Below are 57,671 nucleotides of genomic sequence, written 5' to 3'. Positions count from 1 at the left end.
ACTTTAGCGTCCAGCATATCCAGTGTAGGAATACCTTCAGTGATACAAACGATCAGCTTAATACCGCCGTTTGCCGCTTCCAGGATAGAGTCTTTACAGAACGGCGCTGGTACGTAGATTACTGATGCTTCTGCACCAGTAGCTTCTACCGCTTCTTTTACCGTGTTAAACACTGGCAGACCTAAGTGCGTTTGACCGCCTTTACCTGGCGTTACACCGCCAACCATCTTAGTACCGTAAGCAATGGCTTGCTCAGAGTGGAAAGTACCCTGTGCACCAGTGAAACCCTGACAAATTACTTTGGTATCTTTATTAATTAAAACGCTCATTGCTTACCCCTTATGCCTTTGCCGCTGCTGCAACGACTTGCTTGGCAGCGCCAGTCAGGTCTGTATCAGCGATAATGTTCAGGCCGCTTTCAGACAGCACTTTAGCACCCAGCTCTGCATTGTTACCTTGCAGACGTACAACTACTGGTACTTTAACGCCAACTTCTTTCACTGCACCAATTACGCCTTCAGCGATCATGTCACAACGCACGATACCACCGAAGATGTTGATGAATACGGCTTTAACAGCGTCATCAGACAGGATAATTTTGAATGCTTCAACAACGCGCTCTTTAGTCGCGCCGCCGCCAACGTCCAGGAAGTTAGCCGGTTGGCCACCGTGCAGTTTAACGATATCCATAGTGCCCATTGCCAGGCCTGCACCGTTAACCATACAGCCGATGTCGCCACCTAAAGCAACATAGTTCAGCTCCCATGACGCAGCGTGTGCTTCACGTGGATCTTCCTGTGATGGATCCTGCATTTCTTTCAGTTCAGGGTGACGGTATAACGCGTTACCATCGATAACCAGTTTGGCATCTAAACAGTGAAGATCGCCAGCAGGCGTGATAACCAGAGGGTTAACTTCTAACAATGCCAGATCTTTTTCCTGGAACAGTTTGGCCAGACCCATGAAGATTTTCACGAACTGGTTAACTTGCTTACCTTCCAGGCCCAGTTTAAAGGCTAACTCACGGCCCTGGAATGGCTGAGCGCCTACTAACGGGTCGATTGCTGCTTTTAAAATTTTCTCCGGTGTTTCGTGAGCAACGGTTTCAATTTCCACGCCGCCTTCAGTAGAGGCCATAAACACGATACGACGTGAAGAACGATCTACTACAGCACCTAAGTACAGCTCTTTAGCGATATCGGTACAGGTTTCTACCAGGATCCGGCTTACCGGCTGACCTTTTTCGTCTGTCTGGTACGTTACCAGGTTTTTACCAAGCCATTTTTCTGCGAAAGCTTTGATGTCTTCTTTGCTCTTAACCAGCTTTACGCCGCCCGCTTTACCGCGGCCACCAGCGTGAACCTGTGCTTTGACAACAAACATATCGCCGCCGATTATATCTGCAGCTGCTACCGCTTCTTCAACTGTAGCTGCGGCAATGCCTTTAGATACAGGCAAACCATATTGGGCAAACAGTTGCTTACCCTGATACTCGTGCAAATTCATGGCTATTTTCCGTTCATTTGAATATGGAGACTGCCCTTTTGGTACAGCCTGACTTTTGATCGGCGCATATTATAGTGCCAATCGGTTAGATAAAAAATGCTGTTGCCCTAAAACAACAGCATTTTTAGTTACTATTTTTGGATAATTAGATATCCAGCAGAATACGGGTTGGATCTTCCAGCAATTCTTTAATGGTTACCAGGAAACCGACAGACTCTTTACCATCGATGATACGGTGGTCATAAGACAGTGCCAGATACATCATTGGCAGAATTTCCATTTTGCCATCGACAACCATCACGCGATCCTGGATTTTATGCATACCCAAAATAGCTGACTGTGGTGGGTTGATAATAGGTGTAGACATTAACGAGCCAAACACGCCACCGTTGGTAATAGTGAAGTTACCACCGGTTAAGTCGTCCATCGCCAGCTTGCCATCACGACCTTTAAGCGCTAAGTCTTTAATCGCTTTTTCAATTTCAGCCAGGTTCATTTTGTCACAGTCACGCAGTACTGGTGTCACCAGGCCACGTGGCGTTGAAACCGCAATGCTGACATCGAAGTAGTTGTGGTACACGATATCATCGCCATCAATAGCCGCATTCACTTCCGGGAAACGCTTCAGTGCTTCAGTTACCGCTTTAACATAGAACGACATAAAGCCTAAACGGATACCGTGACGTTTTTCAAACACGTCCTGATATTGCTTGCGCAGATCCATAATCGGCTTCATGTTTACTTCGTTAAACGTCGTTAACATGGCAGTAGAGTTTTTCGCTTCCAGCAAACGGTTAGCAATAGTTTTACGCAGACGTGTCATAGGCACACGTTTTTGGCTGCGATCACCCGCTACTGCAGCAACCGGGGCTGCAGCAGGTGCAGCGGCTTTAGCAGGTGCGCCAGCGACAAATTTCTCAACGTCTTCTTTGGTAACACGGCCATTTTTGCCGCTACCTTTAATTTTGCTGGCATCCAGGCCTTTTTCCGCGATCATACGACGTACTGACGGGCTTAAGGCGTCATCATTGCTGTCGTCAGCGGCAGCTGGTGCGGCTTCAGCTTTGGCAGGTGCGTCATCTTTTTTCGCTGCTGGCGCGCCGCCGGCTTCCATCTTACCAATAACTTCTTCTGCCGTTACTGTAGCGCCGGTATCGTGAATGATCTCGCCCATAACGCCATCGGCCTGAGCAACCACTTCAAGTACCACTTTGTCGGTTTCAATATCAACTAATACCTGATCACGTGATACGGCTTCGCCTGTTTTTACGTGCCAGGTGGCGATGGTTGCATCTGCAACGGATTCTGGAAGTACGGGTACTTTAATTTCCACTTTTTCACCTTTTAGCGGTTAGTCTTATTTCGTTCAGCCGGTGCCTTTGCAGGCACCGGACCATCAATTATTTTAGTGTCAGGGCGTCGTTTACCAGCGCCTGTTGCTGCTTGTTGTGCACAGACAGGTAACCTACTGCCGGAGACGATGACGCATCACGGCCTGAGTAGGTCAGGTAGCCGGCCTTAGGTATTGCCGCACGGAAATGGTGCTGGCTGCAGTACCAGGCGCCCTGATTTTGTGGCTCTTCCTGACACCAGACAAAGTCAGTTACGTGTTGATACTGGCTTAATACTTCAGCAAGTTCATCATGCGGGAACGGATATAGCTGTTCTACCCGCACTATAGCGACATCATTCTGTTCACGCTTACGGCGCTCTTCCAACAACTCGTAGTACACCTTGCCACTACAGAACACCACTCGCTTGACGTTTTCCGGTTTGATATCGTCTATCTCACCAATAACGTTATGGAACTTGCCACTGGCCAGCTCTTCCAAAGTAGATGTTGCCAGCGGGTGGCGTAACAGGGATTTAGGCGACATCACAATCAAAGGCCGACGCATTGGCCGCACCATCTGCCGGCGCAGCATGTTAAATACCTGCGCTGGTGTAGTCGGCACACACACTTGCATGTTGTGATCAGCACACAGTTGCAGGAACCGCTCTAACCGGGCTGATGAGTGCTCTGGCCCCTGACCTTCATAACCGTGCGGCAGTAACAACGTTAAGCCACACAGACGGCCCCATTTTTGCTCGCCTGAACTTAGGAACTGGTCTATCACCACCTGAGCGCCGTTGGCGAAGTCGCCAAACTGGCCTTCCCAAATTACCATGGCACGTGGCTCAGCCGTAGCATAACCATATTCAAATGCCATAACCGCTTCTTCAGACAGGGCAGAATCATATACCTGGAACGGCCCTTGCTGGTCACTGATATGCTCAAGCGGCGTATAGGTGCTGCCGTCGGCCTGGTTATGTAACACAGCATGACGGTGGAAGAAGGTACCACGACCTGAATCCTGGCCGACAATACGAATACGGCTACCATCGGCTACCGTAGCAGCATAGGCCAGTATTTCAGCAAAGCCCCAGTCGATTTTCTTTTCACCGGCTAACATTAAACCGCGGTCTTCGTATACTTTGCCTACCTGACGCTGCAGCGCATGCGACTCTGGAATATGGGTAGCTTTTTTACCCAGTTCAACCAGTTTTTCTACCGACATGCTGGCGTCGTAGGTTGCGTCCCAGTCGTGACCAATAAACGGCGTCCAGTCTACCGACGATTCGGCCATCGGGCGCCATTCTTCAACCACGCAGTCGCCTTTGTCCAGCGCGTCACGATATTGTGCAATTAACTGATCAATTTGCTCTTTGCTGAACAAACCTTCGGCAATCAACTTCTGCGCATATAATTCACGCGGCGTTGGGTGCTTTTTAATTTTCTGATACATCAGCGGCTGGGTTGCATTTGGCTCATCCGCTTCGTTATGGCCGTTACGGCGATAACATACCAGGTCAATCACTACATCGCGTTTAAAGGTGTTACGGTAATCTACCGCCAGCTGAGCAACAAACACTACAGCTTCAGGATCATCACCATTTACGTGGAATATTGGCGCCTGCACCATCTTGGCGATATCGGTACAGTATTCTGTTGAGCGGGTATCTTCCGGATTAGACGTAGTAAAACCAACCTGATTGTTGATCACTAAGCGGATAGTGCCGCCCACTTTAAAGGCGCGGGTTTGTGAAATGTTAAAGGTTTCCGCTACCACACCCTGACCGGCAAAGGCCGAATCACCATGAATAGTAATAGGTAAGGCTAATGAACCATCGGTACAACCACGACGATCCAACCGGGCCCGTACTGAACCTATCACCACCGGGTTGACTATTTCCAGGTGCGAAGGGTTAAACGCCAGCGCTAAGTGAACATTGCCACCTTTGGTTTCAAAATCTGATGAGAAACCCATATGGTATTTTACGTCGCCGGCACCAACCACTTCATACTTACCGGCAAACTCATCAAATAGTTTTGACGGGTTTTTACCCAATACGTTGATCAGCGTGTTTAAGCGGCCACGGTGCGCCATACCGATAACACAATCTTTAGCGCCCTGTTCGCCGGCACGGTGGATCATGGCCTTAAGCATTGGCACCATGGCATCGCCGCCTTCCAGACCGAAGCGCTTAGCGCCAGGGAACTTGGATGACAGGTATTTTTCTAAACCGTCTGCAGCAACCAAGCCGTTTAAAATGCTGGTTTTAACGGTTTTGTCATAAGAAGGTGCAGATTGAATAGACTCCAGCCGTTGCTGGATCCAGCGTTTCTCATCGGTAGAGACAATATGCATGTACTCAGCACCGATAGAACCACAATAAGTCTTTTCCAGTGCCTTGTGTAATTCACCCAGTTTCATCGTTTCTTTGCCGATAGCAAAAGAACCGATATTAAACTCGGTGTCATAATCTGTTTCAGATAAGTCGTGATAAGACAGCTCTAAGTCGCGCACCCGGGCTCGCTTCCATAAACCTAACGGGTCTAGGTTAGCCTGCTGATGGCCGCGAAAACGGTAAGAGTTAATCAGCTGCAACACCTTGACCTGACGACTGTCGGCAGCCGCACCGCTATTTACCACCACGACTTCGCGGTGTTTATTGCGGGCCAAATCGGCAAATTGTTGCCTGACATCAGCATGACGAACTTCCAAGTCAACACCGTCGATCTTGGGCAGTTTAGAGAAAAATTCACGCCATTCATCGCTGACGCTGGTAGGTTCAGCTAAGTAGGATTCATAGAGCTCATCGACGTAGGCCATATTGCCACCGCCAAGATGAGAAGACTCTAACCACGCCTTCATTACACCTTCGTGCATTTAGTTTCCCTTAATTTCCGCGCACCTGGAAAAAGTAGCAAAAAAACCGCCGCTTAACAAACGGTGGTTTTTTGTTCAGATACCAAAAAAGGGCGCATTACAGCGCCCGGTTTAACAACATTGATTTAATTTCACCAATTGCCTTGGTAGGGTTAAGCCCTTTTGGACATACGTTAACGCAGTTCATAATGCCATGGCAGCGGAATACGCTGAATGCATCATCTAAATCGTTTAAACGCTGCTCGGTGGCGGTATCACGGCTATCGGCTAAAAAGCGGTAAGCGTGTAATAAACCGGCCGGGCCGATAAATTTATCCGGGTTCCACCAGAATGACGGGCATGAGGTTGAACAACAGGCACACAGAATACACTCGTACAAACCATCCAGCTTGGCGCGCTCCTCAGGCGACTGCAAAAACTCACCGGCTGGCGGTAATTTACTGTCGTTAATCAGGTACGGCTTCACTTTTTCGTACTGGGTATAGAACTGGCTCATGTCAACCACCAGGTCGCGTACTACCGGTAAACCCGGTAGCGGACGTATCACAATTTTACCGCCTTTTAAGCCTGCGGCTGATAAAGGTGTGATACAGGCCAGGCCGTTTTTACCGTTAATGTTCAAACCATCTGAACCGCAAACACCTTCACGGCAGCTGCGACGGAAAGATAAACCCGGATCCTGCTCTTTTAACTTAATCAGCGCGTCCAGCACCATCATGTCCCGGCCTTCCGGGTTATCCAGGGTGTAATCCTGCATGCGCGGCGCTTTGTCGACATCAGGGTTGTAACGATAGACTGAGAATACCAACTTCTTCATCGCTGAGCCCTCTTAATATGTACGTGCTTTAGGCGCAAAAGCTTCACGGAACTTAGGTTCCAGGTTCACTTTACGCTTAAACATTGATTCGGTTTCCGGCGTGTAGACGCTGTGGCATAACCAGTTTTCGTCATCACGGTCCGGGAAGTCAAAGCGGGCGTGCGCACCGCGGCTTTCAGTACGGAAGTTAGCAGCAACTGCTGTTGAAAACGCCGTTTCCATCAGGTTGTCCAACTCTAAACATTCAATACGTGCGGTATTAAAGTCTGAGCTCTTGTCATCCAGACGGGCAAACTTTAACCGTTCGCGAATTTCTTTTAACTCTGCCAGACCTTCAGCCATGGCAGCACCTTCGCGGAATACCGAGAAGTTTAACTGCATACATTTTTGCAGGTCTTTCTTAATTTGTACCGGATCTTCACCCTGACCTGGCTTGGTATCTTCCCAGCGCTGCGTACGCGCCAAGGCAGCGTCCAAATCAGACTGCGAAGCTGCGCGGCCTTCAGTGGTAGAGGCTAAGGCTTCACCTAAATGCAAGCCGGTAGCACGGCCAAATACCACTAAGTCTAACAATGAGTTACCGCCTAAACGGTTAGCACCGTGTACCGATACACAAGCGATTTCGCCACAAGCGAACAGGCCCGGCACTATGGCTTCTGAACCATCAGCTTTAGGTGAAATAACCTGACCGTGCACGTTGGTAGGAATACCACCCATCATATAGTGACAGGTTGGAATAACCGGAATTGGCTCTTTTACCGGGTCAACGTGGGCAAAAGTCTTAGACAGTTCACAGACGCCAGGTAAGCGGCTTTCTAAAACTTCGGCACCTAAGTGGTCCAGTTTCAGTTTAATGTGCACGCCCCAAGGACCGTCACAGCCACGACCTTCACGAATTTCCGTCATCATTGAACGGGCTACTACGTCACGGCCGGCCAAATCTTTGGCGTTGGGTGCATAACGCTCCATAAAGCGCTCACCGTCTTTATTTAACAGGTAACCACCTTCACCACGACAACCTTCAGTCACCAGCGTACCTGCACCGGCGATACCGGTTGGGTGGAATTGCCACATTTCCATATCCTGCAGTGGCACACCAGCGCGCAGCGCCATACCTACACCGTCACCGGTGTTGATGTGGGCATTAGTGGTAGAAGCATAAATACGACCAGCACCGCCGGTCGCTAACACTGTCGCTTTTGCCTTGAAATACACAATTTCGCCGCTTTCAATGTCAATGGCAGTACAACCTACGACAGCACCGTCCTGGTTTTTAACCAAATCCAGCGCATACCACTCAGAAAATACCTGCGTTTTATTTTTTACGTTTTGCTGATACAGCAAGTGTAGCAACGCATGGCCGGTACGGTCGGCAGCTGCCGCAGTACGCGCGGCCTGCTCGCCGCCGAAGTTTTTCGACTGACCACCAAACGGACGCTGATAGACGCGGCCATTTTCAAACCGGGAGAAAGGTAAACCCATGTTCTCAAGTTCAGTAATGGCTTCAGGGCCGGTTTTACACATGTATTCGATAGCGTCCTGGTCACCGATGTAATCAGAGCCTTTAACCGTATCAAACATGTGCCATTCCCAGTTATCCGGGTGGCTGTTACCTAAGGCTACTGTGATACCACCCTGAGCCGACACGGTGTGAGACCGGGTTGGGAACACTTTTGATAATAAGGCACAGGTTAAACCTGACTGGGTAATTTGCAGTGCTGCACGCATGCCCGCACCACCGGCGCCAATAACGATGGCGTCAAACTCTCTTACTGGAATAGTCACTTAAGCACCCCACAGAACAAACAGGCCAACCGCTACATAAGCGAATGCCAGTGCATAAAGGAAGAATTGTAATACTGCGCGCAGTGCCGCTGATTTAATGTAATCAGTCAGCACCTGCCACAAACCAATGCGGGTGTGCACGGCAATTGACACTAACGCTAACAAGGTAAACACTTTTACCAAAATGTTGGCAAACAACGCCTGCCAAACCTCAAAGGTGACTTCTGGTGTAATAATGAAGAACCCCAGAATAAATACACTGTACAGCGCCAGCACTATGGCTGTTGCGCGCAATGATACATAATCCTGTACGCCATCGCGTTTCAGGCTTGCCTGATTCAGAACCATATCCATACTCCTGCTAAAACTGCTAATACTAGCCACAGCGCAATAGTGACTTTGGCACTTAAGTTACCTGATTTCAGCTCTTCCCAATGCCCCATATCCATGATCAGATGACGGATGCCGCCAACTAAGTGATAGATAAGAACAGTGATAGTGCCCCAGGCAATAAATTTAGCCAGGTGTGATGTCATCAGGGTTTTGACAAAATCAAAACTCTGCTGGTCCTGTAACGAATATGCCCAGGCCCAGATAACAAATACCAATGCAAAAAACAGTGCCACACCGGTAACACGATGCAGTATTGACGCTATGGCAGGTGCCGGAAACGATATGGTAGAAAGGTCGAGATTTACTGGTCTTTGTTTTTTCACAGTGCTTGCCCATCGATGCCCATAATCGAGCTATTGTTGTCATTGTCGTTGTCATTGCTGTATAAACAGTCAACACCCAAAACCAATACACCTTTATACTAGAGCTGGATCAGTGCTGCCAGATCAGCAAAAAGCGCTTGCTGAGTGAACTGTTTAAAAACCGCAATAGTATATATTTCACAACTGGCTATTACAATTTTTGTTTGGTTTTACTCGAAAAAATCCGTATCTGGAACATTACACACTTTGCACATTAGAGCAATAATACTAGAGTCGAATACTTATTGAGCAGAAACGCATTAAAATTGACTTTATAGGGTCGTTTGTAGGTAGAATAGCGACCAATTTGCTAAATTCCTTTAACCCGATACTACAACAACAGGAGAAATCCAATGGCAGATAAAAAGGCCGTCGTGCAGGTCGATGGAAAATCGTTTGAGTTGCCAATCTACTCTGGCACTGCCGGCACTGACGTAATTGATGTTCGCGCCTTGGGTCAGCATGGCTATTTCACGTTCGATCCGGGTTTTATGTCTACCGGCTCGTGCGAGTCGAAAATTACCTATATTGATGGCGATAACGGCGTGTTGTTACACCGTGGTTATCCTATTGAGCAACTGGCAGATCATTCAGACTACCTTGAACTGTGCTACCTGTTACTGGAAGGTGAACTACCGCAGGCTGAGCAATATAACCAGTTTAAGAACACCATCACGCGCCACACTATGGTGCATGAAAAAATTGCCTCTTTCTTCCAGGGTTTCCGTGTAGACGCCCACCCTATGGCTATGCTGTGTGGTGTTGTTGGTGCTTTGTCGTCGTTTTATCACTCAGATTTAGATATCAATGACCCACAACAGCGTAAGCGTAGCGCACATCGCTTAATTGCTAAGTTACCAACCATTTCGGCCATGGCATACAAGTACACTGTCGGTCAGCCGTTTGTTTATCCGCGTAACGACTTAAGCTATTCAGCCAACTTCCTGCATATGATGTTTTCTGTGCCGGCTGAAGATTATGTGGTCAGCCCGGTTCTGGCAAAAGCCATGGATCGGATCTTTATGCTGCACGCCGATCACGAGCAAAACGCGTCAACCTCTACCGTACGTTTAGCCGGTTCTTCTGGTGCCAACCCTTATGCGTGTATTGCAGCTGGCGTAGCGTCACTGTGGGGCCCGGCACATGGTGGCGCCAATGAAGCCTGTTTGAAAATGTTACAGCAAATTGGCTCAGTTGATCGCATTCCTGAATTTGTTGCCCGTGCTAAAGACAAAAATGACAGTTTCCGTCTGATGGGCTTTGGCCACCGCGTGTACAAAAACTTTGACCCACGCGCCAAAGTTATGCGCGATACCTGCCATGAAGTGTTAAAAGAGCTTAACATCAAGGATCCGCTGTTAGATGTTGCTATGGAATTAGAACGTATTGCCTTGTCTGATCCCTACTTCATCGAGAAAAAGCTGTACCCGAATGTCGATTTCTACAGTGGCATTATCTTAAAAGCCATTGGCATTCCAACCAGCATGTTTACGGTGATTTTTGCTATGTCACGCACTGTAGGCTGGATTTCTCACTGGGACGAAATGCTGGGCGAAAAAGGCCACAAAATCGGCCGTCCGCGTCAGCTGTACACCGGCTACACAGCCCGTGACTTTACTCCGCTGAACAAGCGATAATCTCAGCACAGTTTAAAAAGCGGCTACGGCCGCTTTTTTGTTGGCTGCAAACGGGGATCTGATTTGCGCCAGGCCGCGAAAAAAGGCAAAATCGCGCCAACTTCATCAGGATCCAAGCCTCTATGCCCGGTTTCGACGTACAGCAATTTCGCCAGCAATTCGCTTTTTTTCAGCACCATCCTGATTGGGTGTATCTGGACAATGCCGCCACCATGCATAAACCGCAGGCGGTAGTGCAAGCCGAGCTTGAGTTTTATCAGATCAGCAATAGTAATGTGCACCGCGGCGCGCATCAGTTAAGCCAACAGGCCACGGCGTTGTTTGAACAGGCACGCAGCAGCATAGCCAGCTATCTTAATGCCGCCCGGGTACATGAAGTTATCTTTACCAGCGGCGCTACCGCAGCGTTAAATCAAATCGCCTTTGGCTTAATGCACACTCTGCTGCAGCCTGGCGATCGCATCTTGCTGACGCAACTGGAGCATCATGCCAATATTGTGCCCTGGCAGCTACACTGCCAGCGACACGGTGTCATTATTGATGTGGTGCCGTTAACCCCGGACCACAGCCTGGATTTGCAAGCCTACCAGGACTTACTGGCTCTTGGCCCTAAGGTCGTCAGTTTTAGTCATATTTCCAATGTGTTAGGCCACATTCAGCCGGTAGCACAAATGGTAGCGTTGGCTAAAGCCGCAGGAGCCGTTACTGTCATTGATGGCGCTCAGGGCGTAGTGTATCAACAACCCGATATGCAACAACTGGACTGTGACTTTTATGTCTTTTCCGGTCATAAATTATATGGCCCTACCGGCATTGGTGTGCTGTATGGCAAAACCAGCGCTCTGCAGCTGCTGACGCCTTTACTTGGTGGCGGTGAAATGATTGAACAGGTCAGCTTTGTTAACACAACCTTTAACAAGCTACCGTTTCGGTTAGAGGCCGGCACCCCCAATATTGCCGGTGCAGTTGGCCTGGCAGCGGCCATACACTGGCTGCAAAAATTTAACAATAAACAGCTTCAGCAGCATAAAGCCGAACTACTACGCGAATTTTATCAGGGACTTAGCCACATAAAAGCCGTAGATATTTTATCTTCTCCTGTGCATAATGCAGGCATAGTGGCATTAAATGTTGACACTGAGCACCCTGCTGATGTAGCAGTATTACTCAATCAACAACAGGTAGCGGTACGCGCGGGCCAGCATTGTGCCATGCCATTGTTTAGCAGTTTGCAACTGCCAGGAGCGGTCAGGTTTTCCTTTGCCGCTTACAATACGCTGGATGACGTTAACCGTAGCCTGTTGGCATTAGAGCAGGCCATTGAGATCTTAACTGCATGACTTTAGAACAATTATTAGCAGATACTTTCCCCGTTTTGCAGGATATCCAGCAAACGGATTTAGCCCAGCTGCAACAAGAAAAAGACTGGCAGAGTAAATATCGGATCTTAATGCAGCTGGGTAAAAAACTACCGCCGGTACCAGAAAAAATGAAACAGCCGCATTTGCTGGTAAAAGGCTGTGAAAGCCGGGCCTGGCTAATGCATTATCACGACAAGGTCGCGGATAAACATTTTTTTGTATTGGACAGTGACGCCCGTATTGTTAAAGGCTTAATGGCCATAATGCTGTGCCTGGTTAATGGCATGTCCAGTACTGAGCTGGCAAAGTTTGATCTGTGCCATAAATTTGACCAGCTGAATTTAAAACCCTATTTAAGCCAGTCCCGTGGCAACGGTTTAACCGCTATGGCAGAGCGCATTAAAGCCTGCTGCTAAGCTGCCACTGTGCACCTTGAGTTCGGGCAAAAAGCACGGGCAACGTAACGCCCTAACTTTGTGCCAGCTTTTTCAATACCCGTGATACCGCGGCAAAGCCAAAACTGGCCGTGACGACAGTAACAGCGCCAAACCCGCCGCTGCAATCCAGCCGCATACTGCTGACTTCGCCGTCTTCACTTAGCTGAGCGGTTTTCTGCTGACATACGCTGCCATCCGGTTGCGGGTAGACTAACTGTTCAGTTGAAAACACGCAGTCGATACCAAAACGCCGCTTGGGATTGCGGCTGTAATTATAATCACGCCGCAAACTATTGCGTACTTTAGCCAGCAGCGGGTCATTTATGGTTTGCGTCAAATCAGCGACTTGTATTTGTGTCGGATCAGTCTGACCACCGGCACCACCGGTGCAAATCAGTTTAATTTTATTGCGTTTACAGTGTGCCAGCAGCGCTACCTTGGCTTTTATTGAATCAATAGCGTCTACCACGTAGTCGATATCGGTAGTTATCAACTGGCGCAGATTGTCGGTGGTAACGAAGTCTTCTACCTGCTGCACGATACAATCAGGGTTGATCGCCTTTATCCGCTGTGCCATCACAGCTACTTTGTCCTGGCCGACAGTATCAGAAGTGGCATGCAGTTGGCGGTTGATGTTGCTGATACAGACATCATCCAAATCAATAAGTGTAATTTTACCTATGCCTGAGCGTGCCAGTGCCTCAGCTGCCCAGCTGCCTACGCCGCCAATACCGACGACACAGACATGCGCCTGCTGAAATTTTTCCAGTGCCGGCACGCCATACAATCTGGCAATACCGGCAAAACGTAATTGATAATCGGACATCGTTATTGGTTAACCTGCTTGGGTAAAGTATATTCCGGCCAGGGTAAATCCCACGGCTGCGCCCAGTTGACTAAGGCGCTGCTTTGGCATAATTGCTGAAAATGTATGCCCTCGCCCGGCAGCCGGACATACTGATAGGTTGTGCCTGCGAAACAAAACCGCAGCGCATAAGCATGTAAGTATACCCGATCTGCCGCTGCGCCCTGATACTGACTGTCGCCTAGAATCGCAGCGCCCTGACTTTTTAATGCCACCCGGATCTGGTGGGTTTTGCCACTAAAGGGTTTGATCAAAAACGCCCTGAATGGCAGCTGCTCAAAGCCCTGGCTGATAAAATAACTGACGGCCGGGTTCAGCTGGCTGCTAAGCAGCTTCCAGCTACCGCGCCGGGCTGGCGCCATATCGCCTTTTACCCAGCCCTGCTTTTTGGCCGCTTTACCAAATGACAACGCCAGATAGTACTTCTCAACCTGATGTGCGGTAAATAATGCGGTAAGCGCTGCGGCAGCCTCGCTGCTACGCGCCAATAAAATTAAGCCGGATGTCACCTTGTCTAACCGGTGCACCGGAAATAACTTAGCGCCCAGTTTTTGTTCGGCCTGTACCACCAGGCCTGCGCCGTCGTCAGAGTGAAAACTGACACCGGCAGCCTTGTTCAGCACAATAAAATCGCGCTGCTGATCAAGCAGCGTAAACGCAGTGTTCATTCGCTTAGTGTCGCCGCATAAGCACGGGCGTGTTCTAAATCTTCGGGTGTGTCGACACCGACAGCCGGGATTTGCAGCGCCGTATCAACATGAATGGCTTCGCCGTGCCATAGCACGCGCAATTGCTCCAGACTTTCTATTTGTTCCAGTGTAGACGCCGGCCAACTAACATACTGCTGAATAAAACCGGCACGATAAGCGTAAATGCCAATGTGGCGGCGGTAATGTTGTGCCAGCGCATTGCGGGTAATACCGTCCCGATCGTAAGGGATAACACTGCGGCTAAAATACAGCGCATAACCGTCTTTATCACTGACCACCTTAACGATATTCGGGTTAGCAATTTCGGCTGCATCAGCCAACGGCACAGCCAGCGTCGCCATGCGGGCTTTTTGCTGCGCTGCCAGATTTTGTGCTACCTGACGTATAATCAGCGGTGGAATAAAGGGCTCATCGCCCTGCACGTTCACTACCACCATATCTGCTGGCAAAGCCAACTTACTGACAACTTCGGCCAGTCGCTCAGTACCGGAGTTGTGGGCTGCACTGGTCATACAGACTTCACCGGCGAAGCCTTCTACCACTGCGGCTACCCGTTCGTCGTCGGTGGCCACCACCACCCGGGCAGCCCCACTTTGTAACGCCTGCTGATACACGCGCTCAACCATGGTTTTACCGGCAATATCACAAAGTGGTTTACCCGGTAACCGGCTGCTGGCAAAGCGGGCCGGTATGACGACTAGGAACGCCATTGTTCTACCTCTTCCTGGCTCAGCTCGCGTGCTTCGTCAGCCAGTAACACCGGAATATTGTCCTGCACCGGATACGCCAGCTTGTCAAAGGTACAAATCAGTTGCTGACCAGCCTGATCATACTTCAGCTTACCTTTACACAGTGGACAGGCCAGAATGTCGGTTAATGCGAGTTTAAGTGGCATAACTGCTCCGCAAATTAGTCAAAATAGTATGTATTTTAGTTGTGAGTTGTTGATCAAGCTGGGCATTTACGCCCAGACTAAACCAATCATCGCTGGCAAAAGCGCGACACTTCACGGCATCTTTTTCAGTCATCAAAACAGGCCCGCTGATGTCAGCAAAATCTGCTGCGCTAAATTTGTAATGATCAGCAAAATAATGCCGTTGCTTAACGCTAAAACCGGCTGCAAGTACAGTGCGTTCAAACCGTGCAGGGTTACCAATACCAGCAACCAGATTGACCGCACAGGGTGTAAGTGTGGCATTGCCATTTAGCTGTGTGGCAGCAGACGGCAGCAATGTCATCACGCCATCGGCGCCGGCAAACGGCAAACTGTTTGCGATCACCAGATCAACCTGCGCCAGACGCCAGGCGCCTTCACGTAAGGGGCCGGCTGGCAGTAACTGACCGTTGCCCAAACCGCGGTTACCATCAATCAGTATCATCTCAATATCGCGCGCCAGCGCATAATGCTGCAAGCCGTCATCGCTAACAATAATATTGGCCTGGGTATTGGCCAGCAAATACCTGGCAGCCGCCACCCGATCCGGACACACCACAACCGGGCAACCGCTGCGCTGCGCCAGTAGCAGCGGCTCATCTCCGACCGCGATTGCACAAGCATCAGGCGTTACCAATATTGGTGCTGTTATGTTGGCGCCATAACCCCGGCTGACAATACCGGGCTGCCAGCCATGCTGTTGCAGCAGCTGACACAACAACAGTGTAAAAGGCGTCTTACCGGTACCACCAATGCTGATATTACCCACTACGATCACCGGCACCGGCAGCTTAACCTGCCGTTTTATGCCGGCGCGAAATAACACACGGCGTACCGCTGTTACTGCGCCATACAACCAGGCCAGCGGTAACAACAGCCAGTAGGCTTTATGGCCCTGATACCATAAACGGTCTGTAAAACTCACTGCGTCTCGCCAAATTGCAATTTATACAGTTGTGCATAGGCACCGTTTTGTGCCAACAAGCTGTGGTGATCACCCTGCTCTACTATACGGCCCTGATCCATCACAATGATGCTGTCAGCGTTTTCGATAGTGGATAAGCGGTGTGCAATAACAATACTGGTGCGGCCTTTTAGTAATTCACCCAGGGCAGACTGTATTTTGCGCTCTGACTCGGTATCCAGCGCCGACGTGGCTTCATCTAAAATCAGAATGGGCGCTTCGCGCAGCAAGGCACGGGCTATGGCAATACGCTGACGCTGGCCACCCGACAGGCTGACACCATTTTCGCCAATAACGGTGTTTAGCCCGTCTTTAAGCTGACTGGCAAATTCCAGCACATGGGCTTTTTCGGCCACGGCCAGTAACTGCGCGTCAGACACCGGCACCGTGCAGCCATAAGTGATATTGTTGGCAATGCTGTCGTTAAACAAGGTCACATGCTGTGACACCACGGCCAGCTGCTGCCGCAACGAGGCCAGCGTACAATCGCGGATATTATGTTCATCAATAAAAATATCGCCGCTGGTTAATTCATAAAACCGCGGCAGCAAACTGGAAATAGTGGTTTTGCCGCTGCCGGAGCGCCCGACTAAGGCAATAGTTTTACCTCTGGCCGCCGTAAAACTGATATCAAATAGCACCTGCTTGTCGTGGCCAGGGTAGGTGAAGTTTACCTTTTCAAAGCGAATATCACCGGCAACTTTGTCCAGCGTAACAGTACCGGTATCCTGCTCTACCGGCTGATCTAATACCTCAAATACACTTTTAGCCGCCGACAAACCGCGTTGAAATTCACTGTTTACCGTCGTCAGTTGTTTCAGCGGACGAAGTAGCATCATCATAGAGCCGACAATGGTAGTAAATACACCGGCCGACAGGCTGTCCAGCATCTCCGGGAAACTGGCCATATACACCACAAAGGCCAAAGCGAAAGAGGCAATAATCTGAATAGTTGACACGCTGATAGCCCGGGTAGCCTCCATTTTGACATCCTGGCGCCGCGTTATATTGTTAATTCGGGCAAATCTTTCGCTTTCTATTTTTTGCCCGCCAAATGACAAAATGACTTTGTGGCCGTTGAGCATCTGCTCCGAGCTGGTTGTCACATCACCCATAGCATTTTGAATATTGCGGCTAAGCAGACGAAAACGCTTTGACACCAACCGCACAACAATGGCGATAACCGGCGCTATCAGCAAGAAAATAGCCGACAATTGCCAGCTATGATAAAACATCATTACCACTAACCCGGTAACAAAGGCACCTTCACGCACCATTACCGCCAGCGCTCTGGAGGTGGTTTGCTTAATTTGCTCAGTGTTGTAGGTGACTTTCGATATCAATTCACCGGTCGAATGCTGATCATGATAACTGACCGGTAACTGCATATAGTGGTCAAATAATTGCTGGCGCAGCGTCTGTACCACGTTAGTTCCTACCCAGTTCAGACAATAGCTGGCGATAAAATTACAGCATCCCCGCAATACAAAAATGCCAATGACAAATACCGGTGCATAGCGCAGGTAATCGGTGTTTTTGGCATTGATACCCTCATCAATAAAGCCCGGCAGCTTTGAAATAAAATACACATCAACCAGGGCATAGCCCAACATGCCCAGCGCGGCTACTACAAAGCCCAATCGAAAAGGTTTGACATAGCTGAGCAAACGCCGCGCTATCGCAGGCGAAACAGAAGTTGGCTTTGCCAAAGTAATGTCCTACTAAAAAAGTTTGGCTTATTCTAGCGTGTTGTTAGCAAGGTTTCAGCATTTCCCACCGGCTTTTGCAGCCAAAATGGCAACCGGCCAGCGCGATATGTCTGAAAATCCAGCGCATGGTCAGTTATTTGCAACGTGATAGCGCCACTGTGCGCGGTATTTAGCAAAGGTATACCCATTAGTTGTAAGCGCAACTGCACAGCAACAGAGGGATGTTGATGCCGGTTATACAGACTGGCACTGTTTAACGCCAGCTGCGGTGCCAGTTGGTGCAAAAACACAAAATCGGACGAACTATTGCTGCCATGATGTGCCAGCACTAACACATGCGCAGTTAATTGCGGATATTGCGCCAATAGCTGTTTTTCTACCTGACGGCTGATATCACCGGGCAGCAGAATATTCCAGCCTTCAACCTGCAACAACAGCACACAGGACGCATCATTTTTGCTGCTAAAAGGTCCCGCTGGCTGCAACATTGTCGCCGCAGCGCCAAGATAATTTGCCGGTAAGGCCTGACAGGGTTTTGCCTGCTGAAGATGGCTGATATTGCTGATTAACTGCAGCTGTGGATACTGCGCCTGTAACAGCGGCCAGTCGCCGGTATGGTCGCTATCATCGTGGCTTAAAATCAGATAATCCAGCTGGCGAATGCCGCGCTGACGCAAATAAGGCAGCACCGCTGCGGCGGTAGCACTGTGTTCACCATAACGTGGCCCGGCATCATACAACAGGCCCCGCTCACCTTTTTGTAGCAATACCGACAACCCCTGTCCAACGTCAATCAGATGCAGCTGCCACGACGCCGGTCGCAGCAGCGTCAGTAACAGCGATACCAGTAACATTGCCAGCAGCGGGCCCAGCCAACGCTGGCGACCGAGGAGCCACAATAGCAGCACCAGTAACATCAGCAGAGACAGCAATAGTGGCCAATCCGGTACGGCCAACCAGCTATTAGTCTGCGCACTTACTGATAGCCACCAGTGCAACGGCTGAAATGCCAGATCCGTCAGCCGCCACAAATAGCCTGCGCCGGGCACCCCAAGTAAACTCAACACCAAAGTAGCCAACAGCAGCGGTAACGCCAGCAAACTGGTCCAGGGTACAAAAATCACATTAGATAACAAGGCTAGCGTTGCACTGCCATTAAACATAATGATACCAAGCAGTGTCATCGCCAGCGTCAGCGACAGGTGAAAACGAAGAAATAAACCAAGCCGCTGACGCCAGGTGTGGCTGGGTAACGGATTGCGCCATAACAGCAGAAAAATGACGGCCACTGCCAACACCGATAACCAAAAACTTTTACTCAGCACGTAAAAAGGTTGTACCAGCAGCAACACAGCACACAGCAATAACCAGTAATGGCTGTAACTCAGACGCCGCTTTAGCAGCAAGGTTAACGCCAGTAAAAACAGCGCCAGCACTGCGCGTACAGTCGGAATAGCAAAGCCGGCCAACCAGGCGTAAGCCAGTGCGGCTAAAAAAGCCGCGCCAAACTGCAGCAGTTTACCGCCATTTTGCCAGCCTAATGGCCAGGGTATTGCCCGGAGTAATAATAAGCTCCAGCCAAACACTAAACCAATGTGCAAACCCGAGATTGCCAGCAAATGCGCCAAGCCCGAATCTTGTAAGCCTTGCCATTGCTGCGGGCTAAAACTACGCTCACCAACCGTTAAAGCGCGTAATAGTGACGCAGTCCCGAATGGGGCCAGCTGCTGCTCTAACCGTTGTATGATTAATTGACGCCGGCTCTGATTTACCTGCAACAACAGCGGAGCCGGCTGCATAATCACTGAGCCCTGCGCTATAACACCGTCCAGCAACGCCTGCGCCTCCCGATTAAAAGCACCAGGATTGGCCAGACCGGCTACCGGGCGCAATTGGGCGCTAAGCTGCCAACGCTGGCCGGCCAGGATCAGCGGCCGGTTTTCAACAGAATGAGCCTGCTGTGTTGTGGCTTGGCTGGCGTGGTTTAACCGCAATGCCAACAGATAACCTGACGCTACACCATCATCCAGCCGTAACTGAAATTGGCTATACTCGGCATAATGCTTTGGTGTCCCGCTAACAACACCTGTTAGCAAACTGTTGCTGCTTAATAGTTGCTGCTGAACCGCTGTATAACGCTGATATTGCCAGCTTAAACTGAGTAAATAGGCCAGCATGCCAAGATAAAACCAGCGACCTGATGCCGGTACAACAAAAAACACTAACAGCAGCAGAAAAACTGCGAAAAAAGGTGGCACTATTGGCAAAAATAATGACAATAGGCTGCCAGCGAGCACACCGATACAAAAAGATTTCATGTTTGTTTTTTGTTAGCAGGTTGTAATGCCAAAGAACTTTATTAAGAAATATCTACCATCGCCTGAGAAAATCAAGCAACAAAGGCTATTAAAGTTGTTTGGTAGTCTGTTGCATGATGGCAATTTGTGGCATTTAAACCGCCGTTCAGCTCGCGGTGCCTTTGCGGTTGGGCTGTTTTTTGCCTGGATCCCGATGCCGTTTCAAATGGTAGCATCAGCTGCTGTGGCTATTCCGCTGCGGGTAAATTTACCCTTGTCAGTTGCTTTGGTCTGGATCACCAACCCCCTTACCATGCCGATATTATTTTATATTGCCTATCTGGTAGGATCGGTGGTGCTGCGCACACCGTTAGAGCCTTTTGCCTTTGAAGCCAGCTGGACCTGGATCCAGCACAGTATCAGCAGTATTGGTAAACCCTTTTTAACCGGTTGTTTATTAATGGGTATCAGTTCGGCAATTGCCGGCTACTTTATCATTGACTGGTTATGGCGTTTATCGGTGCGCAAAGCACAGCTTGGCCGTAAACTGCGATTGCGCAAAGACAAACTAAACCACGATTAAATCAGCGCTGGCCCAATACAGCTGCAGGTTGCACCTTGCTGGCACGCCATGCCGGGTACAAGGTAGCAAGCAAGCTCATTAGCAGCGCTACACTAAAGGTTAGCAGCACATCTTGCCATTGCAGCAACGACGGCACATAGTTAATAAAATAGATGCTGGGGTCCAGCAGCGAGTGACCCAGCAACTGCGTTAGCATGGCAAACAACGGTTCGATGTACCAGGCTAGCAGTACACCTGCTACTGCCCCGCCTACAGCACCGACCAGGCCATTTAACCAACCCAGCCACATAAAGGCCAGCACTATAGTGGACGCCGGTGTGCCCATAGTCAGCAAAATAGCTATATCACCTTCTTTTTCCCTGACTGCCATCACCAGGGTGGCAACGATATTAAAACAGGCGACGGCTATGACCAGTGCCAATACCAGATATAAAATGCTGCGTACCATCTGAATATCCTGATACACATGGCCCTGGGTGTGAAACCAATACAACTGATATACGTAATCCTGTGACAATTGCGCCAGAGCGCTGCCTAGCCGCTGTGCCATTTGAGGCGCGGCAAAAATATCATTAATTTTAAAAGCAAAACCCTGTACGGTATCTGGCGGCAGCGCCAGCAATGCCGATAAGGATGACATATCAAGCCAGATCTGACTGTAATCCAACTGACCACCAACAGCGACTATGGCCGAAACGGTCAGGTTGGCCGTGCTGTGGCTGGCCAGGCGGCCATCGTCAGTCATCTTAGGCAGCAATAATTGTAAAGGCTCCCCCACCTTTACCCCCAGCGCATCGGCTACGCCCTGTCCCAATACCACTTCGTTGTCAGCCAGCTGATCTAACCGGCCTGAGACAACATATTGAGCAAAATCACTGATCGTTTGTTCAGCCGGCAACACTATACCACGCACCTGCGCCGCCTTTACCTTGTTGTTAAAGCGCAACATGCCGTTGGTTTTAATATAGGGCGCGCCTGAGTCAACACCGTCAACCGCTGTAAGCTGAGCCAGTTTCGGTTGCCAGTCAGCAATCTGCTGATGTACGGCTTCCAGCTCAACATGCGGTATAACCGCCAGTAACCGCTGCTTTAGTGCCTGTTCAAAACCATTCATCACCGACAGCGCCAAAATTAAAATGGCGACGCCCAGCGCTATACCCCAGGTTGAGCTGGCAGAAATAAAACGGATAAAGCCACTACTGTGGGCAGTGCCACGATAGCGCCGGGCTAACTGCCAGGCCAGATTAGCCATGAGCTTCCTCCAGATGGCCATCACGCATCAGTAAAAACCGGTCCAGCCGGGCGGCCAGTGCCTGATCATGAGTGACCACAATAAAGCTGGTACCAAGCTCCCGGTTTAAACTACGCAGCAATTGGTAAATGGCTTCAGCTGTGTGCTGGTCCAGATTGCCGGTCGGTTCATCTGCCAATACTAATGCCGGCTCACCGACCAGGGCCCTGGCTATGGCAACGCGCTGTCTTTCGCCACCGCTCAGCTCTGCCGGACGGTGCGTTATCCTATGCGCCAGACCAACTTTTTCCAGCATCAGCTGTGCTTTGTTATTAGCTTCAGACGCCGCTACACCGCGAATTAACAACGGCATAGCCACGTTTTCTAACGCGGTAAAATCCATCAGCAAGTGATGAAACTGATAAATAAAGCCCAATTGCTGATTACGTAAGGTCGCCTTTTGTGCGGCCGATAACGCCGCTATGTCCTGCCCTAACAGCTGCATGCTGCCACTGTCAGCGCTATCGAGCGAGCCTAAAATATGCAGTAAAGTGCTTTTACCAGACCCGGAGCTGCCAACAATTGCCAGCATTTCGCCGCGCTGCATGGTTAAATTAACACCATGTAGTACCGCCGTGACATTGTGGCCATCACGATAACTTTTGCAAAGCTGCTGTGCCTGTAACAGGTTATTCATCTCGTAAAATTTCCGCCGGATTAATGCTTACCGCCCGTTTAGCCGGGTACCATACCGCCGCTAAAGTCAGGCCAACAGCACTGAGAAAAATGATGCCAAGCTGGGTTGGCTGAATATCTATCGGTAAAGTGACACCAGGCGCCAGTTGTAAACCGGCAAAATCCAGCAACAGATTAAGCTGTGACGCAACCAGCACGCCGGCTACTACCCCCAGCACAGCACCACTGACGCCATTGCTTAACCCTTGCACTGCAAACACCTGAAATAGCTGCCGATCTGTCATGCCTAAGGTTTTCAGGATGGCAATTTCGGCCTGTTTATCGGTTACCATCATTACCAGCGCCGACACTATGTTAAACGCCGCGACTGCCACAATAAGCAGTAACATCAGCGACATCATGGCTTTTTCCATAGCGACAGCGTCAAACAACTTGCCGTGACTCTGGCGCCAATCCAGCACAGACAAAGGTGTTAAAGCAAACTGCTGTTGCAATTTTGCCGCCAGCTGTGGTGCGGCGAAAGGTTCGGCTAAGGTTAGCCGCCACTGTTCAGTCTCGTTTTGCTGGCTGAGTAAACGCCGTAGATCGTCCAGCGCCGTAACGGCAATTATTTTATCCACATCCGAGCCGCTGTCTAAAATGCCCGCTACCGTAAAAATGCGCTGGCGTGGCACCCAACCCATAGGTGTATAGCTGCCGGCCTGCGGCAACATAAAACGCAGCTTATCACCCAATGACACTTCAAGTTGCTCGGCCAGTGCACGGCCCAGTACGACGGAATAGCGGCTGCGGCTAATATCTTGCCAGTCGCCTATAATTAGCGACTGGCGCATAAAATCAGGTAGCGCCTCTGTCGTGACGCCTTGCAGTAATACTCCGGTCAGTTGCCTGGGGGCCTGCACCAGAGCTTCGGCCTGCAAAAACGGGGTAATTTGGCGTACCTGATGCTGTTGCAATAGCGTTTGTTGCCAATCAGTTGGATACTGACGGTCGCTGCTGACAATAATATGCGGGATCACGCCTAAAATACGTTTTTTCAACTCACCTTCAAAGCCATTCATCACCGAGCTGACCACCGTTAACGCCAGCACACCGAGAAAAATCCCGGCCACCGAAAACAGCGTAATAAATGAGATAAAGGCGTTACCTTTACGGCTCTGGCTATAACGCAAGCCAATAAATAAACTGATTGGTAACTGCATCCTAATATTCAGGACAAGGCCCACTTGAGATGGTAAAGTGGCGTCGATCATAGAGATTATTGTCAGTGGTGACAAGCAGCTTGCGAAGGTGACGCCATGAGTGACTTAACAATACAGCAACTCGCTGAGGCCTATCAGGATTATTTCAGTGTTGGACACAGTATCAGCATCAATGTGCAGCCGGTAGACGGTCCCCTGCCTGATCAGCAAGCTTTGCTGTCCGCCATCCCTGCTCCCTTTATGCTGGCCACTGACGTTAACAGCCTGAACAGTTCAGCCCTGCGCTCGTTAAACCGTTTGGGAGAGCTGGCCGACGAATTGGCGAATTATCTGCAGCAGCAAGCCAGAAAGATCGATTTGTTGCTGCATTACGTATTGCGCCAGCAAGATGACGCCAGCAGCCGCTTTAGCACACTGAGTTTTGGTGGCAGTGGCTGCAGTTACATCGCCAGTGCGCCGTTACAACCTTTGCAGGTTGTTGAAGTAAAACTCTTTCTTGATAATAACGAAGGCGCGGTGTTTTGCTATGGCCAGGTATTAAGTTGCCAACCCCATGCTGGCGGCTACTTAGTGCAGCTGGTGTTTAGTCGTATTCGCGAAGAAGATCGCGAGCTGTTGGTGCGCGCCAGTCTGCACCAGCAATCCAGACTATTAAAACAAAAAGCCGAACAGCGACAACAGGCATCGGCAGATAATCAGCATTAATTTAAAGGTTTGTCGTTTTACATGGATTTGATCTCCGCTTTACCACAATTAAAACACGCTACTGACCAACTGCAGTGGGGTAACCTCAAAGGGGCGGCCTTGCCGCTGAGTATCGCCAACCTGGTCACACAGCACAGTGGTTTTTATTTACTGCTGGTTGCCGATACGCCTACCGCACTGCGCCTGGAGCAGGAGCTGGCGGTATTTCTAACCGACGACAGCTGCCCGCTGTTAACCTTACCTGACTGGGAGACGCTGCCCTATGATGTGTTTTCACCGCATCAGGATATTATTTCCCAGCGCTTAAAAACCCTGTATCAGCTGCCACGCTTAAGCCGGGCCTTAGTGATAGTACCGGTAAGTACCGCTTTACTGCGCATTTGCAACCGTGACCATCTGGAGCAAAACAGCTTTATTATCAAAAAAGGCCAGCAGGTTGATTTAGCCGCGCTGAAGCGTCAGTTGGCCGCGGTGGGCTATCGCAGTGTCGAGCAGGTAATGGAGCATGGTGAGTTTTCGGCCCGCGGCTCTATTCTAGATTTATACCCGATGGGCGCCACATCACCGTACCGGATAGACTTTTTTGACAATGATGTTGACGGTATTCGTACCTTCGACCCGGATAATCAACGCAGCCTGGCGCAGGTTGATGCTATTGAATTGCTGCCGGCACATGAATTTCCTACCGATCAGGCGGCGATAGAACGTTTTCGTCTGGCTTATCGGGAACGCTTTGCTGCCCGCAATGAAAAAGAGTCTCTTTATCAGCAGGTTAGCCAAGGCATGCTGCCGGCCGGCATTGAATATTATTTACCGCTGTTTGCTCAAAGCACCGCCAGTTTATTCGATTATCTGCCACCACACAGCCGCTGTTTGTTACTGGGTGATACTGAACACAATGCGGAAAAATTCTGGCATGAGTTACGCCGGCGTTATGATGACAGAGCAATAGATTTACTGCGGCCAATACTGCCCCCTGCCGAGTTATATCTCAGTATTGACCAGCTGTTTGCCGCAATAAAATCACACGGCCGTATTCGTTTAAGCCAGGCCGAGCTGCCGCCGCGCGCCGGCAGTGGTAATCTGGCCGCCAGCCAGCTACCGGATCTGAGCGTCAACCATCAGTTAAAAAACCCGCTGCAGGCGCTGCAACAGTTTATTTTAACCCTGAAACAACAACGCGGCCGGGCGGCATTTTTTGTTGAAAGTGAAGGCCGCCGTGAAAGCCTGCTGCAATTACTGCACAAAGCCAGCGTGCATATTTCTCAGTTTGCCGATCTGCGTGCCTTTGTACAAAGCCGGGATGACCTGGGCATTATTGTCGGTGCGCTGGAGCAAGGCGCCTTGCTGCAACAGCCAGAACTGCTGGCACTTATCAGCGAAAACGAATTATTTGGCCAGAAAATAAGCCAGCGCCGGCGGCGTAAACGTAGCCAGCAAATCTCTAACGACACCGTGATCCGCAATCTGGCTGAGCTAAATACCGGCCAGCCGATAGTGCATTTGCAACATGGTATTGGCCGTTACCAGGGTCTGCAATTGCTTGATGCCGGCGGTATCAGTGCCGAATTTGTTACGATTGAATACGCAGGCGGCAGCAAACTGTATGTTCCGGTAACCTCGTTACATCTGCTTAGCCGCTACAGCGGCAACGATGCCGAACATGCGCCGCTGCATAAACTTGGCAACGACAGCTGGGAGAAATCACGGCGCAAAGCCGCCGAAAAAGTACGTGATGTCGCCGCCGAGTTACTGGATGTGTACGCCCAGCGCGCTGCGCATCAGGGCTATGCATTTAAACAGGACCAACAGGCTTACCTGGCCTTTGCCGACAGCTTCCCGTTTGAAGAAACCGCAGATCAGCAAGACGCCATTGACGCCGTATTGCGCGATATGCAAACGCCACAGCCGATGGACCGTTTAGTCTGCGGTGATGTCGGTTTTGGTAAAACTGAAGTGGCGATGCGCGCTGCCTTTGTTGCTGTTAACGATGGCAAGCAAGTGGCGATACTGGTGCCCACCACCCTGTTGGCACAACAACATTTTGACAATTTTAAAGACCGTTTTGCTAACTGGCCGGTGCGGGTAGAAGTGCTATCGCGCTTTGTCAGTGCCAAACAGCAAAAAGCCATTCTGACCGATGTCGAAAACGGCAAAGTGGATATTTTAATTGGTACCCACAAGCTACTGCAGGACGATATCAAATTACATGATCTTGGCCTGCTGATAGTCGATGAAGAACACCGCTTTGGTGTCCGGCAAAAAGAAAAGATCAAAGCGCTGCGTGCCAACATCGATATTTTAACCCTCACCGCCACACCTATTCCGCGTACGTTAAATATGTCGATGTCCGGTATGCGTGACTTGTCTATTATTGCCACGCCACCGGCGCGGCGGCTAGCGGTAAAAACCTTTGTGCGCCAGCATGAAAACGGCCTGATCCGCGAAGCGGTAATGCGGGAAATACTGCGCGGTGGCCAGGTGTATTTTCTGCACAATGATGTTGCCAGCATTGAAAAAACCGCCACAGAACTGGCGGAATTACTGCCCGAAGCCATTATTGCCATTGCCCACGGCCAGATGCGCGAGCGTGAGCTGGAGCAGGTCATGTCCGACTTTTACCATCAGCGCTTTAACCTGCTGTTATGCTCTACCATTATTGAAACCGGTATCGATGTACCAACGGCCAACACCATTATTATCAACCGCGCCGACAACTTTGGTCTGGCACAATTGCACCAGTTGCGCGGCCGGGTTGGCCGTTCGCACCATCAGGCATACGCCTATCTACTCACACCGCCGCCAAAACGGCTTAGCAAAGACGCAGAGAAACGGCTGGAAGCCATTGCCAGCCTGGAAGATTTAGGTGCAGGCTTTGCCCTGGCAACCCATGATCTGGAAATTCGCGGCGCCGGCGAGCTGCTCGGCGATGAACAAAGCGGCCAGATTGAGTCGGTCGGTTTCAGCCTGTATATGGATATGCTGGAACAAGCGGTACAGGCGCTGAAGAACGGCCGTGAACCCAGCCTGGATGCAATGCTAAACCAACAGACAGAAATAGAATTACGCATTCCGGCCCTGTTACCTGATAGCTACATTCCGGATGTAAACTTGCGCCTGTCCTGCTATAAAAAGCTGGCTTCTGCCCGCAGCACTGAAGAGCTGGACGAAGTACAGGTAGAACTGATCGACCGTTTTGGCCTGTTACCCGATGCAGCAAAAAACCTGGTTGCTATCAGTGAGTTTAAGCTGCAGGCCGCCGAGCTGGGTATCCGCCGTATTGAGGCCAGCGCCAAAGGCGGTGTAGTAGAATTTGCCGATAAAACCTCGGTTTCGCCGGGCTATATTATTGAACTGATTCAAAAACAGTCTCGCATTTTTAAACTGGAAGGCGGACAAAAACTGCGATTTACGATAGCATCTGACGACTACGCAGCGCGTTTAGCCCTGATAGCTAATATGCTGTCAGACTTTGCCAGACATAAGGTAACAGCATGAGTAAAACCCAACTATGGTGCCTGGTTGCAGGTGCAGTATTTAGCCAGGCGCTGTTCGCCCAGCAAGCTGCCACGCCAGAGCAGCGCTGGTTTGAAGTCGAAATTATCGTCTTTAGCCAGCAGCCTGCTGCCAACCTGCAAGAACGTTTTGCCGACAGCACCACGCCAATTAAACCCGGCCGCGCCATAGATTTACTTACACCACACTATCAGAGAGATATCAGCAAGCTATTGGCCACCTTAGCGCCGTGTCAGCTGCCAAGCCCGCCCCAGCTAACTGAAGGTTTGACAGAAGGTTTTACGCCGGCCTTTGTTAATGAATTATGTATTATCGAACCACAACCACCGGTGTGGGCACATAGCAACCTGTTTGAAGCACCGCAACTCAATAGCACTGTGCCTTTTCCGGCGCAATTGTCGCCTTTGGTGGTCGGTAGCGGTGTGCATCAGGACAACCCCTATTTAACCGATGCCAGCGCTTTACAGCTGGACAAAATTGCCGCCAGAATAGCGCGGCAAAGCGACAAACAACTGCTGTTGCATACCGCCTGGCGGCAAGCACCGGTTACGGAACGGCTGGCGGTGGCAAGCCGCTGGTATAGCGGTAACAATTACTCGACAGAGTTCGATTATTGGGGCCAGCCACTGGTTAAGGCTGAACCTGCACCAGAGCAAGCCAGCAGCATTGACATTGAGCTTACTGAGCCAGACTCAGACACACAGCAGCCAGCAGGCAATAACGATATGCTGCAGCACATTGAGCAATTACTGCAGTTGCTGACAGCAGAGCAGGCACTGCCCGAGCGGGCCAGTACTGATACCGCTGAACATAGCGCAACAGATGACTCTGCTATTACCATTAATACGCTGCCACAACAGGTTTGGCAGTTAGATGGCTTGTTTAAACTGCATCTGGATCATTATTTATTTGTTAATACTGAATTCAATTTACGTCTGCCACAGGCCGACAAATTGCAAAGCATCTATGTTAAACAAAGCCGGCGGGTAATCAGTGGTGAAGTACATTATCTCGACCACCCCTATCTTGGGATAGTGCTGCAAATCCGCCGTTTTGAGCCTGCTCTGCCGCCGCCGGACGAAGAAAATGTTACAGAGGATTTACCAGAGCAGCCGTAATTTTTACCCATTTTACTTGCAAAATTACCAATAACTGCATAAGCTTGCGGCGTTTTTACACTTTAATACAAAACAAAACGGGTAAACCGGCTGTTACTTTTTTAGAATTACTGCATTACATCAATTAATTACTGAGAACTATGGACGATCTGACACCACTACCGGAACTCAGCCCTGCACAATATGTGCTGTTGCTTGTTCTGCTGGTACTGGCCAGCAGTTGTAATCCGTTGTTAAGCTGGTTATTTCCGGCATTGTCGGGCACCTTGTGGCTTAACCTGCTGCCGCCACTGCTGGGCATGTACTTTCTGCTGCTGTTATTTCGCAACCTCGGTATTATCCGGTTACCCAGTGCCGCCTGTTATTCAGCCATATTGGCCCCTCTTTCTGCATTAAGCATTTACCAGTTTGTATTGCACTGACACACCTGCGGCCTGTTTTGCGCTATTATAGCGGCCAATTAGCAATGGCTTGGCTGTAGCACTTAGCCAACACAGGTAACATTAAGGTCGTACGGATGTCTATTAACTGGTTCCCGGGTCACATGCACAAGGCCCGCAAAGAAATTGCCGAAGTCATGCCGCAGGTCGATATTATTATCGAAATGCTTGATGCCCGTATTCCTTTTTCCAGTGAAAACCCACTGGTGCCGCAACTGCGTGGTAATACCCCTTGCATTAAGGTGTTAAACAAAGCCGACTTAGCCGACCCGCTGCTTACCGCACGCTGGGTAGAACACTTTGAGCAGCAAGCCGGCGTCAAAGCCATCCCAATAAGCCAGCAAAATCCGGAGCAAATCCGCGCTTTGCTGCAACTGTGTAATACTATGCTGCCAGAGCGTAATCTGGATATCCGTGCCGCACGCGCCATGATTATGGGCATTCCCAACGTCGGCAAATCAACACTCATTAATACGCTGGCGGGGCGCACCATCGCCAAAACCGGCAACGAAGCCGGTGTCACTAAAATGCAGCAGCGTATAAAGCTGGATAACAATGTTATTTTGACCGATACCCCGGGCTTTTTGTGGCCAAAGTTAAATCCGCCAACCTGCGGTTACCGGCTGGCGGTTACCGGCGCCATTAAAGATACCGTGTTTGATTATGCCGACATTGCTATGTTTGCCGCAGATTACCTGTTACAGGCCTATCCCGGCGCAGTAATGCAACGTTTTGGCTTAACCGAGCAGCCGGAAAACGATCTGGCATTGATGGATGCTATCGGGGTAAAACGCGGCGCTATGCGCAAAGGTGGCGTGGTTGACCTGGAAAAAGCCGGCAGCATTTTAATTACCGAATTACGCGCCGGCAATCTTGGCCCGGTAACATTAGAAACCCCGGAGATGGTTAGCGCAGAATTAACTGCCGCCAAAGCCGAAGAAGCCGCCAAAGCCAAAGAAAAGGCCGAGCGTGAAGCAGAGCGCAAACGCAAAGCACAACGAAAGTACCGCTAGTTCAGCGCCGGCCAAGGTGTTTACTGGGAAAAATGCTGCTGAAATCCGACACATTTTTCCTGTTGTTCCTCATCGAGTTTGGCGTGCTGCAACTGCTGCAATAAATTATTGGCCAGGGCAAGATGGCCGGCATCCAGCGTCTCTTGCTGCTGCAACGCAACCAGCACCTTTAGAATATTCAGCGCGACACTCATATTATTTGGCGTCAGCGAAAAAGCCTGCTCCAGCGAATTCAGTGCGGCATGAAACTTGTTGCGTTTAAAAAATTCAACCGCCATGCGGTTTAATTGCTGCGGCGTAAAGTGCACAGCAGAGCGTTCAGCGGCTTCCTGTTCAATATACTTACTTACCACCTGGCTGGTCAGGTTAGTGCCGCTAATTTGCCGTTTAATCGCATCAAGTAATGACACCGCATCTTCGCGCCGGCCCAGCTCATGTAAGGCTTTTACTTTATCCAGATTATCTTCAACTGAAGTACCTGGCCGCAAACTGATATGGTTATCTACTATGCCTTCGGCTTTGTCCCGCTCTTCTCTTGCCGTGTGTAATCTGGCCCGGATCACCAGTAGTTGATCTTTCAGTTGCGACGCCATCGCCGGCTGCTTTTCAAGCTCTGTTAACAGGATCTCAGACTGGTTTAGTACCCGCACCGCATCGGTTTTATCGATAGTGGTTGCGTAATCGATACCGGCACGCACTACATTTAAGCGCAGTAATGGCGAATCATGAATCGAATTTTTGGCATATTTTGCCATGGCGATTGTGGCCTGATACTGGCCGACGTGATCATGATTTAACCTGGCCAAATCCAGCAGCCGTTTATTGCGTTCAATATTACGCGGCGCTAACCGGGTGGCCTTTTTTATTTCTTCATAGGCCTTACCATACTGCTGCTTACCTATGTAATAGTGCGCCAGCATATCGTAGGTGGCAAAACGGGTGTCGGTTTTATCGGTTAGCTGCTGCAACAACAGCTGGATCTCCGCCAACCGGTCTTGCTCTAACAAGGCTTTGATATAGCCCAGATGCGCCCAGGATGTCTTATGGCTTTGCAGCAAATTTTCATAATAAAGCGCCGCATCGGCAAACTCACGCAGTTGCAGCAGGCATTCACCTTTTAACCGTTTCATTTGCAGATGGTATTTACTCAGCGCCGGGTTAAGCATGTAGCGCTCGGCATAGTATATCGCTTTGCTGTAATCCTGCCGATCCAATGCCTGATAGACATTAAACAGCGTACGTTTTACTTCCAGTGTTAACGGTAATCTGGCTTGTACTTGCTTATTGTTTAACGGCTTAACCCAAAAGTCGTCAGGTTGCAGCTCGACAATGCTGTTTACTAAGTCTTCACTGGTTTCAGCACTGAGAAAAATCAATACGGTGCATTTTGTCACATAGCGTTTGAACTTAAGTTCTTCCAGCAAATGAAAACCGTCTTTGTCACTTTTTACGTTAAAAGCACAAATCACCACATGAAACTGGGTTTGTTCGCACAAGCGCAGCGCATAGTAAGAGTTTTCGGCACATTTAACATTGACGATACCCAGCTCAAATAACGCTGATTTAATAACGTTTTGTACCAGGATCTGATCATCGATGATCAGCACATTGAGTTTATCTAACGCGGTAAGTTCTTCTTGTTCCATTGGTATACTTCACATCCCTGCGATCACAGCTACAACGCACTACCTTTTATATCAGTTATATTAGCAAGCCACGATAAAAGCAATAGTGCAAAAATATAATCTGCTACGGCCATTGTGCACAGGCTGCAGCACCCCAACCTCAGCTACAACACACTTTATCAACAGAGCCAGAGGGCCACACCATGTTTTATCAACTCAGCATTATACAAATGCAAAAAATGCTTCAAAACCTGCAACTTATACTGGATAAAGGCGCAGCCTTTGCCGACAGTAAAAAAGTCGATATGGCGGTGTTGTTAAACGCCAGGCTGGCACCAGATCAGTTTAACCTGATCCGTCAGGTACAAATTGCCTGCGATACCGCCAAACTCGGCGCGGCGCGGTTAAGTAATAAGGTTGATAGCGCGCCCAAAAATGCCGATGATGAAACCACGCTGGAGCAGTTAAAACAGCGTATTAGTGACACGCAAGCTTATCTGGCGACATTTAGCGCAGCCGATTTTGCCAGCGCCGCTACGCAAAAAATCAGTCAACCACGTTGGGAAGGCAAATATTTAACCGGTGAAGAGTTTTTAATGCAGCATGTACTGCCGAATATCTATTTTCATATTACTACCGCCTATGCCATTTTGCGCCATAACGGTGTCGATGTTGGCAAAAAAGACTACCTAGGCGCTATGCCATACAAATCTTAAAACACAGGCTAAAACGCCGGGTTATTGCCCGGCGCTTTTTTACCGCTTTAGCGCTCCAGCACTATACGATAACGTGCCTTGCCCTGCTTTAAATGAGCAATAGCTTCATTTACCTGGCTAAATTTAAATGTCTCTACCACAGGTTTAATATTGTGCTGCACAGCAAACTGCAACATCTTGGCTATCGTCGCCGGGCTACCTACAGGTGAGCCAGACACCGAGCGCTGGGCCATAATCAAACCAAAAACGCCGATATTTAATGGCTCCAGCGTGGCGCCAACAAAGTGCAACCGGCCTTTGGGCTTTAACGTCGATAAATATAAATTCCAATCCAGCGCAACATTAACAGTAGAGATAATGAAATCAAAGCGCCCAGCCGCTTGTTCTATGTCATTACTATTGCGTGAATTTATGCAGTGATAAGCACCAAGCTGTTTTGCTTCCTCACTTTTACTGTCGCTGGAGGTAAAGGCTGTTACCTCGCAGCCCCAGGCACGTAAAAACTGCAGCGCTATGTGCCCCAAACCACCAATGCCAATTACCGCAACTTTGTCGGTCGGTTTAACGTCAAACTGCACCAACGGGTTAAATACCGTAATACCGCCGCAAAACAGCGGGCCGGCCGTTTTAACATCCATACCGTCAGGTAGCGCTACGACACTGGCAGCATTAGCACGGACTTTATCGGCAAAACCACCATGGCGTCCGACTATAGTGCCGACAGCTTTACTGCACAAATTATGATCGCCGCTACCACAGCTGCTACAGACCTGACAATAATCGGCATGCCAGCCCAAGCCAACCACTTGTCCAACACGCAGATGGCTGACGTCGGCGCCGACAGCATTGATCCGGCCCACCACTTCGTGTCCGGCAACCAGCGGATAGGCCGACATGCCCCATTCGTTGTCAATCATAGACAGATCAGAATGGCAGATACCGCAGTAATCAACGGTGATCTCTACATCATTACGGCCAAGCGCGCCGGCGTCATATTGCCAGGGTACCAGCTTGCCGCCGGCTTCCAGTGCAGCGTAAGTGTTTATCATATAATCTCCTGCCGGTTACGTTTGTTGTCTTTACTAAGCTATACAGCTAACAGTATTAACCAGATCTGCAACTATGCTGAGAAATAAGCATCTCTGCTTAATTTTTATACAGCAACACCTGTTTCTTAATCGGCTTTCAGGTATAATCCGCCGACTTTTTTCAGGCTAAGCCGACTTTAAGAGACACTATGACAGTACAGACCTTTGATCCGACACAAACCACCACTCTGGATACCGCCGCTAAAAGCCTGACGGAACAGGTAAAAGCCGGTAGCGGTAAAGGCAACACCATTGGTTTTGTTAGCCTGGGCTGTCCAAAAAATCTGGTCGATTCTGAGCGTATCCTTACCCAACTGAAAGCCGAAGGATACAACATAGTGCCCAGCTACGACGATGCCGAGCTGGTTATTGTTAACACCTGTGGCTTTATCGACAGTGCCGTACAGGAATCACTGGAAACCATAGGTGAAGCCTTAGCCGAAAATGGCAAAGTAATCGTCACCGGTTGTCTGGGCGCACGTGAAGACGAAATTCGCCAGGTACACCCCAATGTATTGGGCATTACCGGCCCGCACAGTTACGAAAACGTATTAAAGCAGGTGCATGAGTTTGTGCCTAAGCCAAAGTACGACCCTTTTACCATGCTGGTGCCGGACCATGGCGTCAAATTAACACCTAAGCACTATGCCTATTTAAAGATTTCTGAAGGTTGTAATCACCGTTGTACCTTCTGCATTATTCCGTCAATGCGTGGCGACTTAGTTAGCCGCCCGGTCGGCGAAGTGTTAGACGAAGCGCAGCGGTTAAAAAATGCCGGCGTCAAAGAGCTGCTTATCATCTCGCAAGACACCAGCGCCTATGGCGTAGATGTAAAACACCGCACCGGTTTCTGGAACGGCGCGCCGGTAAAAACCTCTATGCAGTCACTGTGTGAGGCCTTAGGCGAAATGGGCATTTGGGTGCGGCTGCACTACGTTTACCCTTATCCGCACGTTGACGACATTATTCCGCTGATGGCACAGGGCAAAGTACTGCCTTACTTAGATATTCCGTTTCAACATGCCAGCCCGCGCATTTTAAAGCTGATGAAACGGCCTGGCCAGGCAGATCGCGTACTCGAGCGGATTAAAAAATGGCGTGAAATTTGTCCGGAACTGACCATCCGCTCCACCTTTATTGTTGGTTTCCCGGGTGAAACTGAAGAAGATTTCCAGATGTTGCTCGACTGGGTACAAGAAGCCCAGCTGGATCGTGTTGGCTGTTTTAAATACAGCCCGGTAGAAGGTGCTAAGGCTAATGACTTACCCGATCCGGTACCGGAAGAGGTAATGGAACAACGTTACCATCGCTTTATGCAAACCCAGCAAGCCATCAGCACAGCCCGCCTGCAAGCCAAAATTGGCCGTAGCATAAAAGTGCTGATTGACGAAGTAGACGAAGAAGGCGCTATTGGCCGCAGCTTCGCCGACGCGCCGGAGATTGACGGTGCCGTGTACTTAAACGGCTTAACCACGGTTAAACCGGGCGATATTATCGATGCGGTTATCGACGAAGCCGACGAATATGATTTATGGGCATCCATCGCTGAATAATAATTAACCGTTAAAAAGGCAGCAACTGCTGCCTTTTGTCACTTTCAGGCTTGGCTCACAACACCTGGGCCAGGCGCTGTTGTACTTCGGCAAGTTCGATATTGTATAAGCTGATGTAAGGCAGCTCAGCGTTGTCTGCTGCTAATTTCAATGCACTACCACGTTCTATTTTAAGCAATAAAGCCAAAGCTTCTGCCATAGGGCCGCCATTATGGCTTAGTGCGTCGGCAATCTGCTTAGGTACATTCAGGTAAGCTAAAAATTCCTGCGGTGAGACACCAAACAGCATATCGGCACCGGATATCAGCGCGGCTAAAAAGTACTGCTGGCTGTGCGCGGCGTCAAACTGCCATTGCCGGGCAATGCTCTGAGCCGAATAAGCACGGGTTAAAACCGTCACTGCCGCCGGTGTATTGTGGCTATTTAGCACAGCATAAGTTAACACCAGCTTGCGGCTTAATTCTAACCCCAGCCGGGTTACCACTTCTTTAATTGAGCTGACTTCACGGGTTTTGCGGTACAGCGGGCTATTAGCAACTTTTAGCATGCCCATCACTATACTGGGTTCGTCCTGTAGTACCGCCGCCAGTTTGTTTAAATCGGGCTCGGGGTCAAACAGGCAACTGATAATATCCGCTAATTTAACAGCACTGGGTTCAATTTTCTTACCGGCAATTTCCAGCTTATCCGGGAAAAAATAGCCCTGAAACAGCTCACAGCCCAGGCTTTTATAGATTTGAAACTGGGCTTCGGTCTCTACCCGATCTGCCAGCCATTGCAGCCCTGGCCGGCCGTATAAGGCATTAAGCCGCTCGGCATCTGCCAGACTGGTGTCTTTCATATCTATCCGGACAATGTCTGCCAGGGCAATGACCGCTGCACTATGTGCGCTAACACTGCTATCGTCCAATAAAAAACGAAAGCCCTGGTTTTTATACCAACCTATAGCAGCCAACAGCGTCTTGCTATATTTGACGGGCGCAGCCAGCGCGATAATAACCCGGGATGGGTCCAGCGCTAACGTCACTTTTGCTTCGAGCAATTGCGCACTTAACCGGATAAATAAATCGCTATGATAAAGGCTAAGATAATCGCTAAGCTGTTGACATACCGGCAGTAAAATAGATGGCGATGCATCATTAAGGCAAAAGACTTTAGTACCGGTTTTACTGCGTTGCAACAGTTCTATTGCAAAACGTTTTTTATCGGCATCAAACACCGGCTGGGCAGCACAACTGCGCTGAAGTGCCAAACCGGTATCTGAATCCGCATTTATACTACTCATGTTAACCTTTACTCCGATAACAAACGGCCAACACTATACAAACAGCAGTGCTGGCATTACAAGTCTGAATACCTTTACAGAGTAATTTTGACAGTTAAACCGCGACAAAAAAAATAGTGTCGAATCAATATTCTGGGCTATTGTTATCTTATTCAGCTTTGGAAGCTGATGGACAACAGTGACGTAGGCGTAACTATGAAAAAAATGATCGACAATGCGACAAATTTACCGAGCATACCAAAAGTTATGCAAGAGCTCATAGCCACCTTAAATGATCCCAATCTTAGTAGTAATAAAATCAGCCAGATAATAGCCAATGACCAGGCCATAACAGCTAAAGTATTGCGTATAGCTAACTCTGTACGTTATGGCGGCCACCGCAAAGTGGGCTCTGTAAAAGATGCTGTGGTAGTAATGGGCATCGACGCGTTAAAAACGCTGATATTTGCTATAGGTTTAACCAGTGCGATTAAAGCGCCGGAGGGCTTTAATTTAAATGCGTTCTGGCTCAGGTCATTTAAAATGGCAAACCGCAGCAAATGGTTGGCAGGTTTTATCAAGGCAGATGCTGAACTTTCCTATACCTGTGGTTTATTGCATGCAATTGGTGAATATCTAATCCATGTAGTAAAACCGGAACAAGCCATAGTAATAGATAAACGGGTAAATACCGGTGAGTCCAGATCAAGATTAGAGCGAGACCTGCTTGGCTTTGACTATACCCAGGCCGGTAGCGAATTGGCAGAACATTGGCACTTTCCCAGCGAAATTGTGCGGGCAATACGTTGGCAGGAAGAACCACTGGCAGCAGCTGAATTATCACCTTATGCCGCTTGTGTGCATCTGGCCCACTATATGACAGATCACCAGCAGCACATCCAAAACGACAACTTCGACGATTTTCCGGTCAAACTAGCCCATGCACTGCATTTGAAGTTGTCAGATATGTTCAGCGCACTAAAAAATGCGCCAGATATGGATGAAGGCATAGAAGAGTTTCTGAGCTAACCTGTGCTGAGCTGGCAAAGCCAGCTCAGCACTATTTTGCTAGAGCAGTGTTTTAATGGCTAAATTGAGACCGTCCAGCGTTAACGGCTGCATTCGGTTTTGCATTATTTGCCCTATCAAGCCAATAGAGTAATAGTGCTGCCACCACTGCTGTGGCTGCGGATTTAGCCAAACTGCTTTGGGATACTGCGCTAATAATCTCTGCAACCAGACTTTACCGGGTAGCTCGTTAAAATGCTCTACACTGCCGCCCGGGTAGTCAATCTCGTACGGGCCCATAGTAGCATCACCAACAAATATCAGCTTATAGTCGCTGGCATAGGTGTGAATTATATCCTCGGTTTTAATCTGTTCGGTATAACGGCGTTTGTTGTCTCGCCACACCCCCTCATAAACACAGTTGTGAAAATAAAAAAACTCCAGGTGTTTAAATTCGCTTTTAACCGCCGCAAACAGTTTTTGGCAGTGCTCAATATGGTCGTCCATTGAGCCGCCGACATCAAAAAATACCAGCAGCTTAATGGCGTTATGCCGCTCGCGCACAAAGCGTAAATCCAGCCAGCCGGCCTGCTCGGACGTCGCCTGTATAGTGCCGTGTAAATCCAGTTCAGTTTCAGCACCGCTACGGGCGAATTTACGCAGTTGCTTCAATGCCAGTTTAATACTGCGGTTATTTAGCTCGCTGTCGGTATCCAGATCTTTAAACTCGCGCTTATCCCACACCTTTACTGCCCGACGGGCACCACTGCCCTGCTGGCCAATACGCACACCTTCCGGGTTATAACCATAAGCACCAAAAGCTGAAGTACCGCCGGTGCCAATCCATTTATTGCCGCCACTGTGTTTTTTTTGCTGCTCTGCCAAGCGTTCGCGCAAGGTTTGCAACAGTTTATCCAGGCCACCTAAAGCCTGCAGCTTAGCTTTATCTTCAGCAGAAAGTTTACGCAGCACGTCCGGCACCAGCCAGTCCGGCGGTATGCTGGCGGCGATATCAACCTCGGCGACGCCTTCAAAGTACTCAGCAAAGGCGCGGTCGAATTTGTCGTATTGGGTTTCATCTTTTACCAGGCACAGCCTGGACAGCTGATAAAAGGCTTCAGTATCAGCGAAGATCACCTGCTGTTTCAGCGCATTAAGTAAATCCAGCAGTTCAGTAATACTGGTTTTTAAGCCGTATTTGCGCAGCGTAAAAAAGAATTCAATTAGCATGGTAGTTTCCGAAGTCTGGCTTGCTCGTGTATCAGGGTGAGACTGGAAACTCGTTTTGGGCGGCGCAGAGTGTCTGAGCGCAGGCGCCAGCCGTAACGACAAATTCGTCTGGAACGAATTTGAACAGCTCTCGCTGGCCGCAGGTACAGGGCAGGATTGCCCTGTATAGTTGCTGCGACGAGCCAAAAGGAGTATTGCAGTCGAGCCAGGAGCCTGCGCACAAGCCGCCCTATCAATTCAGCGTGTGCCACTCTTATCTGCCTTGCCTTTTCGCCAAAAACGCCAGTTTTTCTACCAAAGCGACATCCTGCTCGTTTTTAAGCAGCGCACCAAACATCGGCATTAAGCCGCCTTTTTGCTGCTTGTCGGTTAATACTTCGGCCGATATATCCTCTGCCAATAACAACTTTAACCAGTCGAGCAACTCTGACGTGGACGGCTTTTTCTTTAACCCCGGCAGCTCGCGCAGCTCAAAAAACACCTCAAGCGCCGTACTAAGTAACTGCTGTTGGATGCCATGGTAATGCACAGCAACAATGGCGCGCAGCGTATCGGCATCCGGAAAGCGGATATAGTGAAAAAAGCAGCGGCGCAAAAACGCATCCGGCAGCTCTTTTTCATTATTTGAGGTAATAATCACTATTGGCCGCTCAACCGCGCTAATTTGCTCGCCGGTCTCGTGCACATAAAACGCCATCCTGTCCAGCTCGTGCAGTAAATCGTTGGGAAACTCGATATCGGCTTTATCTATTTCATCAATCAGCAGTACCGGGCGCTTAGCAGCGGTAAAGGCCTGCCACAGTTTACCCGGGCGGATATAGTTATTAATATCATGCACCTTGTCGCTGCCCAGTTGGCTGTCGCGCAGGCGGGATACCGCATCGTACTCGTACAGGCCATGCTGCGCCTTAGTGGTCGATTTTATATGCCACTGAATAAGCTCGGTGCCGAGGCTTGCCGCCAACTCTTCGGCCAGCCGGGTTTTACCCGTGCCCGGCTCGCCTTTTATCAACAGCGGTTTTTCCAACGTCACCGCGGCATTTACTGCCAGCGCCAGTTCGTCAGACACGATATAGTTGTCGGTGCTTACAAAGGCCATCTCTACCCTCTATGCTTAGTATTCAAACCCAAGGTTGTTGTGGTGAAACGTAATATCTTATAGCCAAAAGCTACTGTAATTTTTGCCACGCTGGCGTATTCTTATAACCAATTTATCGTAAACGGAGTTTTTTTATGGCAAACGTCTATGCAGACAACTCATTGTCTATCGGCCGCACCCCGCTGGTCAAATTAAACCGGACCATTGACGGCGGAGCCAATGTCTACGCCAAGATTGAAGCTCGTAACCCCAGCTTCAGCGTAAAATGCCGCCTGGGTGCTGCATTGATTTGGGATGCTGAGAAAAAAGGCCTGTTAACCAAAGATACTCAATTGGTTGAGCCGACCTCGGGTAACACCGGCATAGCTCTGGCCTTTGTGGCTGCCAGCCGGGGTTATAAGCTGACACTGACCATGCCAGCGACAATGAGCCTGGAAAGACGCAAGCTGTTAAAAGCTTTAGGTGCCAATTTAGTGCTGACCGAAGGGCCTAAGGGCATGAAAGGCGCTATTGAAAAAGCCAAAGAAATTCAGGCATCTAACCCGGATAAATATTTAATTTTAGGCCAGTTTGAAAACCCGGCTAACCCGCAAATTCACTTTGATACCACAGGCCCGGAAATTTTTAATGATTTAGACGGTAAAGTGGACATTTTTGTCGCTGGCGTGGGTACCGGCGGTACCATTACCGGTGTTAGCCGCTATCTGAAACACGAGAAAAAGCTGCCGCTGTTAAGTGTGGCAGTAGAGCCGGCTGAATCACCGGTGATCACTCAGGCTAAAGCCGGCGAAGAGTTAAAACCCGGCCCGCACAAAATTCAGGGCATAGGTGCCGGCTTTATTCCGGGCAACCTGGATTTAGCTCTGGTAGATGACGTTGAGCGCGTTAGCAGTGACGAAGCCATAGCCGCAGCACACCGCTTAATGCGTGAAGAAGGCATACTGGCCGGTATTTCATCCGGTGCGGCCTTGGTTGCCGCCCAGCGTCTGGCAGCAAAACCAGAAAACGCCGGTAAAAATATTGTCGTGATCCTGGCCAGCGCCGCTGAGCGCTATTTAACCAGCCCGCTGTTTGCTGAAGTGTTTACAGAGCAGGAATTACAAGCCTAATCAACCAATTAAGCTAACAACTTTAGGGCTGCTATTGCAGCCCTTTGCTTTACAGCCGTAAAAAAAAGCGCCACACTGTTTGCAAGCAAACTATCTGAGCCCCTGCCCAATGAGACTATTTTACCTGCTGCTGATCCTGCTGCTGACTGCCTGTACCGAAGACAAACCCAAAGTAAATGCGCAATGGGGCACGCCTGAATATAACGCCAGCCAGTTTTTTCATGCGCTGTACAATGAAAAGGATTTAGAAAAAGCCAAACAAATGAGCACTGCCGAATTTGCTGATTTAATGGAGTCTTATGGCAGTGTGCGTCAGGTCGGCCGGGTCCTGGTCAATGTCTCGTATGACTCGGTAGAAATCCGCATTAACCGCAGCGGCGGTAACCTGCGGGAACAATATGAAGACGTCGCAGAGATTGCTATCTTGCTTACCGGCACTAACGATGGCAAACAGATTGATGAACTGCGCAATGTAGAGATGGTAAAACAAAACGGCCGCTGGCTGGTGCAAATGGTTAAAGTAGATAAATTCAGCAGCAGCGCGCGCTGAATTTAGCTACTGGTTCAGCCACATTTAACGCTTGAAAAATGCTGCTATGCGTTGCTGACAGGCGTCACTGTTAAGCAGGCGCTGAAACTGCACTAATTCTGCGGCTATGCTGTCCAGCGTTAATGCCGCACTGCTGCGTTTTAGCAACGCCTTACTACTTTGAACCGCATCTGATGGCAACGCTGCCAGTTTAGCGGCTTTTTCCCGCGCCAGCGCTGTCAGGCTGCTGCTGTCTACGACCTGGTTTACCAACCCCATTTGCAGCGCCTCTGCCGCGCCAAAAGCTTCGCCTAATAACAGATACTGTGCCGCCCGCTGATAACCGGCCAGCTGCGGCAGCAATATACTGGAGCCCGCTTCCGGACATAAACCCAGCTGGCTAAAGGGTAACTGAAAACGGGCGTTATCGCAGGCGTACACCAGATCACAATGCAGCAAAGCGGTCGTGCCTATGCCAATAGCCAGCCCCGCCACTGCCGCTACCAGCGGTTTATTAAATCGGGCCAGCTGATACAAAAACTGCACGGTTGGATGCTCTGAATTCAGCTCACCGGCACCGAGAAAATCCTGTAAATCATTACCGGCACTAAAACAATCGTGGCTTCCCTGCAATAACACCACATGAATACTGTTATCTTGTGCCGCCTGGCTCAGCGCCGTGGTCAACTGACGATACATGTGCTGGCTTAACGCGTTTTTTTTCCCCGGCCGGTTCAGGCTTAGCTCAAGTACCGCGCCCTGCTGTTGTATTATTAACTCTGACATATTTATCTCAATCTAATTACTTGCCTGCGGCCTGACCTTCCCTGCGCGGGTCGGCAGCACCGGCTAACGCGCCTTCAGTCAGCATAATGGCATGCAAACCGCTATTTAAATCCTGCAACTGTACCTTGTAGCCCATGTCTTGCAGTATCGCCGCCTGTTGTGCCAATGCAGTACCTTTTTCCAGCGCCAGATAGTCGTTACGGTGGGTAAAGCGCGGCAAATTTAACGCCTGCTGCACATCGAGTTTCCAATCTAATACCGCCACTATACTTTGTGCCACATAGTTAATGATACGGCTGCCGCCCGGCGAGCCGATAACCAGTAATAATTGACCTTTGGCATCAAACACCATCATTGGGGCCATCGACGAGCGCGGTCTTTTACCTCCCTGCACCCGGTTGGCAACCAGATGACCGTTGTGCACCGGTGTTAAGCTAAAGTCGGTTAGCTGGTTGTTTAGCATAAAACCGCCAACCATCAGGCCGGAGCCAAATACGTTTTCAATACTGCTGGTCATACTGACAGCGTTACCCGCTGCGTCAACAATCGAAAAATGGCTGGTGTTGGGCAGCTCCGGCGACGCTGCCGGTATTAACGCCGGTGCGCCTTTAGGCACGCCAGCTGTTGCGGGTACGCCAGCCTTGGTTAAATCAATTAAGGCTGCACGCGATGCCAGATAATCCGGCGCTAACATGCCACTAACCGGCACCGGCACAAAAGCCGGATCGGCCAGATAAAGCTCGCGATCGGCAAACGCCAGTTTGGCCGCCTGCGCCAGTATATGCGTAGCCTGCACACTGCCCGGTGCCAGTTTATCCAGCTCAAACTGCTGTAAGATCCCCAACATCTGCAGTACCGCTATGCCGCCTGAACTTGGCGGTGCCATACCACAGACTTTGTATACCCGGTACGCGATACAGACCGCATCACGTTGCACCACCTGATACGAGGCTAAGTCGTCGGTTGTCATGCCGCCGGGGTTAACCGGGGCGGTTTGCACCCGCTCGCTGATCGCTTTAGCCAGTTCGCCTTTATAAAAAGCATCCGGGCCTTTGCTGGCAATCGCTTTTAATGTAGCGGCATACGCCGGATTTTTCAGCACACTGCCTTGCGCTACCGGTTTACCGTCCGGGAAGAAATACTGCTTTGACTCATAAAACTGCGACACGCCTTTGTTCCAGCCCATCGCCAGTTGCCGTGCGGTGCGGCTGGAAACCTGAAATCCCTGCTCAGCAGCGGCAATGGTATCGGTAAATAGCTCAGCCCAGGTTAGTTTACCGTGCTGCTGATGCGCACTGTATAACATAGCCACTACACCGGGTACGCCAACCGATTTTCCGCCAACATAAGCATCACGCCAGTTCATCACTGTGCCGTTGTCACTGAATAAATCACCGTCAGCGCTTTTAGGTGCGGTTTCCCGGCCGTCAAACCCTGTTAGCTGTTGCTGTGCAGCCTGCCAGTGCAGCATAAAAGCACCGCCACCTATGCCAGAGCTTTGCGGCTCTACCAGCCCCAGCATCAGTTGCACGGCAATAGCGGCGTCTACAGCACTGCCACCTTTGGCCAGCACATTGACCCCGGCCTGTGTTGCCATAGGATGCGCGGCTGACACCATATAGTGCTTGGCGAGCACCAGTTGCTGTTGGTACACCCCGGTTGCCGCTTCAGGTTCCCGCGTTTCCTGCTGCGCCGATAACGGAGCACTGGTTGATAACGTGATAAAGGCGGTAGCAAGTAACCGTTGATAAAAGCCTGAAGCAAATGAGCGCATAACTGCAGCGGTCCTGTTATTTAACAAACTGACACCCTACCCAGATAGCAGGCCAAGATCAATATTAACCAGCGTCAATGTGCTGCGACAGGCGACAAAATCAGCTTGACGTTACCGCGCAGATCGTTTTGCATAGTGCCTTTGTGTTTACACAGGCTAAGCCGTTAATGTTACTGCGCCGCTACCATGTTCCCTATTTACTGTTGGCACTAGTGTTAGTGCTGTTATCCTTATTACCCGATAGCCTGCAGCAGCTGTTGCAGTATCAGCGTAATGCTATCGGCAGTGGCCAGCTGTGGCGTTTACTCAGCGGCCACCTGCTGCACAGCAATAATTGGCATTTATTAATGAACCTGGCTGGCTTGCTGCTGGCAATGCTGCTGCACAGTCACTACTATCGCTCTGCAGTGCTTTACCGCCAGTGGGCACTTTGTGCATTGCTTATCAGTGTTGCCCTGTATATGTACTCGCCGGATATCGCAATTTATGTCGGCTTATCCGGTTTATTGCACAGTATGCTGACATTGGGTGCACTGCGTGATATTCAGCTAAAAATGCGCAGCGGCTGGTTATTACTGGTCGGGTTATGTATTAAGGTTGGCTGGGAGCAATGGCAAGGCCCCGATGCCCAGCTGGCAGAGCTTATCGCTGCCAGCGTTGCTATCGACGCTCATTTATACGGTGTAATTGCCGGCTTGATTGTTGGTTTAGCGGCAGCGCTGTTAAAGCGCGATCAGGCTTAACTTACGACAACAAGGCGTTAAAACGGCGCAGGCGCACTAAATTCAATCACGGCGCGACTTAACGGATGCACAAAGCGGATATATTCTGCATGCAGCATTAAGCGTGGGCTTTTAGCGGCAATAGCCCCGGGGGCGTACAGGCTATCGCCCAGCATTGGATGGCCCAGCGCCAACATATGCACCCGCAGTTGATGTGAGCGCCCGGTTACCGGCTCCAGTTGCACACGGCTGTGGTTGGCTGCCGCGTTGTAACTTAGCAACCGATAGCGGGTTTCTGATGGCTTACCCTGTTGCGGGCACACTTTATACAGTGGCCGTTTTTGCTCATCAGCGGCCAGTGGCAACTCTATCACCCCTTTGGCTTTTGCCAGTTTGCCCTCTACTACGGCAATATAGTGTTTTTGCACACTACGCGCCTGAAACTGCTTGCTGATATCCGACAACACCCTTTTTGTCAGCGGCAGGATCAGCAAGCCGGACGTATCATAATCCAGCCGGTGCACGACTTCGGCAAACGGAAACTCACGCTGCACCCGGCGGATCAGGCAATCCTGATTTTGCGGATGCCGCCCCGGCACGGTCAGCAACTGCGCGGGCTTATTCACCACCAGCAATACATCATCTTCATAAACTATCTGGTAAGGCTCGCTGGTTGCCGGCAGTATCGCCAGTTCTTCAGTGCTGTTGCTCATCGGGCTCTCCGTAGGGTTAACGGCGGCTATTATGCCGCAAAAGCCTTTCGTCTGCTGGCTAAATTCAGCTAAGCTAAGCGCTTTATCGCTAAAGTACCGCCTTATGACTTTACCTTTTGTGTATGCCCCGCCCATTGAGCCCTGGCTTGAGGTGCTGTATCAGGACAAAGATCTGATCGTGCTGAATAAACCCAGCGGCTTGCTAACCAACCCCGGTCGCGGGCCGCAGTTAGCCGATTGTTTGTTAAGCCGGGTGCAGCAGCAGTATCCGCTGGCGCAATTAGTACACCGCCTGGATATGGCCACATCCGGCGTGGTCGTTATTGCGCTGCGGCGTAAGGCCGAAGCGGCACTTAAGCAGCAATTTGCCGATCGTATTGTACGCAAACGCTATCTGGCCGTGGTCTGGGGTAAGTTAGCACAAAGCAGCGGCAGTATAGATGTGCCACTGCTTGCAGACAGTGATAACCCACCAAAACAAAAGATATGTTTTAACAGCGGCAAAGCGGCTGTCACCCACTACAGGGTGTTGCAACAGCTAGCTGACCGGGCCCTGGTAGAACTGCAGCCGGTAACCGGCCGTTCGCACCAGCTACGTATGCATATGCTGCATTTGGGCCACCCGATACTGGGGGATGCCTTTTATGCTCATCCAAACGCACTGGCGGCCGCCCCCAGGCTGCTACTGCACGCTGCCGAGTTACAGTTATTTCAACCTTATAACGGCAAGCCGCTGCATTTTAGTGCCGACAGCGATTTTGTTACTGCCGCTGGCCAGTTAAAAACACTATAAAAAAACGCCCCGTAAATTGAGGCGTTTTAGGCATTGCGCTAACAGTTACAGGTTCTGCTCAAACAACTTATAGATCCGGCGGTACTCGTCCAGCCAGCTGCTGGGTTGGCGGAAACCATGCGGCTCTACCGGGTAAATAGCCGTTTCAAAGTTGATATTTTCCTGCTCAATCAGGCGCTGCACCAAGCGCACCACATCCTGGAAGAACACATTGTCATCCACCATAGGCGCGTTGATTAGCAGCGGCTTTTTCAGGCCCTGGCTAAAATAAATTGGCGAGCTGCGCTCGTAAGCTATAGGGTCAATTGCCGGTGTATTCAGGATATTAGACGTATACGGCTGGTTGTAATAGGCCCAGTCACTTACCGGACGCAGTGCCGCACCGGCCTGAAATAACTCCGGCTGGGTAAACAGCGCCATAAAGGTCATAAAGCCACCGTACGAGCCACCATAAGTGCCAATACGGTTGCGATCCACATTAGCATTGGCTACCAGCCAGTTCACACCGTCCGCTAAGTCTTCAATTTCCGGTGTACCCATACGCCGGTAAATGGCAGTACGCCAGTCACGGCCGTAGCCTTTTGATGCCCGGTAATCCATATCCATTACCACATAGCCTTGCTGCGTTAACAGGTTATGGAAGAAAAACTCGCGAAAATAACCCGACCAGCCCAAATCACTGTTTTGCAGATAACCGGCACCATGGTTAAAAATAACTGCGCGGCGTTTTTCGCCCTGCTGGTAATCCGCCGGGTAATACACCTTGGCAAAAACCGGCTGCTTACCGTGGCTGGACGGCACAGCAACTATGCTTGGTGCTTGCAGCGGCAGCTGTTTAAACTGCTCAGAGATGGTATCGGTTAATCGCCTGACGGCAGCGTCAGGTTTCGCCTCAGCGACATAGAGTTCATTTGGCTGCAGGTTGGTAGAAAAATTTAACAACAGCTGTTGCTCGTCCGGTGACAGCGTAAAGCTGGTACTGCCGCCCAGTTTGGTAAGCTGCTCAGTTTTACCGCTTGCTAATCCCGCACGGTATACCTCGTAGTTACCCGGGTGATTTACGTTCGCCTGAAAGTAAATGTAGCCGTCGTCTTGCGTCAGTACCGGGTTGCTTACTTCAAAGGTGCCGCTGGTCAGCTTTTTCGCCTTAGCTGTTAGCGGCTTAACATACAGGTGTGAATAACCCGACTCTTCAGATAAGAAGTACAGACTGTTGCTGTTGTTTAACCAGCCAAAGTCATTAAACGCATAGTTAACCCAGGCCTTATCATGCAGACGGTGCTGCGGCAGCAGTTTTTTCTGTTTGAAGTCGACCGTAGCAATCCAGCGATCTTTATTGTCCAGCGCCTTTAACATAAGCGCGACCTGTTCGCCACTGTTGTGCCAGCGCATGGCGCTCTGGCTCCAGTACCAGTCATTCATCAGGCCAATATCACGGATCACTTTTTCGCTTTTGTATTTCTCGCCACGCGCTTTGGCGTTTTCTGCCTTGACCTCGGCCAGTACATCTTCGTTGTAACCCGGCAAGCTGCTGTAGCTTAGCTCTGTGTTGCTGCCATCTTGCAGGTTAAGTAACAAAATGCGCTGTGGTGCCGGTGTCGCATCATTCACGCGCGCCCTTACCGGCTGCGCAGCGATATCGCCACTGCCGGTAATGTAATTGGTCATAATGTCTTTATCATTACGCTTACTGGCTTTGCGCACCGCTACCAGCAGGTAATCTGCTTTTGGCGACAAGCTGGCCGATACGATGTGCTGGTCTTTACCCAGATAAAACGCTGTCGGTGCCAGGTTACTATTCTGCTGCTGCAGTTGCTGCTGTGCCTGATGCCGCTCTGTGGCATTTCGCTGCTCCAGAGCGACAAACTCAATAAGCTTGTGCTGCTGTTGCGCCAGATAACCCTTAGGTTGCGCCGGCGCTTTAGGCGCCTCTTCCAGTTTCAGGCTGGCCACTTCAGTACGCTGGCCGCCGGCTGTATCCTGGGCATAAAAACTCCAGCCTTCACGGTAGACGATACGGCCATCCCGCAAAAACTGCGGCGCACTTTGCCGCTCATTATCGCGGGTCAGTTGTGTCACCTTAGCCGTTGCCATATCGCGCAGGTAAATATCGCCTTCAAACACATAGGCCTGCAGGCTGCGATTCAGGTTGTATACCGCATCATCTGCGCCAATTTTATGCAAATCAGACAAAGCCACCGGCTCACCATTATTGTCCGCATTCAGCGGACGCACAAACCAGTCGCGTAATTCACTGCCCTCGCGCTTACGCTGATAGTAAATCTGGCTGGAATCCGCTGCCCAGTGCGCCGATTCAGCCTGACGCCCCAACCAGTCCGGATGCGCCATGATCTGTTCCATCGTCAGTTTAATGCTGTGATCAGCCTGAAATACTGCAGGTACGCTAATGGGGTTGGTTTGGTAAGTTTGAGGTTCGTTGTTTTTAGCCTGCGCCGGGCTTAGCAGCGCGGCACACAAAGCTGCACACAGCACTGTGAGTCGGTTGTTAGTCATAACACGCTTCTTATAATGATAAAAGACGCCCTGTTATACAAAGGCTGTGCACTTAACGCAACCGTCATAATTACAGATGCGGCTGATAGCTAAGCAAACAGGATTAAGCGGACAAAAAAACCGGCTGCAAAGTGCCGGTTAACACTGCCGTTATCCTTAGCTCAGGCTAAGCATAACGGCGACAGAGAAGTAGCGCACGCCGGCTATCAGGCTGCGATAGCGGCCCCGACTTCAACCAAACGACACTTAGCGGCGTCAAGCGCGGCTTGCTGTGCGTCTGGGCCCATATTCAGGCCTTCAGCATATACAAAGTACTGGCTTTTTAAACCGACAAAATTAAAGAACGACTGTAAAAACGGCGTTTGGCTGTCCATAGCGGTGCCCTGATAGATACCGCCACGGGTGGCAAAAATAACAACCGGCTTGTCGTCGAGTAATCCAACCGGGCCTTGCTCGGTATATTTAAACGTGATGCCGGCGCGGGCCACCCGATCCAGCAGCGCTTTTAACTGCGATGGCACGCCAAAGTTATACATAGGCACGCCCAGCACGATAACGTCAGCCGCCTTCACCCTGGCAATAATATCGTCGGAAATGGCGGCTAATTGTTGCTGCTCTGCACTGCGTTGCTCTGCCGGTGTCATCCAGGCCGCCATTTCATCCATGGCTAAATGCGGTAACGGCGTACGGTTTAAATCCAGGTTGTCGACGCTAAAACTGCCCTGCGGCAACTGCGCCAGAAATTGCTCGGCTAACTGCACTGAATGGCCTTTATCACCGCTAATTGAACTGTTAATCACTAAAATCTGTTTCATACTAAGCTCCTTGGTTAGATGCGACACATATTACAGCTATTTTTTAGGATGAAAATCAGATAAAAACGCAGTTACCTTTCTATTTTTTAATTTGTTTGCTATTGAACCGCCTGTAGCCCGGCAGCGTAAAACCTTGCACAAGCTAATGGCAGCGATAAATCACCGCGGGAAAAGCAAAGATGTTGAATTCAGCCAGGCTAGCAAGGCATGATGGCGGCATGACACCGTCACCGGAAACAAATGCGCCAATGTCCACATCGGAAAATACCAGTAGCCAGTGGGAAGATGCGCTGACCTTCGTCGCGTTACAACGCGATCAGCATGCCTATGCTGAACTGTTTAGCCATTTTGCGCCCAGGCTAAAGGCCTTTGGCATGAAAATGTTTGGCAATGAACAACAAGCGCTGGAGATGGTGCAGGACACCATGCTAAACGTGTGGAAGAAAGCCGTGTTGTTTGATGCGACACGGGGCTGCGCCTCAACCTGGATTTTTACCATAGCCCGCAACGTTCGCTTTGACATGTTGCGCAAAAAGCAAAGCCGTAAAGACGACATCTGTGCCGATGATTTGTGGCTTGATGGCGAATATCCAGAAATGGAGGCCGACGATAACGCCGCCGTGTGGGACAGCCATTTACTAATGGATAAACTGCTGCCGCACTTTGACAAGCTACCACCGGCACAGCGCGAAGTGATTGAAAAAGTGTATTTACAGGAAAAGTCGCATCAGGAAGTATCAGATGAACTGGCAATACCACTGGGTACAGTGAAATCGCGGTTACGTCTGGCGCTGGACAGATTAAGAGAGGCACTAGATGGCGCACGCAATTAAATTTCATCCCAGCATGGCATTGCTGGAGCAGTTTGCCGAAGGCACCTTATCGGCCGATGTTGCCCTTGCTGTCTCTGCACATATTGACCTATGCCCGCACTGCCAGCGCCTTAACCGCGACATTACCGCAGATATGGCCAGCCAGCTGGAAAAAGCCGCACCAACAGGATCGTCGACCGACTGGCAAGACATGATTGCCGCCATTGTAGCGCAGCCGCAGCTGGCAAAAACTGCCCAGCCAGAGCTGGCACAGGCGCAGCCTATCCGGGTGAATCAGCGCGAATTTGTCATGCCACGCGCCCTGCAGCGACTGGCAGCAGAACATGGTAAATGGTTGCAGTTAGGCGGTATTGCCACAGCCAAATTACCGGCAGGCGCCGGTCATCACGTCTCGTTGCTGTATATCGCCGATGACACTGAGGTACCGCAACATACCCACTTAGGGCTCGAGATGACACTGGTACTGGCCGGCAAGATTGTCGACGAGAACGGCGAATACGTCGCCGGCGATTTACTGATTAATTCGCCGGATGATACGCATACACCGCGCACGCTGGCCGGGCAGGATTGCTTGTGTTTGTCGGTGTTAAGCGCGCCGTTGCAGTTTAAAAAAGGCTTAACGCGGTTGCTTAACCCGCTGCAGCAATTTTTCTATTAGGTTTTATTGCAGGAAGTCGTTCGCGCCGCCACTGGCGGCGCTTTTTTCTATCAGCGCTATTAACGTAACAGCGCCGTGCCGCCTTTCAAATTGTACACCTGGCTAAAACCAAGCCGTCCCAGCACTTTACACGCCATCAAACTGCGGTTGCCTGAGCGGCAAACCAGCAACAGCGTCTGTTCGGCGTGCAGCTGCTGTGAGATCAGCGCATCAGCCAGCTTAGATAAGGGCACTTCCAGCACCGGCCACTGCTGTGGCAAATAGCCCGATAACGCACCCGCGCTTTGCTCATGCGGCTCACGCACATCAACGACCAGGGTGTCAGGGTGCGCGGTTAAAAATGTCGTCAGCTGCTCAGCGGCAATGACATCGGTCGCGTCGGATAAACTGACCTCAACCAGGCCACAATAATGGCTGCTGGCCTGCTGCAAGGCTATGGCTTGCTGTTGCAACGGGCTGCGCCATGCTGACTCAGGCTGATTTTGTAACAAGGCCTGTACCGCGGGTTGTTCCGCAGCACTGAGTGCCAGCGTGGTAAAAAAGCGCTGCGCATAGTCATGGCTGGATAACAGCAAGGTATCGGCGTTTATTTGTTGTTGCAGTACACGGATACTGTTCGCCAGTGCGGTTAAATTGCCGCCATTTAAATCCGTACGCCCTACACCACCGGGTAAAATCAAATCGCCACAAAATACCGCCAGTACTTGCTGCTGTTTGTATAGCAACACACTGACCGCTTCCGGCGTATGGCCAGGCGTATTCAGTCTGGTTAAACGATAAGGCCCAAGCGTGATTTCTGCCTGCTGTTGTGGCCAACCCAGGTTGTCACAATTGCGGTTTAAGCCGCGGCTATCAGCGCTGGAGGTTGCCAACAAAGTGAGTAACTCAGAGCGTGCCGACTGATGATCCTGATGCAAATGGGTGTCGAGTATGGCGGTCAGTTGCAGCGCCTGGCCCTGAATAATATTGGCAATGCGTCCGGCCAGTGGCAGCACCGGATCGATCACCAGCGCCTGCCGGCTATCGGGACAGATCAGCAGATAGCTGCACAGTGCTTCGTGCTTCAATTGCAGTAAGCCGCTGGCATGAATTTCCAACGTCGGGGTCGCATCCGTCAATACCAGACAATGTTTACATACCACAGCAGACAAAGCGGCAATAGCGCTACAGGCTTTATCACACTCGGCCTGCGTCATCGCCGGGCCAAAAGATAACCGGATAGCCCCTTGCGAGCGCCAGCTTTCTAATCCCATTGCATCCAGCACAAAGCTGCTGGGTACCTTAGAGCTGCAGGCCGAACCTGAGCTGACGCGAATGCCGGCCGCGTCAAACAAATCCATAATGTCTTTGCTGTAAAAATCCGGCACAGCAAAGTTTATCGTAGTGGGAACCACATAAGGCACATCGCTGTTTAATACCATCGCCGGAAATACCTGACGCAAAGCATTAATCAGCTGCTGGCGGTACTGCCATAACTTAGCTTCTGGCTGAAATGCCGAATCGGTTTGTTTGGCCAGCTCGTTAAACACCGCGTGCAAGGCGGCGATGCCTGGCAGGTTTTCGGTGCCGGAACGTAAACCACTTTCCTGGCCGCCGCCGGCAATAAACGGTTGGTATGGCGCGCCCTGGCGCACATATAAAAAACCAACCCCTTTAGGGGCATACAGCTTATGGCCACTGAAAGGCGCAAAATCTATGCTGGTGGCGGCGATATTCAGCGACATTTTACCCAGCGCCTGCACACAATCTACCATCCAGTACACACCAGGGTTGATGGCGCGGATTAACTGCTCCAGTGCCAGTAAGTCTTGCTTTACGCCGGTTTCATTATTGGCGGCCATGGTGCAAATCATGGCGGCAAACGGCAATTTTTGCCGCATAAAGTTTTGATCCAGCAAACCGTTTTTATCTACCGGAATGGCCAGTACAGTAGCATTAAGCTGCAGCACACGGTTCCAGTGTTTCAGGCTTTCCGGTACGGCTTTATGTTCGGTCGCGCCATACAGCAATAAGGTATCCGGCCCGCTCAGGCCTTTGTCACGGCAGGCCAATAACGCAGAAACTATCGACGATTGAATGCCTTCGGTGGCGCCGGAGGTAAAAATAATATCGCCACTGCTGGCCCCTATCAGCTGGCGCGCTAACGCCCGGGTGGCCTCAAGCTCAGCCTTTGCCTTTATGCCGGTGGCATGGCTGCTACTGGGGTTGCCAAAACCTTGTTGCATGCAATGCATCGCCGCTTGCGCCGCCACCGGCAGTACCGGTGTAGTGGCATTATTATCGAGATAAATCTCACCTTGCAGCTGAGCGGACATGCGTTGCACCTCTATATAACCAAAAAGTATATGTTATTCCCTGCAATAATAACCGTCTACCGGGCTAAGCTCAAGCCTGAAACGCAAATGCAAAAAAACCGCCAGCAGGCGGTTTTTTAATCGGTTTATTCAACCAGATCTTTAGGGATCTGTGGCCGCAGTTCAGACCAGACCATACCACTTTCTTTACCGTATTTGCGCACCGCAAACACCACTTCATCAAATTTGCCGTTCTCAGCATAGAGTTTAATCTGATGATAGTATTTACGCGCCAGTTCACGCGCCTTAGGGTGCGAAAAATAAAAGCGGGCAATTTTGTTGTACAGGCCGCGAAAACCGTTCAGGATCAGCACATAAATGCGATTTTCTGAGTAACGGGCCAGTTCGTGGTTCAGGTTGTAATCAAACTCCGCATAAGCTTCGGCCGTATCTTCCAGCGTTTCTGCACCGGCAAACAATTCAATGATCTGCGCAGCATGGTTTTTAATCGCACCACGAATATAGATAGCACTGATATTCGTGCGGGCAGATAACAAGTCATCGACCAGCTTTGGCATTTGATCTTCATCCAGCCGTGCCAGCGTTTCCAGAATATTTAAGCCTGAGGTTTCCCAGAAATTATTCACTTTGGTGGGTTTACCATGCTGAATGGTTAACCAGCCGTCACGTGCCAGGCGTTGTAACACTTCACGTAAAGTGGTACGGGTAACACCAATTAATTCAGACAGTTCACGCTCTGCCGGCAGTATAGAACCTGGGGCAAATTTGCCATTCCAGATAGAGTCGACAATATATTCTTCGGCAAAGCCGGCCGGGCTTTGCGCTTTAATCAGATTGGTCATGCGGATCTGTCCGTCTTTTTGATTATAAATTTGCACTGATTGTACCAGAGCGCGAACAGTTAACAAGTCACAGTCTGAAAATTGCCTGTTTATGCTGCACAGATTGTACATTGCCAACAAATACCGTAGATTAACCGCGGCTTAATTTAAAATTCCCGGCAGAAGGATAAAAAATGCTTCAGAAATTAAAGGCGTTATCGATGCAGCGCTGGGGTTGGTTGCTGCTGATGTTGTCTTGCCTTGGCCTGCTTGGCACTGCATTGTATTTTCAGTATGGCCTGAATATGCAGCCCTGCATTAAGTGTATTAATGTCCGCGCCGCTTTTGCTGCTATTTTACTGGCATCGGTTATCGGTTTCCTGGCGCCGCGCCTGGCGCTTAGCCGGATACTGGCGTTACTCGCTATGCTGGTAGCAGCTATCTTCGGTGCAATGCAGGCACAGGAGCTGCTTGATATTGAACAATTACTGGCTGAAGGTGGTTTTTTCAGCTGTTCTCTGTTTGCTGAATTTCCCAGCTGGCTGCCGTTGGATAAATGGTTACCGGCAATATTTGAACCTACCGGCAGCTGCGGCGATAGCAGTTGGCAGTTATTAGGTAAAAGTATGGCGTTTTGGAGTGCGGTGGCGCTGTATTGCTATGCAGCAGTGGCCGCGTTGTTGTTGCTGGCACAAGTTGTCCGTATCAGTAGCAACCCCTATCGCGACTAAACGCTGCCACGCACAAACCGGTTTGGCCACAGCAATGCGCCGTTCCCCCTTCCCTGGGGGCACGGCTGAGGCATCCTTGCCTTTAACGGTTGGTTAAGGGCAAGCCGGTTGTTGTAGCGCTTAGCCTCAGGTAGTTAATTAGCCAAGAGGTGGGTAATCGGTATAGCCTTCTGCACCACTGCTATAAAACAGCTCTGGCTTAGCTGCATTTAACGGCGCATCAACGGCAAAACGCTGCACTAAATCCGGATTGGCAATAAAAGGCACACCAAAGGCCACTGCATCGGCCACACCGTTGGCAATGGCCGCCTGTGCCGAGGCTTTATCAAACTTTTCATTGGCAATGTAGACGCCGCCAAACTGGCGTTTTAATTGTGGGCCTAAGCTGTCATCAGCCTGCGCTTCGCGGGCACAAATAAAGGCAATACCGCGTTTACCCAGCTCTGTTGCAACATAGCCAAAGGTATCGGCACGCGTTGAGTCGCCCATACTGTGCGCATCAGCACGCGGTGCCAAGTGCATACCTACCCGGCCGGCACCCCACACCGCTACTACCGCATCGGTTACTTCAAGCAGTAAACGGGCGCGGTTTTCAATGCTGCCGCCATAGTTGTCGGTACGTTTGTTGGTGCTATCCTGCAAGAACTGATCAAGCAAATAGCCATTGGCACCGTGAATTTCTACGCCGTCAAAGCCGGCCAGTTTGGCGTTTTCCGCACCTTTGCGATACGCCGCAACAATACCGGCTATCTCGTCGGTTTCCAGTGCACGCGGGGTAACAAAGGCTTTTTTCGGCCGCATTAAGCTAACATGGCCATCAGCTGCAATAGCACTGGGCGCTACCGGCAGCTCGCCGTTTAAGTAATGCGGGTCGGAAATACGGCCAACATGCCACAGCTGCAGCATAATTTTGCCACCAGCCTGATGCACGGCGTCAGTTATCTTGCGCCAGCCGGCCACTTGCTCGTCCGACCAAATTCCCGGCGTATCGGGGTACCCCACGCCCATCGGCGTTACCGATGTCGCTTCAGTTAAAATAAGGCCGGCACTGGCACGCTGAACATAGTATTCACGCATTAAATCATTCGGCACCCTGCCCGCACTGGCGCGGCAACGGGTTAACGGCGCCATTATAATGCGGTTGGCTAGCTGCAAATCCCCAACGCTGATGGGATCAAATAAAGTTGGCATAGTAAGTCCTGCATTCATTGTTAAAATTTACTGCACAGCAGTGTATTGGCTATCGCAGCATTGGCTGCGGCTGCAACCTATATATGTACCACTTGGTACAATAACAAGCGTGACAAAAAAATAATTGCGCATAAATGCAAAAACTGGCCTGATTAAGCCAGGTTTTCGTTTAGTGATCCCTTATGCAGCGTTATCAGCTAGATAAAATAAGCAGCAAAAACTGGCTTACGGCCACAGAGACAGAGCAGATCATTGCGTTAATCGCTGCCAGCTTTAACGGCGTCGATAGCCGGCAGTATTTTAACCGTTACTTTGCCAACCCTGACCATTACCAAAGGCGCGTGCGGCTGTTTTATCAGGGCAACACTTTGCAGGGTTATTGTTTGCTGACATTTCGAAAAGACACCAACAACAGCATAGTGATGGGCGCCTCAGCGGCGTTCACACCAGGTTATCGCGGCAACAACAGTACTTTTGGTTTTTCATTTGCGGCGGCAATTCGCACCTGGCTGCGCCACCCTAACCATAAAGTGTATTATCTGGACACTATGTTAAGCCCGGCAATGTACCGCGCAATGGGCAAAAAAGTCGCCTTTATCTACCCCAACCCCGGTATGAGTCAAGCCGATATTGCCATGTATCACGCCCTGGTGCCCAACGCCGAAGCCAGCACTTGGCAAAATCTTCACTGCTTAAAAACCGTAGGCCGCGCAACCAATTACACAGGCGATGACATAGCGCGGTTAAAAGCCAGCAACAAAGCCGAAATTGCTTTTTACTGTCAGCTAAACCCTAACTTCGCCCAAGGCACAGCGCTAATGGTGTTAATACCGGTAAACCTGAAACAACTGCTGTGTACCGGCGTTAAGTGGTTAAAGGGTTTGGTTAAGCAATAAAACCTTACGCTGAAGCGGTGTTTTGGTTCTCAAGCAAAGAAACAATAACTTATAAGGCGAAGCGGTTTAGCTTGGGTTAATGGCAAAAAGCGGACATTTCCAAAATTTACCCAATTTTAAACACTATAAAATGTCTAAACTACATCTGGATGCCGCCAGTACTTATTAGACGGATTAATCCGCATTTGTAGCAATCGTAAATATCAGTTGTACCTATAAGTTATTGTAAGTTTTAAAAAAACGATGTAGTGTTCTGTACATTAAATTTACAAAGACGGAAAAGTCCGTGTTTAAGTACGGATTTTTCCGCCGAATAAGCGTTGAACTAAGCCGCTGCGCGGAGCTCTCAGCCACTACCTGTTATTGAACCACACTTACTCCGGGAATGTTCCCAAC

At 50.1% G+C, this 57,671-nt stretch carries 51 protein-coding genes (1 of these 51 running past the window's edge); 20 read left to right on the top strand and 31 right to left on the bottom strand.

What is annotated here, in order from left to right; translation table 11 throughout:
* From sucD to sdhC, 8 genes are all read right to left on the bottom strand, one after another.
* Positions 1 to 329, bottom strand: the 5' end (the start) of a protein-coding gene (sucD, locus tag MN202_RS14840; RefSeq protein WP_335736919.1) for a succinate--CoA ligase subunit alpha. 544 nt of this gene lie to the left of the window's left edge; 329 of the gene's 873 nt are visible here — the first part of the coding sequence; its start codon is at positions 327 to 329; its stop codon lies beyond the left edge, outside the window.
* A 10-nt stretch (positions 330 to 339) separates the two neighbouring features.
* Positions 340 to 1,506: an ADP-forming succinate--CoA ligase subunit beta gene (sucC, locus tag MN202_RS14835; RefSeq protein WP_335736918.1), complete on the bottom strand. Its 1,167-nt coding sequence runs from the start codon at positions 1,504 to 1,506 to the stop codon at positions 340 to 342.
* Positions 1,507 to 1,651: 145 nt separating this feature from the next.
* On the bottom strand, positions 1,652 to 2,839 hold the full coding sequence (odhB, locus tag MN202_RS14830; RefSeq protein ID WP_335736917.1) for a 2-oxoglutarate dehydrogenase complex dihydrolipoyllysine-residue succinyltransferase: 1,188 nt from the start codon (positions 2,837 to 2,839) through the stop codon (positions 1,652 to 1,654).
* Between the two features lie 67 nt (positions 2,840 to 2,906).
* A complete protein-coding gene (gene sucA / locus MN202_RS14825) occupies positions 2,907 to 5,717 on the bottom strand; it encodes a 2-oxoglutarate dehydrogenase E1 component (protein WP_335736916.1) in 2,811 nt (936 codons plus the stop codon).
* 97 nt (positions 5,718 to 5,814) lie between these two features.
* Positions 5,815 to 6,534, bottom strand: coding sequence for a succinate dehydrogenase iron-sulfur subunit (locus MN202_RS14820; RefSeq protein ID WP_335736915.1), 720 nt, complete (start codon positions 6,532 to 6,534; stop codon positions 5,815 to 5,817).
* Positions 6,535 to 6,546: 12 nt separating this feature from the next.
* On the bottom strand, positions 6,547 to 8,319 hold the full coding sequence (sdhA, locus tag MN202_RS14815; RefSeq protein WP_335736914.1) for a succinate dehydrogenase flavoprotein subunit: 1,773 nt from the start codon (positions 8,317 to 8,319) through the stop codon (positions 6,547 to 6,549).
* Positions 8,320 to 8,667 carry a succinate dehydrogenase, hydrophobic membrane anchor protein gene (sdhD, locus tag MN202_RS14810; protein ID WP_335736913.1) on the bottom strand — a complete coding sequence of 116 codons (348 nt, stop codon included), beginning with the start codon at positions 8,665 to 8,667 and terminating at the stop codon, positions 8,320 to 8,322. It abuts the gene before it with no gap.
* Complete coding sequence (gene sdhC / locus MN202_RS14805) at positions 8,658 to 9,035, bottom strand: succinate dehydrogenase, cytochrome b556 subunit (protein ID WP_335736912.1); 378 nt, start codon at positions 9,033 to 9,035, stop codon at positions 8,658 to 8,660. Before sdhC ends, sdhD begins: the two co-directional genes overlap by 10 nt.
* 392 nt (positions 9,036 to 9,427) lie before the next feature.
* On the opposite strand from sdhC, the gene MN202_RS14800 reads away from it, so the two are divergent.
* From MN202_RS14800 to MN202_RS14790, 3 genes are all read left to right on the top strand, one after another.
* Positions 9,428 to 10,711 (top strand): citrate synthase, encoded by a 1,284-nt coding sequence (locus tag MN202_RS14800; RefSeq protein ID WP_335736911.1) that lies wholly within the window; start codon positions 9,428 to 9,430, stop codon positions 10,709 to 10,711.
* Positions 10,712 to 10,833: 122 nt separating this feature from the next.
* Positions 10,834 to 12,051 carry an aminotransferase class V-fold PLP-dependent enzyme gene (locus MN202_RS14795; protein ID WP_335736910.1) on the top strand — a complete coding sequence of 406 codons (1,218 nt, stop codon included), beginning with the start codon at positions 10,834 to 10,836 and terminating at the stop codon, positions 12,049 to 12,051.
* Positions 12,048 to 12,488: a SufE family protein gene (locus MN202_RS14790; RefSeq protein ID WP_335736909.1), complete on the top strand. Its 441-nt coding sequence runs from the start codon at positions 12,048 to 12,050 to the stop codon at positions 12,486 to 12,488. The genes MN202_RS14795 and MN202_RS14790 overlap by 4 nt, the downstream gene beginning before the upstream one ends.
* Before the next feature lie 52 nt (positions 12,489 to 12,540).
* Here MN202_RS14790 and tcdA read toward each other — a convergent pair whose 3' ends face one another.
* From tcdA to MN202_RS14755, 7 genes are read right to left on the bottom strand one after another with little or no spacing between them, the layout of a single operon-like run.
* The gene (tcdA, locus tag MN202_RS14785; protein WP_472511572.1) at positions 12,541 to 13,335 is read right to left on the bottom strand and encodes a tRNA cyclic N6-threonylcarbamoyladenosine(37) synthase TcdA; all 795 of its coding nucleotides are present in this window, start codon (positions 13,333 to 13,335) and stop codon (positions 12,541 to 12,543) included.
* 2 nt (positions 13,336 to 13,337) lie between these two features.
* Complete coding sequence (locus MN202_RS14780; RefSeq protein ID WP_335736908.1) at positions 13,338 to 14,042, bottom strand: pseudouridine synthase; 705 nt, start codon at positions 14,040 to 14,042, stop codon at positions 13,338 to 13,340.
* Complete coding sequence (gene kdsB, locus MN202_RS14775) at positions 14,039 to 14,794, bottom strand: 3-deoxy-manno-octulosonate cytidylyltransferase (protein WP_335736907.1); 756 nt, start codon at positions 14,792 to 14,794, stop codon at positions 14,039 to 14,041. The genes MN202_RS14780 and kdsB overlap by 4 nt, the downstream gene beginning before the upstream one ends.
* Positions 14,782 to 14,979 carry a Trm112 family protein gene (locus MN202_RS14770; RefSeq protein ID WP_335736906.1) on the bottom strand — a complete coding sequence of 66 codons (198 nt, stop codon included), beginning with the start codon at positions 14,977 to 14,979 and terminating at the stop codon, positions 14,782 to 14,784. The genes kdsB and MN202_RS14770 overlap by 13 nt, the downstream gene beginning before the upstream one ends.
* The gene (lpxK, locus tag MN202_RS14765; protein ID WP_335736905.1) at positions 14,969 to 15,943 is read right to left on the bottom strand and encodes a tetraacyldisaccharide 4'-kinase; all 975 of its coding nucleotides are present in this window, start codon (positions 15,941 to 15,943) and stop codon (positions 14,969 to 14,971) included. Before lpxK ends, MN202_RS14770 begins: the two co-directional genes overlap by 11 nt.
* A complete protein-coding gene (msbA, locus tag MN202_RS14760) occupies positions 15,940 to 17,691 on the bottom strand; it encodes a lipid A export permease/ATP-binding protein MsbA (protein WP_335736904.1) in 1,752 nt (583 codons plus the stop codon). The genes lpxK and msbA overlap by 4 nt, the downstream gene beginning before the upstream one ends.
* 32 nt (positions 17,692 to 17,723) lie before the next feature.
* Complete coding sequence (locus MN202_RS14755; protein ID WP_335736903.1) at positions 17,724 to 20,009, bottom strand: DNA internalization-related competence protein ComEC/Rec2; 2,286 nt, start codon at positions 20,007 to 20,009, stop codon at positions 17,724 to 17,726.
* A gap of 25 nt (positions 20,010 to 20,034) precedes the next feature.
* Between MN202_RS14755 and MN202_RS14750 the strand changes: the two genes are divergently transcribed.
* On the top strand, positions 20,035 to 20,571 hold the full coding sequence (locus tag MN202_RS14750) for a DUF2062 domain-containing protein (protein ID WP_335736902.1): 537 nt from the start codon (positions 20,035 to 20,037) through the stop codon (positions 20,569 to 20,571).
* Between the two features lies 1 nt (position 20,572).
* Here the strand turns inward: MN202_RS14750 and MN202_RS14745 are convergent, their stop codons facing one another.
* Genes MN202_RS14745 through MN202_RS14735 form a run of 3 tightly spaced genes read right to left on the bottom strand, consistent with a single transcriptional unit; the run spans position 20,573 to position 23,700 of the window.
* Positions 20,573 to 21,823: a lipoprotein-releasing ABC transporter permease subunit gene (locus tag MN202_RS14745; protein ID WP_335736901.1), complete on the bottom strand. Its 1,251-nt coding sequence runs from the start codon at positions 21,821 to 21,823 to the stop codon at positions 20,573 to 20,575.
* Positions 21,816 to 22,499 carry a lipoprotein-releasing ABC transporter ATP-binding protein LolD gene (lolD, locus tag MN202_RS14740; protein ID WP_335736900.1) on the bottom strand — a complete coding sequence of 228 codons (684 nt, stop codon included), beginning with the start codon at positions 22,497 to 22,499 and terminating at the stop codon, positions 21,816 to 21,818. The genes MN202_RS14745 and lolD overlap by 8 nt, the downstream gene beginning before the upstream one ends.
* A complete protein-coding gene (locus MN202_RS14735; protein ID WP_335736899.1) occupies positions 22,492 to 23,700 on the bottom strand; it encodes a lipoprotein-releasing ABC transporter permease subunit in 1,209 nt (402 codons plus the stop codon). The genes lolD and MN202_RS14735 overlap by 8 nt, the downstream gene beginning before the upstream one ends.
* Positions 23,701 to 23,796: 96 nt before the next feature.
* Here MN202_RS14735 and MN202_RS14730 point away from each other — a divergent pair, with 96 nt between their 5' ends.
* From MN202_RS14730 to ylqF, 5 genes are all read left to right on the top strand, one after another.
* Complete coding sequence (locus MN202_RS14730) at positions 23,797 to 24,405, top strand: PilZ domain-containing protein (RefSeq protein WP_335736898.1); 609 nt, start codon at positions 23,797 to 23,799, stop codon at positions 24,403 to 24,405.
* A 21-nt stretch (positions 24,406 to 24,426) separates the two neighbouring features.
* Entirely contained in the window at positions 24,427 to 27,903 is a 3,477-nt protein-coding gene (mfd, locus tag MN202_RS14725) for a transcription-repair coupling factor (RefSeq protein ID WP_335736897.1), read from the top strand.
* Entirely contained in the window at positions 27,900 to 29,039 is a 1,140-nt protein-coding gene (locus MN202_RS14720; protein WP_335736896.1) for a CsiV family protein, read from the top strand. The genes mfd and MN202_RS14720 overlap by 4 nt, the downstream gene beginning before the upstream one ends.
* A gap of 140 nt (positions 29,040 to 29,179) precedes the next feature.
* Positions 29,180 to 29,461 (top strand): hypothetical protein, encoded by a 282-nt coding sequence (locus MN202_RS14715; protein WP_335736895.1) that lies wholly within the window; start codon positions 29,180 to 29,182, stop codon positions 29,459 to 29,461.
* A 95-nt stretch (positions 29,462 to 29,556) separates the two neighbouring features.
* Complete coding sequence (gene ylqF, locus MN202_RS14710) at positions 29,557 to 30,492, top strand: ribosome biogenesis GTPase YlqF (protein WP_335736894.1); 936 nt, start codon at positions 29,557 to 29,559, stop codon at positions 30,490 to 30,492.
* Positions 30,493 to 30,512: 20 nt separating this feature from the next.
* Here the strand turns inward: ylqF and MN202_RS14705 are convergent, their stop codons facing one another.
* Positions 30,513 to 32,138, bottom strand: coding sequence for a response regulator (locus MN202_RS14705; RefSeq protein WP_335736893.1), 1,626 nt, complete (start codon positions 32,136 to 32,138; stop codon positions 30,513 to 30,515).
* Between the two features lie 182 nt (positions 32,139 to 32,320).
* Here MN202_RS14705 and MN202_RS14700 point away from each other — a divergent pair, with 182 nt between their 5' ends.
* Entirely contained in the window at positions 32,321 to 32,833 is a 513-nt protein-coding gene (locus MN202_RS14700) for a DUF1993 domain-containing protein (RefSeq protein WP_335736892.1), read from the top strand.
* Positions 32,834 to 32,880: 47 nt separating this feature from the next.
* Here MN202_RS14700 and ahr read toward each other — a convergent pair whose 3' ends face one another.
* Positions 32,881 to 33,882, bottom strand: coding sequence for an NADPH-dependent aldehyde reductase Ahr (ahr, locus tag MN202_RS14695; RefSeq protein ID WP_335736891.1), 1,002 nt, complete (start codon positions 33,880 to 33,882; stop codon positions 32,881 to 32,883).
* A 188-nt stretch (positions 33,883 to 34,070) separates the two neighbouring features.
* Between ahr and rimO the strand changes: the two genes are divergently transcribed.
* Complete coding sequence (rimO, locus tag MN202_RS14690; RefSeq protein WP_335736890.1) at positions 34,071 to 35,474, top strand: 30S ribosomal protein S12 methylthiotransferase RimO; 1,404 nt, start codon at positions 34,071 to 34,073, stop codon at positions 35,472 to 35,474.
* 55 nt (positions 35,475 to 35,529) lie between these two features.
* Here the strand turns inward: rimO and MN202_RS14685 are convergent, their stop codons facing one another.
* Positions 35,530 to 36,759, bottom strand: a complete 1,230-nt coding sequence (locus MN202_RS14685; RefSeq protein ID WP_335736889.1) for an EAL and HDOD domain-containing protein — start codon at positions 36,757 to 36,759, stop codon at positions 35,530 to 35,532.
* Between the two features lie 195 nt (positions 36,760 to 36,954).
* Between MN202_RS14685 and MN202_RS14680 the strand changes: the two genes are divergently transcribed.
* Positions 36,955 to 37,767 (top strand): HDOD domain-containing protein, encoded by an 813-nt coding sequence (locus tag MN202_RS14680; RefSeq protein ID WP_335736888.1) that lies wholly within the window; start codon positions 36,955 to 36,957, stop codon positions 37,765 to 37,767.
* A gap of 39 nt (positions 37,768 to 37,806) precedes the next feature.
* Here the strand turns inward: MN202_RS14680 and MN202_RS14675 are convergent, their stop codons facing one another.
* Both MN202_RS14675 and MN202_RS14670 read right to left on the bottom strand, forming a co-directional pair.
* A complete protein-coding gene (locus tag MN202_RS14675; protein ID WP_335736887.1) occupies positions 37,807 to 38,976 on the bottom strand; it encodes a vWA domain-containing protein in 1,170 nt (389 codons plus the stop codon).
* 253 nt (positions 38,977 to 39,229) lie between these two features.
* Entirely contained in the window at positions 39,230 to 40,075 is an 846-nt protein-coding gene (locus tag MN202_RS14670) for an AAA family ATPase (RefSeq protein ID WP_335736886.1), read from the bottom strand.
* A gap of 134 nt (positions 40,076 to 40,209) precedes the next feature.
* Between MN202_RS14670 and cysK the strand changes: the two genes are divergently transcribed.
* Complete coding sequence (cysK, locus tag MN202_RS14665; RefSeq protein ID WP_335736885.1) at positions 40,210 to 41,184, top strand: cysteine synthase A; 975 nt, start codon at positions 40,210 to 40,212, stop codon at positions 41,182 to 41,184.
* Positions 41,185 to 41,293: 109 nt separating this feature from the next.
* Positions 41,294 to 41,734 (top strand): hypothetical protein, encoded by a 441-nt coding sequence (locus tag MN202_RS14660; protein WP_335736884.1) that lies wholly within the window; start codon positions 41,294 to 41,296, stop codon positions 41,732 to 41,734.
* Positions 41,735 to 41,758: 24 nt separating this feature from the next.
* On the opposite strand, the gene MN202_RS14655 is transcribed toward MN202_RS14660, so the two are convergent.
* Both MN202_RS14655 and ggt read right to left on the bottom strand, forming a co-directional pair.
* A complete protein-coding gene (locus MN202_RS14655) occupies positions 41,759 to 42,499 on the bottom strand; it encodes an enoyl-CoA hydratase-related protein (protein WP_335736883.1) in 741 nt (246 codons plus the stop codon).
* Between the two features lie 16 nt (positions 42,500 to 42,515).
* A complete protein-coding gene (ggt, locus tag MN202_RS14650; RefSeq protein WP_335736882.1) occupies positions 42,516 to 44,273 on the bottom strand; it encodes a gamma-glutamyltransferase in 1,758 nt (585 codons plus the stop codon).
* A gap of 128 nt (positions 44,274 to 44,401) precedes the next feature.
* On the opposite strand from ggt, the gene rrtA reads away from it, so the two are divergent.
* Positions 44,402 to 45,016: a rhombosortase gene (gene rrtA / locus MN202_RS14645; RefSeq protein ID WP_335736881.1), complete on the top strand. Its 615-nt coding sequence runs from the start codon at positions 44,402 to 44,404 to the stop codon at positions 45,014 to 45,016.
* A 17-nt stretch (positions 45,017 to 45,033) separates the two neighbouring features.
* Here rrtA and MN202_RS14640 read toward each other — a convergent pair whose 3' ends face one another.
* On the bottom strand, positions 45,034 to 45,708 hold the full coding sequence (locus tag MN202_RS14640) for an RluA family pseudouridine synthase (protein WP_335736880.1): 675 nt from the start codon (positions 45,706 to 45,708) through the stop codon (positions 45,034 to 45,036).
* 103 nt (positions 45,709 to 45,811) lie between these two features.
* On the opposite strand from MN202_RS14640, the gene MN202_RS14635 reads away from it, so the two are divergent.
* Positions 45,812 to 46,501 (top strand): RluA family pseudouridine synthase, encoded by a 690-nt coding sequence (locus tag MN202_RS14635; RefSeq protein WP_335736879.1) that lies wholly within the window; start codon positions 45,812 to 45,814, stop codon positions 46,499 to 46,501.
* A gap of 45 nt (positions 46,502 to 46,546) precedes the next feature.
* Here MN202_RS14635 and MN202_RS14630 read toward each other — a convergent pair whose 3' ends face one another.
* Entirely contained in the window at positions 46,547 to 49,015 is a 2,469-nt protein-coding gene (locus MN202_RS14630; protein ID WP_335736878.1) for a S9 family peptidase, read from the bottom strand.
* 206 nt (positions 49,016 to 49,221) lie between these two features.
* On the bottom strand, positions 49,222 to 49,830 hold the full coding sequence (locus MN202_RS14625) for an FMN-dependent NADH-azoreductase (protein ID WP_335736877.1): 609 nt from the start codon (positions 49,828 to 49,830) through the stop codon (positions 49,222 to 49,224).
* Between the two features lie 248 nt (positions 49,831 to 50,078).
* On the opposite strand from MN202_RS14625, the gene MN202_RS14620 reads away from it, so the two are divergent.
* Both MN202_RS14620 and MN202_RS14615 read left to right on the top strand, forming a co-directional pair.
* Positions 50,079 to 50,663 carry a sigma-70 family RNA polymerase sigma factor gene (locus tag MN202_RS14620; protein WP_335736876.1) on the top strand — a complete coding sequence of 195 codons (585 nt, stop codon included), beginning with the start codon at positions 50,079 to 50,081 and terminating at the stop codon, positions 50,661 to 50,663.
* Positions 50,647 to 51,321 (top strand): ChrR family anti-sigma-E factor, encoded by a 675-nt coding sequence (locus MN202_RS14615; protein ID WP_335736875.1) that lies wholly within the window; start codon positions 50,647 to 50,649, stop codon positions 51,319 to 51,321. The genes MN202_RS14620 and MN202_RS14615 overlap by 17 nt, the downstream gene beginning before the upstream one ends.
* Before the next feature lie 59 nt (positions 51,322 to 51,380).
* On the opposite strand, the gene MN202_RS14610 is transcribed toward MN202_RS14615, so the two are convergent.
* Together MN202_RS14610 and fadR are read right to left on the bottom strand one after the other, a co-directional pair.
* Entirely contained in the window at positions 51,381 to 53,636 is a 2,256-nt protein-coding gene (locus tag MN202_RS14610; RefSeq protein WP_335736874.1) for an aminotransferase class V-fold PLP-dependent enzyme, read from the bottom strand.
* A gap of 125 nt (positions 53,637 to 53,761) precedes the next feature.
* Positions 53,762 to 54,514: a fatty acid metabolism transcriptional regulator FadR gene (fadR, locus tag MN202_RS14605; protein ID WP_335736873.1), complete on the bottom strand. Its 753-nt coding sequence runs from the start codon at positions 54,512 to 54,514 to the stop codon at positions 53,762 to 53,764.
* 137 nt (positions 54,515 to 54,651) lie between these two features.
* On the opposite strand from fadR, the gene dsbB reads away from it, so the two are divergent.
* A complete protein-coding gene (dsbB, locus tag MN202_RS14600) occupies positions 54,652 to 55,188 on the top strand; it encodes a disulfide bond formation protein DsbB (protein WP_335736872.1) in 537 nt (178 codons plus the stop codon).
* A 138-nt stretch (positions 55,189 to 55,326) separates the two neighbouring features.
* Here the strand turns inward: dsbB and MN202_RS14595 are convergent, their stop codons facing one another.
* The gene (locus MN202_RS14595; RefSeq protein WP_335736871.1) at positions 55,327 to 56,379 is read right to left on the bottom strand and encodes an alkene reductase; all 1,053 of its coding nucleotides are present in this window, start codon (positions 56,377 to 56,379) and stop codon (positions 55,327 to 55,329) included.
* Positions 56,380 to 56,561: 182 nt separating this feature from the next.
* Between MN202_RS14595 and MN202_RS14590 the strand changes: the two genes are divergently transcribed.
* Positions 56,562 to 57,275 carry a hypothetical protein gene (locus tag MN202_RS14590; RefSeq protein ID WP_335736870.1) on the top strand — a complete coding sequence of 238 codons (714 nt, stop codon included), beginning with the start codon at positions 56,562 to 56,564 and terminating at the stop codon, positions 57,273 to 57,275.
* Positions 57,276 to 57,671: the final 396 nt, after the last annotated feature.

This window comes from Rheinheimera muenzenbergensis (assembly GCF_036984005.1).
Taxonomy (GTDB): domain Bacteria; phylum Pseudomonadota; class Gammaproteobacteria; order Enterobacterales; family Alteromonadaceae; genus Alishewanella; species Alishewanella muenzenbergensis.
Note: the sequence above shows the minus strand (reverse complement) of the source record. Positions and strands in the feature narration are given on the sequence as shown.

Coding starts and splice junctions, on each gene's coding strand:
- sdhD (WP_335736913.1), bottom strand. CDS start 8,667: ATGGTTCTGAATCAGGCAAGCCTGAAACGCGATGGCGTACAGGATTAT.
- lolD (WP_335736900.1), bottom strand. CDS start 22,499: ATGAATAACCTGTTACAGGCACAGCAGCTTTGCAAAAGTTATCGTGAT.
- MN202_RS14670 (WP_335736886.1), bottom strand. CDS start 40,075: ATGGCCTTTGTAAGCACCGACAACTATATCGTGTCTGACGAACTGGCG.
- MN202_RS14685 (WP_335736889.1), bottom strand. CDS start 36,759: ATGAGTAGTATAAATGCGGATTCAGATACCGGTTTGGCACTTCAGCGC.
- MN202_RS14635 (WP_335736879.1), top strand. CDS start 45,812: ATGACTTTACCTTTTGTGTATGCCCCGCCCATTGAGCCCTGGCTTGAG.
- MN202_RS14620 (WP_335736876.1), top strand. CDS start 50,079: ATGTCCACATCGGAAAATACCAGTAGCCAGTGGGAAGATGCGCTGACC.
- MN202_RS14790 (WP_335736909.1), top strand. CDS start 12,048: ATGACTTTAGAACAATTATTAGCAGATACTTTCCCCGTTTTGCAGGAT.
- MN202_RS14755 (WP_335736903.1), bottom strand. CDS start 20,009: ATGAAATCTTTTTGTATCGGTGTGCTCGCTGGCAGCCTATTGTCATTA.
- MN202_RS14595 (WP_335736871.1), bottom strand. CDS start 56,379: ATGCCAACTTTATTTGATCCCATCAGCGTTGGGGATTTGCAGCTAGCC.
- ylqF (WP_335736894.1), top strand. CDS start 29,557: ATGTCTATTAACTGGTTCCCGGGTCACATGCACAAGGCCCGCAAAGAA.
- MN202_RS14800 (WP_335736911.1), top strand. CDS start 9,428: ATGGCAGATAAAAAGGCCGTCGTGCAGGTCGATGGAAAATCGTTTGAG.
- MN202_RS14660 (WP_335736884.1), top strand. CDS start 41,294: ATGAGACTATTTTACCTGCTGCTGATCCTGCTGCTGACTGCCTGTACC.
- tcdA (WP_472511572.1), bottom strand. CDS start 13,335: ATGTCCGATTATCAATTACGTTTTGCCGGTATTGCCAGATTGTATGGC.
- MN202_RS14700 (WP_335736892.1), top strand. CDS start 32,321: ATGTTTTATCAACTCAGCATTATACAAATGCAAAAAATGCTTCAAAAC.
- ggt (WP_335736882.1), bottom strand. CDS start 44,273: ATGCGCTCATTTGCTTCAGGCTTTTATCAACGGTTACTTGCTACCGCC.
- MN202_RS14795 (WP_335736910.1), top strand. CDS start 10,834: ATGCCCGGTTTCGACGTACAGCAATTTCGCCAGCAATTCGCTTTTTTT.
- mfd (WP_335736897.1), top strand. CDS start 24,427: ATGGATTTGATCTCCGCTTTACCACAATTAAAACACGCTACTGACCAA.
- MN202_RS14640 (WP_335736880.1), bottom strand. CDS start 45,708: ATGAGCAACAGCACTGAAGAACTGGCGATACTGCCGGCAACCAGCGAG.
- MN202_RS14705 (WP_335736893.1), bottom strand. CDS start 32,138: ATGGAACAAGAAGAACTTACCGCGTTAGATAAACTCAATGTGCTGATC.
- MN202_RS14590 (WP_335736870.1), top strand. CDS start 56,562: ATGCAGCGTTATCAGCTAGATAAAATAAGCAGCAAAAACTGGCTTACG.
- MN202_RS14735 (WP_335736899.1), bottom strand. CDS start 23,700: ATGCAGTTACCAATCAGTTTATTTATTGGCTTGCGTTATAGCCAGAGC.
- MN202_RS14820 (WP_335736915.1), bottom strand. CDS start 6,534: ATGAAGAAGTTGGTATTCTCAGTCTATCGTTACAACCCTGATGTCGAC.
- MN202_RS14610 (WP_335736874.1), bottom strand. CDS start 53,636: ATGTCCGCTCAGCTGCAAGGTGAGATTTATCTCGATAATAATGCCACT.
- MN202_RS14720 (WP_335736896.1), top strand. CDS start 27,900: ATGAGTAAAACCCAACTATGGTGCCTGGTTGCAGGTGCAGTATTTAGC.
- MN202_RS14680 (WP_335736888.1), top strand. CDS start 36,955: ATGAAAAAAATGATCGACAATGCGACAAATTTACCGAGCATACCAAAA.
- MN202_RS14715 (WP_335736895.1), top strand. CDS start 29,180: ATGGACGATCTGACACCACTACCGGAACTCAGCCCTGCACAATATGTG.
- cysK (WP_335736885.1), top strand. CDS start 40,210: ATGGCAAACGTCTATGCAGACAACTCATTGTCTATCGGCCGCACCCCG.
- kdsB (WP_335736907.1), bottom strand. CDS start 14,794: ATGGCGTTCCTAGTCGTCATACCGGCCCGCTTTGCCAGCAGCCGGTTA.
- rimO (WP_335736890.1), top strand. CDS start 34,071: ATGACAGTACAGACCTTTGATCCGACACAAACCACCACTCTGGATACC.
- ahr (WP_335736891.1), bottom strand. CDS start 33,882: ATGATAAACACTTACGCTGCACTGGAAGCCGGCGGCAAGCTGGTACCC.
- sucA (WP_335736916.1), bottom strand. CDS start 5,717: ATGCACGAAGGTGTAATGAAGGCGTGGTTAGAGTCTTCTCATCTTGGC.
- sucC (WP_335736918.1), bottom strand. CDS start 1,506: ATGAATTTGCACGAGTATCAGGGTAAGCAACTGTTTGCCCAATATGGT.
- MN202_RS14615 (WP_335736875.1), top strand. CDS start 50,647: ATGGCGCACGCAATTAAATTTCATCCCAGCATGGCATTGCTGGAGCAG.
- MN202_RS14745 (WP_335736901.1), bottom strand. CDS start 21,823: ATGGCTAATCTGGCCTGGCAGTTAGCCCGGCGCTATCGTGGCACTGCC.
- MN202_RS14675 (WP_335736887.1), bottom strand. CDS start 38,976: ATGCTAATTGAATTCTTTTTTACGCTGCGCAAATACGGCTTAAAAACC.
- MN202_RS14730 (WP_335736898.1), top strand. CDS start 23,797: ATGAGTGACTTAACAATACAGCAACTCGCTGAGGCCTATCAGGATTAT.
- MN202_RS14750 (WP_335736902.1), top strand. CDS start 20,035: ATGCCAAAGAACTTTATTAAGAAATATCTACCATCGCCTGAGAAAATC.
- MN202_RS14625 (WP_335736877.1), bottom strand. CDS start 49,830: ATGAAACAGATTTTAGTGATTAACAGTTCAATTAGCGGTGATAAAGGC.
- MN202_RS14780 (WP_335736908.1), bottom strand. CDS start 14,042: ATGAACACTGCGTTTACGCTGCTTGATCAGCAGCGCGATTTTATTGTG.
- MN202_RS14630 (WP_335736878.1), bottom strand. CDS start 49,015: ATGACTAACAACCGACTCACAGTGCTGTGTGCAGCTTTGTGTGCCGCG.
- MN202_RS14770 (WP_335736906.1), bottom strand. CDS start 14,979: ATGCCACTTAAACTCGCATTAACCGACATTCTGGCCTGTCCACTGTGT.
- dsbB (WP_335736872.1), top strand. CDS start 54,652: ATGCTTCAGAAATTAAAGGCGTTATCGATGCAGCGCTGGGGTTGGTTG.
- MN202_RS14655 (WP_335736883.1), bottom strand. CDS start 42,499: ATGTCAGAGTTAATAATACAACAGCAGGGCGCGGTACTTGAGCTAAGC.